Source organism: Chryseobacterium nakagawai (assembly GCF_900637665.1).
Classification (GTDB): domain Bacteria; phylum Bacteroidota; class Bacteroidia; order Flavobacteriales; family Weeksellaceae; genus Chryseobacterium; species Chryseobacterium nakagawai.
Genome location: NZ_LR134386.1, coordinates 461,041 through 518,711, shown reverse-complemented (window position 1 = coordinate 518,711; position 57,671 = coordinate 461,041). Strand labels below are relative to the sequence as shown.

Sequence of the window (57,671 nt, the reverse complement as noted above, 5' to 3'; positions counted from 1 at the left end):
TGCAGGTCATTTCGAAAATGAACTTTGTGACAAACTAGCCGTTGCAGCAGCTAGCTCTTCTGAATTGGAAATTGACACTTATTTTGAAGGGCTGGAAAACAATTCTCTCTTCTAATTTTAATTAATACAAATCTAAAATAACACGTACAACATTCATTACTTTATCATAATAAATATTATTTTTTGAATAATACTTGTTTTTTTTAACAAAATTAACACAAAATAACTATTTATTAATTGGGATTTAATATATTTACCTATAATTAAATTCCCAGTGAAATGAATAAAAATTTATTATTTTACTTCTCTATTTTTTTACTCTTCCTATCTGGAATATCCTTTGCCCAGACCTATCAACTCACCGGAAACCCTATCAACACCACTGGATGGACTATAGTCCCTAGCGCAGTTGCCAATACAGATTTCATCATGCTCACGGATGACATCACTAATAAAGCCGGCGCCATAAAGCTAAACGATCCTATTAATTTAAAATATTGTGATAAATGGAGAGTTGAGTTTGATTTCAGAATCGATGGAAATGGAACATCAACAGGTAAAGGAGATGGATTTGCATTCTGGTATCTTGCCAATCCTCCAGTCACCAGCCAACAAGGAGCAGGACTGGGAATTCCACAAAATGCAACGGGCCTGATTGTAGGTTTTGATATCTATAACAATATGGCAGGAGGTGGACTAATGAGTAAGGTTCATGTTGCCTACGGAGTAGTTCCTAATACTATAGATACGAATGGCCTGGAATACTACAATACTCCGGGGAGTTCATTTCATTCACCCGACCTTAATTCTACCCAACCCTTTGTAGGTTCTACTTATAAACATGTTGAAGTTACAGGAGTAACAGACACAGCCACCCCCACCAATTGGATCATTACAGTAAAAATAGATGGTAACACAATTACATCACAATCATTCATTCCTTCAGCAGGAGCTGCTACTATGACCCAGGGATATTTTGGATTTTCAGCCTCTACAGGAGCTGCAAGCGCTAAGCATTCCATTAAAAATGTAAAAATATATACTGATAAGGTTTCCATTTTAAAGACCTTGGCCACTCAATCTTTCTGCCCAAACCCCACCACCGGCTATGGAAGCGTCAACCTAACTGATTTTAACCCTCAGTTTGTTTCCAATCCAGGAAACTATACATTCACTTACTATCCTCAGGGAAGTTCGACCCCTATAACCAACCCTACAAGCTATGATTTTAACACCAATAAAACGATAACTATTGTTATTAAAGATAATGCCGGAGTACTTTGTGACAACCCTGATGGAAAAATCCAGCTAGACCTAGCCCCTCTTAAAGCTAACGACAAAACACTTACCGAATGTAATAACAATAAAGCAGGAACGGCAACTTTCAACCTAAATTCCGCTAATGTAACTGACATAATTGGTGTTACAAAGAAATACTACAAGACGCTCAATGATCTAAATGCGGGAACGAATGAAATTCTATCTCCGGATACTTATGTATCTGCACAGGGAACAGTCTATGTGAAAGTAACCACCCCTCTAGGATGTATAGGTACAGCAAAAATCACTCTTGCTTTCTATCCCGAAACGCTGGTAAGAGACGACACTCTCCAATCTTGCTTTATTGAGAATAATGTATCTAATGCCGTATTTAATTTAACAACAGCTAATATAACCTCGCTAACCACCGGTATCATTAAAAAATACTATACAACAGTTGCCAATGCTGTTAATGACACCAATGAGATTACTGACCCTTCTCAATATACTTCAACAACCACAGCAGTGTATGCAAAAGTAACAGATACGAACGGCTGTTTTGCTATAGCCAAGATCAATCTTGTCGTACTTCCTCCCGTTAAATCTTCAATTCTCAAAGACAAAACCATCTGTATAGAAAACAAAACCGATTTGGATGCAGGTCCTGGTTTTGACGACTATTTGTGGAGCACCGGAGCTACCACTTCATCCATTAAAGATGTAAGTGTTGGAACGTATTGGGTAAAACTTAAAACAGGAAACTGTATTACTACACAAATTGTCAATGTACAACCCTCTGCTAGTCCTGTAATTTCCAGCATAGATATTCACAACAATACCATTATCGTTAATGTCGTAGGCGGAAGATCTCCTTACCAATATTCAATAGACGGAATTAACTGGCAAACATCAAACACTTTTACCGGTCTTGCCAGAGGAGAAGTTAAAGTCTTCGTGAAAGACTTTTATAATTGTTCTCCTATTCAGATTCAGATTACCGTTCCTAATCTTATCAACGCTATCACTCCGAACGGAGACAACAAGAATGATTTCATTGATTATTCCGCTTTAGCTTACAAGAAAAATTTAGTATTCACAGTGTATGACAGATATGGAAATAAACTTTATGAAGCCAACAAAATAAGAAATTATACTTGGGACGGAAGGGCTTATGGTAAAAAAATACCTAGCGCCACATATTGGTATACAATCTCTTGGAATGAAAACAACAAGAGCAACACTGAAACAAAATATTCAGGCTGGGTTTTGGTAAAAAACATGGAATAAATTTTAATACAAATAACAACATCACAATCCTTCTCATATGAAAAAAACTCTACTCTTTTTTATGCTGGGCATCTTACTCTGCCTTCCAGAAAAAACTCACTCTCAAACCTATCAGCTTAGCGGAAATCCGGTAAATACTACAGGCTGGGATCTTGTTTCAGATGCTATTGTAAGCGGAGATTTTATAAGACTTACCACCGACCAAACAAGCAAGTATGGAGCCATAAAATTATCCACCCCCATCACCCTAAGCTATTGTGATAAATGGAAGGTTGAATTTGATTTCAGAATTGATGGAAACGGAACAACACAGTTTGGACGTGGAGACGGTTTTACATTCTGGTATTTAGCCAACCCTCCAACAGGATTTGTGTCAGGAGGAGGCCTTGGAATTCCAGCCAATGCATCAGGACTTATGGTAGGCTTTGATATTTTTAATAATACTACAGAAGGCCAGATGAGTAAAGTACATGTTTTATATGGCACCAACAATACTGCTGGCAATAATATAGAATTCAATAATACTCCGGGAAGTACATTCCACTCTCCTGATCTGAATCCCACTCAACCTTTTGTAGGCAATACTTACAGACACGTTGAAGTAAACGGAGAAACAGATCTCACCAATCCTACCAACTGGATCATTAAAATTAAGATAGACGGGGTACTTATTGCCGATCAGTCATTTGCTCCTTCCGGGAATGCGGTAGGAATGACACAGGGATATTTTGGTTTTTCAGCAGCAACAGGAGGAGCCAGCGCCCGACACTCCATCCAAAATGCCAAGGTTTTTGTAGATAAAGTTCCTATTTTAAACAATACTTTAAAACCTTTTGTTTGCACCAATCCTGCAACAGGAAGCGGAACCGTTGACCTTACTTCATATAATACACAATTTGTAAATAATCCCGGAAATTATATTTTCACTTATTACATCTTAGGATCTGCCACACCCATTGCCAGTCCTACTAGCTTTCAGTATACAGGAAACACTACTATAAAAGTAGTTGTTAAAGATCCCACCTCAACCCTTTGTGATAACGGAGACGGAATCATCCAGTTAGACCCTACCCCGTTTGCAGCAACTGATGCTAGCCTTACAGAATGTAACAACAATAATGGAGGAGTTGGCATTTTTGATCTCAATTCAGCTGCTGTTACGACCGTAACAGGTGTTACTAAAGAATTCTATCCAAGTATACATGACCTGAATGCCAGCACCAATCAGATTACCAACCCCTCAGCTTACGTTTCTCCACCAGGTATCATTTATGTAAGGGTAATTACAGCACAGGGCTGCGTAAGCACAGCTAAAATCACACTGAACACCCATCCAGTTATAACTGTTTATGATGTTCAAATAGAATCATGTTTTATAGAAAGCAATCCATTGACCGCCTCTTTTAATCTTATTAATGCTAGTGTTATTCCAAATCCGGCTGCGTTTACAAAAAAATATTACCCATCATTAACCGACGCACTTAATGGAACAAACGAAATAACTAATCCGGGTGCATATATTGCTCCCAATGGAGTTGCCTATGTCAAAGTTTTCAATGCAACCGGATGCTTTTCAATCGCTAAACTCACTCTAAAAGTTAATCCTCCGGCTCCATCCAGAGTTTTAAAAGACAAAATCATCTGTATGGAAAGCAAAACAACACTGGATGCCGGCCCAGGATTTAAAAGTTATGAATGGAGCACTGGAGCCACCACGCAGTCTATTAAAAATGTTGGTGTCGGTATCTATTGGGTAAAACTAAAAACCGGAGAATGCATCACTACACAGACAGTAACTGTAATTCCAGCAGAAAGCCCTGTCATTTCAAGTGTAGATATTTCAGGAGGATCTGTCACAGTACACGTAAACGGGGGAATGCCTCCTTATCAATATTCAATGGATAATATTGTTTGGCAGGATTCCAATGTATTCACCAATATACCAAGAGGAATTGCTAAAATATACGTAAAAGACAACTATAACTGCGAACCTATTACCGTTAATATCACTGTACCTAACCTCATTAATATCATTACCCCTAATGATGACGGCATCAATGACTTTATTGACTATTCTGCATTGGCTGTTAAACCTAATTTTGAAGTTAATATTTACGACAGGTATGGCTTACAGGTCTTCAAGGCAGATAAAACGAATGGATACAGATGGAATGGTACAGCTAACGGAAGAAGAGTTCCTACAGGAAGTTACTGGTATTCTGTCTCATGGAATGAAAATAACAATAACAAGATTACTCCTATCAACTTCGCAGGGTGGATTATTGTTAAAAATAGAAATTAATCACGTTTATCATTCATATTAAAAGAGTCACTCCGCATAGCGGGGTGATTTTTTTGTATGAAATTAAGAGGATATATTTCATTTTAAAGGCCCTTTATTCATATTCAATTCTTAAATTTGTGCTATGAATTATTTGGAGGCTTTAAACAGAAGATATTCTGTGAAAAAATTTAATAATCAAATTATTCCTCAGGAAACTCTTCACAACATTCTTGAGTCAGGAAAGCTGTCTGCAAGTTCTTTGGGGCTTCAACCCTATAAGATTATCATTGTTGAAAGTGAAGAAATGAAACAAAAGTTAATTCCTGCTTTTTATAACCCATCCCAGATTTCCACATGCTCTCATCTTGTTGTAATTGTTTCGAAAAAGATCATTGAAGAAAATTATATCAAAGGATATTTTAAACATATATCGGAAGTAAGAGAAACTCCACTTGAGCAACTCGTTCCATTCAAGAACAGTATCAATCAGCATATTAATCAAAAAACACTGGATGAAATTTTTAACTGGGCAGAAAAGCAGTCTTATATCGTTTTAGCCAACCTGATGTACGCTGCTGCTATTGAAAACATAGACTCATGCCCCATGGAAGGCTTCAGACAGGATATGATAGAAGAAATTCTAAACATCAATCCTGAAACAGAAAAAGTAACCGTTACCCTCGCTTTAGGCTACCGTTCTGAGGAAGACTACTTCCAACACATGAAAAAAGTAAGAAAACCAAACGAAAAATTGTTTAAATTTATTTAATATTTAAATGATTGTATCTAAAGCAAGCACATGATAAAAGCGGATGTATTAGTAATCGGTTCCGGAATTTCCGGACTTTCTTATGCCATTAAAGTTTCTGAACAACTCCCTGATGCCAAAATCATCATTGTAACAAAGTCTGATGAAGATGAAAGCAATACCAAATACGCACAAGGCGGTCTTGCTGTAGTCACCGACTTTCAGAAAGACAATTTTGAAAAACATATAGAAGACACCATGCGTGCCGGAGACGGGGAAAACAAGCGTGATGTTGTAGAAATGGTAGTCAAGGAAGCTCCTGCAAGATTCAATGAAATTGTAGAATGGGGTGCTCAATTCGATATGAAAAATGGCAAATTTGCCCTGGGAAGAGAAGGGGGCCATACCGAAAACAGAATCGTCCATCATAAAGATATTACAGGCTTTGAAATTGAAAGAGCCCTCTTGGAAACGGCTAATAGCAGCCCAAATATTGAAATTCTAGACCATCACTATGTAATTGACATCATTACCCAGCACCACGTTCCGGGAAAAGAACTTAATGAAGGAGATATTCATTGCTATGGTGCTTATATTTTGGATGAAAAATCCAAAACCATCAAAAAAATAACCTCTAAAATTACACTGGCTGCCACAGGAGGTGCCGGACATGTTTATAAAAACACAACCAATCCTACCATTGCAACAGGAGATGGAATTGCTTTCGTAGCCCGTGCAAAAGGAAAGGTTTCTAATATGCAGTATTATCAGTTTCACCCTACCGCTCTGTACAATAAGATTGACGGAATGCTTTTCCTTATTTCCGAAGCAGTGCGGGGAGATGGCGCCAAATTAAGAACCAAAAGAGGTGAAAAGTTCATGCAAAAATATGATGAACGCGAAGAATTAGCCTCCAGAGACATTGTAGCCAGAGCTATTGATAACGAAATGAAAATTTTGGGAGACGAATACGTAGGACTGGATTGTCGTGAGATGAATCAGGAAAAATTCCTTGAACATTTCCCGAATATTTATAAAAAATGTAAAGACGAAGGAATTGATCCGTTCACTCAATTAATTCCTGTAGTTCCTGCCTGTCATTACTTGATGGGCGGTATTGAAGTGGATAGAGACGGACAATCTTCCATCAGAAATCTTTTTGCAGTCGGAGAATGTACGAATTCTGGATTACATGGAGCCAACAGATTAGCTTCAAACTCATTGCTGGAAGGATTAGTCTTTGGACATAATGCCGCCATGAAAACAGTGTCTCTTCTTAATGAAAACCTATTTAACTTTGATGATTTAAAAGCAGTTCCGGAGTGGAATGAAGAAGGAATGAAGATCATGGATGAAATGGTCATCGTTAGCTACCTGAGAAAACAACTTCAGGAAATGATGAGCGACCTTGTAGGAATTGTGAGAAGTAACAGACGTTTAACTATGGCGTTACAAAAACACCAGGAAATTGCAGCTGCTGTGAATGAAATCTACCACTACTCTATTCTTTCTCCACAATTATCAGAACTGAGAAACCTGACTACTGTTGCTCATCTCATCATTACCCAATCTATGGAAATGAAAGAAAACAAAGGAGCATTTTACAATAAAGATTTAGCGTAAACCTCATCTGATGAAGATTACAAACTTAGATATAACAACAGAAATAAACATTTTGTTTTATTCAAGAAAGGTCATTATTGCCTTCCTTGCATTCAGTTTTATATTTATCCTTTCAGTATTCAGAAAAAATCTAAATGATTCGGTACAAATATCATTATTCCTCGCAGCATTTCCTCTGGCAATTGCAGCAGGGTATGGCATCAATATAGGGATAAGAAAATATTTTATTTCAAAATCCAAATATCCTTTAGTTTTAAAAATAATTTGCAATGTTTTAGGAATTTCGAGACAAAAAATTCCCTCTAAACCAATTGACATTGATATTGAAGAATTTATAAAAGACAACAATTTATCTTTAACCTATTATTATATCAATAATTCCACACATCCTGTTTTAGCTTTTAATAAAAATAAAATCCGTTATTTTACACAAGAATACGACTGGGATAACTTTAAATGGGATTTCTATATAAAAAGAGAAGGAAGATTCACTACAGAAGTATTAGAATACAGAGGAATAAACCAACACAATACTTCTATTCAAGATTATATTGAATTTGAAAAAATAGAAGCTAAAAATCATGAGATTGTTATTCTATTTATCATACACGACTTACTATTCGGAAAAGGTTTATCCAGATATTATTAAAAAATATAACAAATGAAAAGACCAGCCTACGTTACAGATAAAGCATTAAAAACATTTATAAAAAATGCGCTTGAAGAAGATATCCAGGATGGAGACCACTCTACCCTTTCTACAATTCCCGAAAATCTTCAGCAAAGTGCTAAGTTACTGGTAAAACAAGACTGCATCCTTGCAGGCGTAGAATTAGCAGAAATCATTTTTAAAGCTTTTGATAAAAAACTTAAGGTGGAAACTTTCATTAAAGATGGAACTCCTTGTAAGGTAGGAGACGTAGCTCTTCTTGTAACCGGAAGTGCAAGATCCATCCTTTCTACAGAAAGATTTGTTCTTAACTGTATGCAGAGAATGAGTGGTATTGCAACGCTTACTCATGACTGGGATTCAAGATTGGTAGGAACAAAAACCAAACTTTTAGATACCAGAAAAACGACTCCAAACTTTAGAATGTGTGAAAAATGGGCTGTAGCTATTGGTGGCGGAACCAACCACAGATATGGTCTTTATGATATGATTATGCTTAAAGACAACCATATCGACTATAATGGAAGCATTACCAATGCAGTAAAAATGGCCAAAGATTACGTTAAAAAGACGAAGAAAAAGTTAAAAATTGAAGTTGAAACCAGAAATCTGGAAGAAGTTCAGGAAGCTATCAATGCAAAAGTTGACAGAATCATGCTTGATAACATGGATGTTAAAACCATGAAGAAAGCTGTGAAAATGATAAATGGTTCTACTGAGTCTGAAGCATCTGGCGGAATTACCCGTGATATGCTTAAAGAAATTGCATCTACAGGCGTTACGTACATTTCTGTAGGGGCTTTAACACACTCGGCTGAGAATATAGATTTGAGTCTCAAAGCAGTGAAATAGCGTTGAATTTTTAACAAAAACACACCCTCTTTATTAAAAATTCAATAACATGACTTTTTTCATATAAAAAGTCGCTTTTTAGCCATTTTGCTAACAACCAGACATTTAACATTATTAAGACTGATTAAAAATTAACATTGAGTTAATAATAGTTAAAATATATTTTGCGAATTTTGCAGAAAATTAAATCTAATTATTACTAACGATTATGAAATTAATCAACAAATCAATACTAACTGCGGTAATTACTTTATCTACAGCTAGTGTTTATTACGCTCAACAAGGCAAGGACACAGTGCAAGCTAAGTCTAAAGACATTGAAGAGGTAATCTTAAAAGGTGTTACAGATATCGCTAAAGATAGAAAAACACCTGTAGCTGTTTCTACCATTAAAGCAGCACAAATTCTTGAAAGACAAGGAAATCAGGAACTTGTTGAAATTTTAAACACAACACCTTCTGTATATGCTACTAAAGGAGGTGGTGGTTTCGGAGACTCTCAAATTGTAATCAGAGGATTCGAATCAAGAAACATCGCAGTAATGGTAAACGGTATGCCTGTAAATGACATGGAAGGAGGTACTGTTTACATGTCAAACTGGACAGGTTTATCAGATGTAACAAGCACGATGCAGATACAAAGAGGACTTGGTTCTTCTAAATTAGCGATTGCTTCTGTAGGAGGGACAATGAACTTCCTTACAAGATCTGCAGATATGAAAAAAGGAGGTGTTGTTAGATTAGGAGTTGGTAACAATGACTTCTTAAAAACATCTTTCGCTTATAATACAGGTAAATCAGAAAAAGGTTGGTCTTCTTCATTCCTAATGAGCAGACAGGCTGGAAGCACATACATTCAAAATACAGATTATGAATCCTATGCTTACTTCTTTGCTCTAGGTTGGGAACCAAACAAAAAACACAATTTCCAATTCACCATTACAGGATCTCCTCAATGGCACGATCAAAGAACGTATTCTCCTTTCATCAAGGATTACATCAACTATAATCCAGATCGCGATAACACTCCTGACAGAACCTATAACTCTGACTGGGGATATTACGTAAATCCAGATGGATCAAGAACTCCAATTGCAAACAGAGCAAACTATTACTCGAAGCCAGTAATGATGTTGAACTGGGACTGGACAATGAGTGAAAAATCAAAGTTAAGTACTGTTTTATACATGTCTAATGGTAGAGGTGGTGGAACAGGAGATCTTGGAAGCTTCTGGAACGGGAAATTCAACAGTAATGGTACCCCTTCAACAAACAACATCAACTCGTACCGAAGAGCAGACGGAACATATGACTACAACCAAATCTTTGCTTTAAACAGTACTTTACCTGCAGCTGGTAACCCTTACATGGTGACTAATCCTGCTAATGGAAAACAATATCAGGTAAGAGACGGTATTATCAGAAGATCAAGTATCAACTCTCACAACTGGTATGGTATCTTAGCAAACTTCCAGCACAAAGTTAATGACAACTGGAATTTCTCAATCGGTACAGATGACAGATATTACTACGGTTATCACTATCAAGTAGTTTCTGATCTATATGGAGCAAGAGGATATAGAGAGATTCTAAATAATAATGTTCCACCTTACACACCATCAAGAGGATATGATTATAAGCAGCTTGCATGGAATCCACTAGGAGGAAAAACAGCTCCTTTAAATGAACAAATCGGATATAGCAACGACGGAGAAGTTATCTGGTACAGTGCATTCGGTCAGGTTGAATATACTAAAGATAAATTATCAGCATTCCTTCAGGGATCCGTTTCTAACCAAGGATATCAAAGAATTGATAACTTCGTTCAAGATGGAGTAACTAAACAACAAGGACAAATTGTTAATACAAAAACCGGATTCAAAAATCTTTTCGGATATAATATTAAAGGGGGTGCCAACTATAACATTGATGATCACAACAATGTATTTGCTAACATTGGTTACTACAGCAAGCAGCCATTCATGAACTCTGTGTACCCAAGTAACTTCCAGGTTGTAAACCCAAGCTTAACTAATGAGAAAATCTTCTCTGCTGAAGTTGGATATGGTTTCAGATCTCCTAAATTCAGTGCAAACCTTAACGTGTACAGAACTGAATGGAGAGACAGATGGCTAAGAAGAACTAACCAAACATTTACATTAGCTGACAATTCAACGACTACAGGATATGCTGAAATCAGTGGGATTACTGAAATTCACCAGGGAGTTGAATTTGATGCAGTTTATAAGCCTACAAGTTTCTTAGAATTCCAGGGAATGTTCTCTTGGGGTGACTACTACTACAAAGGAAATGCTACCGGATCTGCATTTGATGACAACAACAATCCTCTTACATTATCAGGATCTTCAACGGCAAGCGCATCTACTCTTTACCTAGACAAAGTAAAAGTAGGAGGAACAAGCAATAACAGTATTCCTCAAATGACAGCTTCATTAGGGGCTACCGTTAAACCTGTAAAAGATCTTAGTATCTTTGGAACATGGAGATACGTAGGAAAAGTATATTCATCTATTGATATTGCTACTTTCTCTAATCAGGCAGCACAGGATAAAGGAGTACTACAATTACCAGACTTCAATCTATTTGACTTAGGTATTTCATACAAAATCAAGTTAAAAGACGCTTCTCAGTATTTCACAATCGGAGCAAACGTTTACAACTTGTTTGATACATTCTATATTTCTGATGCATCAACAAATGTACTGTCATCTGATGCCCCTGCAAAATTAGCTGATGGAACAAATAACACTGCTAAGAAAACTTATGAGCAATTAGGCTACATGTACAAAGGTGTTGCAACTGACAACCGTGTTTTATTCGGATTCGGAAGAACTTGGGCAGCAACTCTATCATTCAACTTCTAATTATCACAATATTAGATTTTATAAATATGAATCCCGGCTTTGAGCCGGGATTTTTGTTATCTTTGTGTACAAAAAAATAGGATTATGGATTTTTACAAGATTTTATTGAGTGCCCATAAAGGTTTTGGGTATCTCGAGCTTCTTTTGGTTGCATTATTTATCATTGCTCTTTTGGCTACCATGTTCGGTTTCAGCGGAAAAGTGAATAAGTTTTTAAAGAAAACCACTCTTTTCACAATGATCTTCTTCCACGTTCAGTTTCTAATAGGAATCATAATGTTGGTTACTACTTTTAGCAGAGGATTGAATATGGGTGAGGTAATGAAAAATGCAGCATTAAGATTCCAATATGTTGAACATCCATTCTCTATGCTTATTGCGGCAGTATTAATGACGATCGTTAATAAAAAAGTAAAATCAAACGATACAATTTCTCTGGGGATTACCATTATGGGATTAATCGCAGTAGGTTTATTTGCATTCGCGTTCCCATGGGTAAAAGTCTTTGGGGCTTAAAATACAATTATGACATTATATATTATGAGTTATAATTTATAAATAGTTTAATCTTAAATTTTTAATTAAATCAATGAAAGTAGCTGTAGTAGGTTCAACAGGAATGGTTGGACAAGTTATGCTTAAAGTTTTGGAAGAAAGGAACTTCCCTGTAACAGAATTAATTCCGGTAGCTTCCGAAAAATCTGTAGGTAAAAAGGTGAAGTATAAACAGAAGGAATTTACGATTGTAAGCATGAAAGACGCTATAGCTGCCAAACCGGATATTGCTATCTTTTCTGCAGGAGGTTCTACTTCTCTTGAATTTGCTCCCTTATTTGCAGAAGCTGGAGTAACTGTAATCGATAACTCTTCAGCGTGGAGAATGGATCCTGATAAAAAATTAGTCGTTCCTGAAATTAATGCAGATGTATTGACTAAAGAAGACAAGATCATTGCAAATCCAAACTGTTCTACCATTCAGTTGGTAATGGTTTTAGGACCTTTGAACAAAAAATATGATTTAAAAAGAGTGATTGTTTCTACCTATCAATCTGTAACAGGAACAGGTAAAGCAGCTGTTGACCAATTAAACGGAGAGATCAGCGGTGATGATTCTACTGCTAAAGTATATCCATATCAGATCTTCAAAAATGCATTGCCTCATTGCGATGTATTTGCAGAGGATGATTATACTAAAGAAGAAATTAAATTGATGAAAGAACCTAAGAAAATTCTTGGTGATGACACCTTCAATTTAACGGCCACTGCAGTAAGAGTTCCGGTTCAGGGAGGTCATTCAGAAAGTGTAAATATCGAATTTGAAAACGAATTTGAACTGGACGAAGTAAGAAAGATTTTATCTGAGACTCCTGGAGTGGTAGTAATGGACGATGTAAAAAACAACCACTACCCGATGCCTCTATACTCAGAAGGAAAAGATGAAGTCTTCGTAGGAAGAATCAGACGGGACCTGTCACAGCCGAAAACGCTCAACCTTTGGATCGTAGCAGACAATCTGAGGAAAGGAGCAGCAACAAACGCTGTACAAATTGCAGAATACCTTGTAGCAAACAACTTAGTATAAACTAACAAAATAAAAAAGAGTCTCAGAATTGAGATTCTTTTTTTTATCAAACACAATATGAATACACAGAAGAACACCCACAAAGATAAAATAGGATTCCAGAAGATCATTGCTGCCTTTGGAGTTATCCTTTTCATTGGAAAGATTATTGCCTGGAAGCTTACCAATTCCGATGCCGTATTCTCCGATGCCATGGAAAGCATTGTGAATGTCATCAGTGCATTTATGGGATTATATTCACTTCATCTTGCCGCAAAACCTAAGGATGAAGACCATCCATACGGCCATGGAAAGGTTGAATTTGTCACTTCCGGTATTGAAGGGGCTTTAATTGCCATTGCCGGTCTGATGATTATTTATGAAGGTATCCATAGCCTTATTGTAGGAAAAACGCTAAGCAAAATTGATTTGGGAATTTGGATCATTACAGCCACAGCCATTATCAATTATCTCTTGGGCTACATTTCCATAAAGAAGGGGCAAAAAGAGAATTCATTGGTTCTTATTTCTTCTGGAAAACACCTTCAGTCTGATACCATCACTACCCTAGGAGTAGTAGCCAGTTTGGTAGTTGTCTACTTTACTAAAATCTATTGGCTGGATTCTGTTGTTGCTTTAGTATTTGGACTCTATATCATATTTGTAGGCTATAAAATCGTTCGAAAATCATTGAGTGGTATTATGGATGAACAGGATCCGGAAATACTGCATCAGGTCATCAGAATCCTCGAAGCCAACAGACATACAGAATGGATTGATGTTCACAATATGAAGATCCAGCAGTTTGGGGCCTCATTACATATTGATGCTCATATCACCCTGCCTTGGTATTATGACCTTAGGGATGCTCACAATGAAATGGAAAAAGTGATTATTCTCTTAGCTAAAAATATTAAACGAAATATTGAGTTCAATTTTCATATGGATGACTGTAAACCTATTTCATGTCCGGTATGCCAGATTGAAAACTGTCCCGTTCGTCAAAAAGATTTCGTAAAAAGGGTGGAATGGACCGCTGAAAATGTAACCAGTGTAGATAAACATACAGTAGAATAATTAATAGGAATACAAAGGTCAATGGTTAATAAAGTAAAGATTCAAGTAAATCCTTTGCCTTATCTACTCTTTATCATTTGTTTTCTGTAATAAAACATAGGAACAATCAGCAATATAATTAAAGGCTGAATTACAAACCTTCTCATATAAAAGGAAAAGAGATATCCTATTTCAAATTTATTTTGAATACAAAACAGATAAAGAGGAAAAGCAATTGCAAAAACAATCACCATCATCAAAGCGCCCTGTATCGTCCACTGTTTATTTTTAAATAGTCCCTGAATAATCAGGCAGGAAAAAAATAGATTAAGAATAAATCTAAACAAATATCCACCTACTAACTTTCCCCATTCAAATATTGGGAAACTAATATTTTTATTGGCCTCATGGAAGTATTCAAGAAACGGATCATAAAACATTTTATCTTCCATCACTCTGACCCCTATCAGACCACAGATTCCTAAAATAACGAGAAGCCCACTAAGAATTTTCATGTTTTAAAGCAAAGAATTTAATCCAGATTAGCCAAAGCAAAACCACACTCCCATAAATCACTGCCGGGAAAACAAAATCGTGAAACATTTTACCATATTCCTTGTGTTCTGCCATCACAATATTCAATCCTACAATCCTTAAAAGATTCATGATATAAAGTAAAACCAACCCTGCCAGCACAAAAACAAATGTCTTAGATCCTTTATAAAAGGCAAAAACAAATGACACAAACAGAATCATGACTGAGATAGCATTACATCCTTCCACCATTCTTGTTACATATTGTTTTTGTACATAAAACCAAACCTGCTCATTCTTTACATCATTGTAAAGCTCAGTAGGATAGCTCAAAACATTCTGTATGGCACTCACCTGATTGGCAATAACACCTGAAAATGGATCCAAACCGGAATCCTTATTCGCATTCAAGTAAAATTGATACGCAAAGAGCAACACCAGATAAATAATGATGAAACGCAGTAAAATTCCTAATACCGGCTTAAAGTCCTTTAACATACTACAAAGATAAAAATTAGAGTCTAATAACCTGAATGAGAAGCAAGAAAGTTAAATCAGAAAGTTAAAAACACACTATTCAGTGATAAATAAGAAAAAAACTACACAAAATCATTCAAAAAAAGTTCATAAAATAAACTTTATCTCTTAATTTTCATCAACCATTCTCGGCTCTTCCAGCTTACTGTTCCCTTCTTAAAACTATTCATGTTAAATTACTATATTTGTTTCTATATTATTATGACTTCCGAAAACGCAAATCGATTTTTTGAAACCCAACTTGGCAAAAAATCAACTGAATTCATCACATTAGCTCAAAGCGGTTCTGCGAGGGTCAACTTTCTGGCCATAACCGATACTGAAAAATACATCATCACCTACAACGAAAATATTCCGGAAAATGAAAGTTTTCTTTATTATTCTAACGTTTTTTCTGAACTTAAACTTAATACTCCGGCTATTTTTACCATCTCAGAAGACAGGAAAATGTATGTTCAGGAATTTTTAGGGGCGCAAACTTTGTCAGAGATCATTGCAAAAGAACATGTCTCACCCCGTATAAAATCTTTAGTAGAACAAACGCTTGAAAAGCTTTTCAGACTACAGGCTCAAACACAAGGGAAAATTGATTTTTCCAAAACTTTTGAATATGAAAGTTATGATGAGCTTCCTGTGATTCATGACCTATATTATTTTAAAAATTTTGTTGCGGATGTTCTGGAGTTGGAATATAATAAATCTACTTTACTGAAGGAATTTAAAAAAATCGCAGCTTTAGTAGAAAACCTTGAGCCGAAGGGCATTATGATCCGAGATTTTCAGGCAAGGAATATTATGGTGAATGAAAAAGATGAAGTTTCTTTCATCGATTATCAGTCGGCAATGAAAGGTCCCTTAATGTATGATGTCATTTCATTCCTTTTTCAGGCTAAGGCCAATTTTCCGGAAAATTTTAAAAATGAAATGCTGGATTTCTATATTCAACGATTTGAAGATCAAAAAATTCAACATCAACTAAAAAATTCAGTTAAGCCAATTCAGATGATGAGATTCCTTCAGGTTCTGGGAGCCTACGGTTTCAGAGGTCTGATTCAAAGAAAACAGCATTTTATAGGCAGTCTTGAAAAAGGAATCCAAAACATTACCCAATTTGCAGCCTCCTGGGAAGACATGAAAAATTACCCGGAATTGAATAAGGTTATAGAACAATTAACATTACAAGAAACTAAGAAAAAAATTGATACTATTTTAAAATAAAAAGAATTATAAAATAGTATTTTGAGAACAAATACAACTTACCGTAAAATACCTTAATGGTTTAAAAATAAAAAAGAAGAAAATGCTACACATTGACATCCATAGTTTCTCTTACAAAAAAGGAGGAATTCCAAAAGATCATTCAGGAAACGGAGGCGGTTTTGCCTTTGACTGCAGAGGAATATTAAACCCCGGAAGAATTGAAGAATATAAAATCCAAACCGGAAATGATATCGGCGTTCAGGAATATCTTGAAACCAAAACTGAAATGCCTAAATTCCTGGAATTGATAAAATCTCTTGTATCCATTAATATTGAAGATTATCTGGAAAGAGGATTTGAAAATCTTCAGATCAATTTCGGATGTACAGGCGGACAACACAGATCTGTGTATTCTGCTATAAAAATTGCGGAGTTCATCAAAGAAAAATACCCAAATGGCACTGAAGTAACCATTCATCACGACGAACAACCTCAACTGAACAATAGTAATTAGTAATATTCGCTTACCACTATTACATTACTCATTATTCATCACTTATTACTCATACTATATGAAGGCTCTTATTTTCGCTGCCGGAAAAGGCACCAGGCTTAAGCCATTTACAGATCATCATCCTAAAGCGTTGGCAAAAGTAAATGGTATACCCCTTTTAGAAAGAAACATCAATTATCTAAAAGGATACGGAATAAAAGATTTCGTGATTAATATTCATCATTTTGGAGATCAGATTGTTGATTTTTTAAATAAAAATGATAACTTCGGCTGCAAGATTGAAATCTCCGATGAAACCAACGAACTACTGGAAACCGGAGGCGGCTTGATTTTTGCCAGAAGATTTCTTGATCATGGAGAAGATTTTTTAATTTTAAATGCCGATATTTTAACCGATCTCAATATTAATGAATTGGTAAAGTATCACAAAAAAATAAAAGATTTTGCTACTTTAGCAGTATCGGACCGTGAAAGTTCGAGAAAACTACTTTTCAATGATGATAGGGTGTTAAGAGGTTGGCTGAATGTACAAACGGGTGAACAGAGGCTTGCTGAGTTCAATAAAGGGTTTAAGGCTCTTGCTTTCAGTGGCGTTCACTGTATCAACCCTGTTATCTTTGAAAAAATAAAAAGAAAAGGCAAATTTTCTGTTATGGAAGAATATTTGGATCTGATGCAGACTGAACATATACATGGCTTTCTGCATGACAGCATTCTTATAGATGTTGGAAGACCGGAGTCTGTAATAGAAGCCGAAAAACATTTTAAATAATTTTTGCAATGGAAATGGATGGAATTAGGGATGAAAGCTTGGTAAACCCCGAATTAGATAGTAACGAAACAAAGTTACATAACAGCTTCAGACAAAAAACATGGGATGAAACCATTACCAAAGACAGCTGGATGGTTTTTAAAATCATGGCCGAATTTGTGGATGGTTACGAAAAACTGGCAAAAATAGGCCCATGTGTATCTATATTCGGTTCAGCACGTTTGAAGCCGGAAAATAAATACTACGAGATGGCTGTGGAAATTGCTGAGAAAATAACCAAATTAGGTTTTGGAATTATTACCGGTGGTGGCCCAGGAATCATGGAAGCTGGAAATAAGGGAGCATTTAATGCTAAAGGGAAATCAATAGGACTTAATATTGACCTTCCTTTTGAACAGCATTTTAATCCTTACATCAACAAATCTTATTCCATGAACTTTGATTACTTTTTCGTAAGAAAGGTAATGTTTGTAAAATATTCTCAAGGTTTTGTAGTAATGCCTGGAGGTTTCGGAACACTGGATGAGCTCACTGAGGCTTTAACTTTGATTCAAACTAATAAAATTGGTAAGTTTCCCATTGTTTTGGTAGGAACTGAATTCTGGGGTGGATTATTAGACTGGTTCAAAGCAACTTTGTTAAAAGAAGGAATGATTGCAGAAGATGATCTTGATCTTTATCGTGTGGTAGATACTGCTGACGAGGCTGTAGCACATATTAAAGGCTTCTATGATAAATATTCTGTGAATGTAAATTTTTAATTGGCATATTATTTGTGAACTATAACTAGCAAGTATGATTGTAAATCTATTAATTAAGATGAAAAAACTTTTATATATATCAGGAATTTTAACATTTTTTGTGTTAATGAGTTTTATGTATGTAGACTTTTTCTCTTCAATGACCAAAGTGGATTATATTGATGGAAGCAAGACATTGAAGTTTACCACAAAAATGAATACAAGCCATATCTCTGATGCTATTAAAATCAATCCTAACACAGCAGGATTTGAAGCTGAAGTGAAAAAATATGTGAACAATAATTTTGATGTATTTGTCAATGGTGCTCCCAAAACAATTACCTTCACGGGAAGTCAGATCAGCGGAGAAACTGTATGGGTATATTTTGAAACCGCAGGAGTGTCGGATATCAATACCTTAAAGATAAAAAATACGATCCTTTTAAGCGCTTTTCCGAAGCAAATCAACCTGGTAAGTATAGCCTATAAAGGCAGCCAGAAAATGATGAACTTCCAACGAGGAAAAGAAGTGAATGAAGTTTCTTTTTAAACAGATAATTTTGTAATATAAAACCACTGCCAATGTAGTGGTTTTTGTTTTTTAGAATAGTTTGACAAACGCTTCATTTTCTTCACATACAACCTTCAAACCTTTCAGTTGGCTGATGTACTCTTCAGAACATAATTGATCAAATTGTAGCTGCTCTATTCCTTCCCATAGATCCGTCATATGCCGACTCATCATATAATATCTCAGCAATTCCATATTGATTTCATAAGACGGACGCAAATCCTGATAGCATTTCATGAATTCCAAGAAATAAGCTTCCTGATAAAAGCCAAAAATATCAGCTTCGGCAGGTGCATATTTTATCCCTTCCCAATCTATAAGATGGATATTATTTTCATCTGCGATGATGTTCCAGTTATGGATATCTGTATGGCAAAGTACAAAAGAAAAATTACCTTCAGAAAGCTCTGTTTTCCGGGCCTCCAATTCATCAATCTGTCGAATCAGACTGATACGAAACGGCATCAGAACATCTTGAATACCCGGTTTCAATGTTCCTAACTCAGAAGTCAGCCATTCTTTTAATGTATTGAGAAATAAAAGCTGAAATTTTTCTGTAATAGATTCTGTATGGATAGATACAGGAGGTGGTGTTGTGTGAAGCCGAGCCACTATATCAGCCAATTCCTTAATCTGTTTCCCGGTAAGCTGTCTTTCTCCGACAGTATGTCCTTCTATATATTCCATCAGAATGTAAATATAGTTTTCATCTTCTATTTTAATATCTCCGTCATGGGTATGAGTCAGTTTCGAAATCTTTCCTTTTAAAAGAGCATCCGAATTCAACCAATCAATAAAAAACAAATAGGTAGGAACCGAATCCAAAATATAGGCAATAGAACGTCTATTCTTATCATATACCTTCAGAAAAAACAGATTTCCGTCATCTGTATATACTTTATATGCTAATGCGGCCCAACCGGGCTCCATTATCGTAATATTTCTTACGACTATCGGATAGAAATGATTGAGAATATTCTTCAGTTTGTGAATTTCTGTCATGTTTTTTTTTCTTCATTAAACTCTACATAAGTTCATCACTAAAATACGGGAAATAAAAATATTTGTGACATTATAATTTTCACATTATAATATAAAAAAGAAACCGTCTCAAAAGTTTCATCCTGAATAAAATACATGGAATGGTATAGATACATCACCTCACTCAATACCTAACAAATATAATAATCGTTCGTTGAAATCATGATTATTGATAATAAAGAAGCCAGCCCGATTAGGGCTGGCTTCTATTAAATTATAATGAAATTATACAATCTCTCTTTAGGAGAAGAATTACTCAATTCTGATATTATCAATCTGAATATCGTAGTTTCCACCTGTACCGGTTTTGATTGCAAACATATTTTTTCCTTGTGCAATATTAATATCTAAACCTGTAAGATTAAGTTCTACCAATCTCCATTGTCCATTTGTATTAATAGATCCATTGTAAGAGTTAGCAGCTTCTACGTTCAATGAAGCTCCTGTAGTAAATGTCCCTAAGTTGAATACATTAAAGATTGGAGCTGGAGCGCCCGTTGTTTTATATACGTTGAAAGAAAGAGATTTTCCTGTTGCCGTACCTTTAATATACATTGTTATTCTCTTTGGAGAAGCAGGTAATCCAGCTCCGGCATACGCAGTAAATACGTAATCATTTCCACCAGGAGTTCCTTTGATCTGAAGCGAGTTTGCACTCTTATATCCTGGAGTACCTTGAGTCGCATAAGGCTTAATTCCAAAAGTTGGATCAATACCTGCAATAAATGCCGGCCAGTTTTCAAAATCAGCACCCACAAAAAGATTTACCGCAGAAGCAGAAGGAGCTTCAGGCTCACCTGGATTAAATCTGTCATTAGGGAAGTTCATATCAACAAGATCTCTGATGTACGCCTGCTCTGTAAACGTTGTAGTCGTTGGGTTAGATGGACTTGTATAACGGCTCAGACAAAGAACGATATCACCACTTTTTTCATATTTAGGAGAGATTGGAGATTTTGCAAAGGTTGCAAAATTACTGAATCTAAGATCTAATCTCGTTGCTTTTTTATCTGTGATATAACGGTCACCTGTAGCATTATCGTCAGCAAAGTTTTTAGTTAATTCAGCATCTTCAAACTGAACATTCTTAATTTTCACAAGCTGATTGATGTGAGCTCCATCTTTAAGGGCTTCTGCAATAGAATTAAATTCTAATGGCTTCATAACGGCTACTACCGGTTTTTGCCCATCACAAACTCTTGCTACATAATCAGAAACTTTATTCTGACTAATTCTTCCAATCACATAGTTTGGATCAAAAGACCCTACTTTAATATTTCCATTAGAACCCTGAACAATAAGCCCCTTAAGATTAATTCTTAGCAAAGCTCCTGTTGGAAAAGATAAATATTGGCTTCCTGCATCAATATCCAATTCTATACCCTGTGTAGGGTTTTCAGGCTTATCCTGAAGGAACATGATCTTATAAATATTTCCTGATTCATCACTTGAAGATACATATGCTTCAACGATATAATCTTCAGCGATAATATCGGCAGCAGTAGGTTTAGCCTTAGCAATAGCTACAAGATCTGATAGCTTATGATTTGCAGCACCAAACTTATTGGTACATTTAATTTCTGGAACGTCGTAATCATCTGTCTTTACACAAGACGAAATCGTTAGTATTGAAAGAGCAGTAAATATAGCCGCTTTAAAATATATATTTTTCATTGTTTTCAATTTTTAAATTTATTTTTTTAGAATCTGAATTGAAGATTAACAAAATAAGATCTTCCTTGGTTATACCAATATTTAGGAGCAAATACCATATTACCGCTATCAAAATCTTTTGCATAATCATTGTAATTTACGTTTCTGGTCTGCTCGAATCCTCCTGTAATATAGTTTCTGTTATTAAGGATATTATTTACAGAAGCAGATAATAGAACATAATACTTACCAATCATCCAAGACTTACCAGCATTTACATTAAAGAAGAATGCAGTAGGTAATTTTGTAGGAGTAAGAACTCTTGCCAGCTCTTCTGGTGTAACATTATCGTAAGGTACTCCAGGAGTGGTTGGGTTGGTATAGAATCTTTCTGTTCTGGTTACCGGAGACGGGTCTAAGAATGAGTGCCCGAAATAGTTCCAGGTAGCCCCTACCCACCAATATTTAGGACTGCTGTAACGAAGACCTAAAGTATATGCCTCTTGTGGAGTTCCACCTTGTCTGTAGTTTTTAAGGGTAGCCTCTCCCATGTTGGTATAAGATCTTGATACAAGATTTCCATTACCATCAAGCTCTCTGAAGGTCCCTACTGCATCAGATGCAAAATAAACGGTAGGGTTATTAGTATAAGTATATTGTCCTACACTTAATAAACCTGTGGCAGTTAAAGTAGGTGTAAGTTTTACCTGTGCACCAAGCTCAATTCCCATGTTTCTTTTGTTGGCACCTGCAAGCACCTGAGTAATAAAGGCACCGTCCTGAACAGGAGCCTGTCCTCCATTTTCGTCAAGAGTTGTTAATTTAATCCCTTGCGCAAAATATCTTTGTACACTTGTTTCGTTTTGAGTATTAACAAGGTATCCTGTCAATCTAAGTTTAACAATCGGAGTAGAAATTACATAACTCAAATCATTGGCGTCAATCACAACATTTTTAATTCCTGGAGTTGCAACACCACTTACTCTCGTGTTAAAATAAATATCATTCAGGAATGGAGATTGTGAAAAGTACGCTCCGTTGTAAACAAGGAAATTTCTTCCATTGATTTTGTAAGTAACCTGACCTTTAACTCCTACATTCCAGAAGTTTTTGTCTTCTCCTTTTCCGTAAGATGACTGGTACAGGTAGTGCTGAAACTTACCTTCTCTGCTATTGTTTGTATATCCGAAGAATCCGGAAACAAAAACATCAAATTTACCTGTTGCGAATTTAAATGCCGGATTTACTTTTACTTCCTGTCTTGTGAAAATATAGTCATAACCAATTTTATCCCCTTTTCTTTTAGCAACATCAGCTTTGCTTTCTCTTGTGTTAAATTGTCCCCAAACGCTATCTCCAGTTAAGTTATTTGCAAACGGGTCCATATTCAGAGCAAAATCAGCACCTAATAAATCGTTTACTTCTCTGTATTGTTCAGATCTGTAATTCTGATAAGATAGGTTTAAAATGAAACGTGAAGTATCATTGAAATTATATGTGTAATGAGTTGAAGCATTAAATACTTTATCATCTTTTACATCATCCACAAGGAAGTAAGCTGCTCTTCTACCTCCAAATTCAGGTCTGTAAAGATTCTCACTTCTGTTGGCAGTATAAAGATTATCCCAATTGATCTGTGTATGAGATTCATCATTATTCGTCCACCAATCGGTAAGACGGGCTAAATCTCCCTGAGAATTAGGGTTATTTTTGAACCAGCTTGGTAAATTACGGTAGTAAGTTGGTGATGGGTTAGGTGCTCTATACCAGTCTAACCTTGAGCTATATTCTTTACCGAATTGGTAAGAAATAGAAGTCCACAATTGGGAGTTTTTATTGATTTTCCAGAAATCCTGTAACTGGAACATTGGCTGAAATCCTCTTTTTACTCTTTCATTTCTCTTTTCTCCATTTTGCCATCCCCAGTAAGAATTGTAATGAATTCCTCTGAAATCATATACTTCCTGAGTACTTGGGCTTGAAGAGCTTCTTTCATATTTTGAACCAATAACGTTGAAAGTCATGGTATGACTATCACTGAATTTCTTCTCAACTCCAATATAACCGCTGTAAGCATCATATGCAGTACCATCCTGGATTCCTTCCTGAGCCCATCTTCTGGCGATCATTCCTGTAAATGCCCATCCGTTCTTATTCATCCCGGAAGAGAATCTATAGGATAATCTGTTTCTGTAATTTCTGTTGGTTAGAGAGTATGTCAGCTGGCTCCCTTTTCTATACTCACTGGCTTTTGTATTCTTATAAAATACACCGGTAGTTCCCCCGAAAGCATATTCGGAAGGAGCATGATTCACTGCAATTTCCGGATAACGGGTAATCTCGTTCAAACCTCCCCATGTGCTGAAGTCTACATCTCCGTTATCTGCCCCAGCCATGGAAATACCGTTGATCATATTCTCTCCAGTTCTGCTGTCGTTTCCTCTTGGGCGGAACCAATATTGCCCTAGATCAAAGCTGGCAATTCTGTTGAATACATCCTGAGAAGACTGAAGTAAACCTACTGTAGCAGTTTGCTGTGAGCCTCCACTATCACTTTCTCCAGAGTCCTCTACGATTGCTAGACCCTGATCAGCACCTGTAAGTGCAGAATAAAGAGTAATTACTCCAAGATCTTTTCTTTTCTCATCAGAAGTTACATCAAATTCTAAAATTTTAGTTTCAAAATTTGATTTTGTAACCATAATTTGATAATGTCCCGGCATCAAATCTGCAAACTGGAAGTACCCGATTTTGTCAGCCTTTGCATCATTTCCTGCTCCTTTTAAATCCACATTTGCTTGCTCAACAGGTTTTCCATCCGCATCCTTAAGATACGCAAACACTGTAGTCTGCGCAAAATAATAAGACGCAGGCAGCAAAGTGAATAAAGAGATTAATGATAATTTTTTAATCATGAGTATATTAATTTTTTTTAATACTTTTCTTACTAATTCTCAACAGTTTAAAAGTTGGGGGCACAAATTTAATCAAAATTTACAATTCAAAACTTTTTTAACGTTATTTTTTCTTAACATTGCAAACTTTTAAGAATCATTATATAAAAAATATTCATATTAAGGCATATAAATTTACAAATATTTAAAATGCTTTGAATTAAAAAAAAGTAAATTTGCGGATTAAATAATATTAATAATAACTCTAAGAGGATGAAGAGATTTTCGAGTCTGTTTGCCATCATTTTTTCAATAATGGCATTCTCACAACAACAAGGAAAACTGAGAAAAGTGGCCACTATAGGTTTCTTAAATGTAGAAAACCTTTGGGATACTATTCGCTCAGCAGATTATATAGATGGTACTAAAGATATCAAAAATCCTGCTTTTCACAGAAGTATTCCCTATGATTCTATTAAGTTTCTGGATGCTGAAAAGTATAACGGACCATGGAGTGATGGTGCTTTGATTGGTAAAAAAGTAGTAAGAGAACAAAGTGGCTCTGAGGAATTCACTCCCAAAAGCGCAAAAAACTACGGCTCAAAAATCTACAAAGCAAAACTTGCAAATGAAGCAAAGGTAATTTCTGAAATGGGAGCACAATATACCAAAACAGCTCCAGCAGTAGTAGGTTTAATAGAAGTAGAAAACAGACAGGTCATTCAAGACTTAATTGATGAGCCTGCCTTAAAGAAATATGATTACGGAATCATCCACTACAATTCTTATGATTATAGAGGAATTGATGTGGCATTAATCTATCAGAAAAGAAGATTTACCCCTACCAATTCGTTAAAAAAAGAATTGGTAATTTATGGTGATAACGGAAGAAGAGAATATACAAGAGATATCTTAGTAGTAACCGGATTCCTTGACAACGAAAAAGTTGCATTTTTCATGAACCACTGGCCTTCAAGAAGAGGAGGTGAAGCAATGTCACTCCCTAAAAGAAACGCTGCAGCAGCTTTACTAAAACAACAAATGGACAGTATAAGAACTGCAGATCCTACAACAAAACTTTTTGCAATGGGTGACTTTAACGACGACCCTGTTAGCCCAAGTTTAAAAAACCATCTGAAAGCCCAGGCAAGCCCTAAAGATCTAAGCGAAACCACTCCTTATCTTAATCTGATGTATCCTTTATACAAAAAAGGAGTAGCTTCTTTAGCTTACCAGGACGCACCTAACTTATTTGACCAGATTATTGTTTCTAAAAATTTAATTTCTGATCAGGTAACAAAAGAATATTCAATCTATAAAACAGAAATCTTTGCACCAGCTTATCTGGTAAACAAAGAAGGAAACTATAAAGGCTATCCTTTCAGATCCTGGAATGGAGATCAATTTACAGGCGGCTACAGTGACCACTTCCCGGCGTTTGTAGTTCTCCAGAAAGAACCATAAAAAATTTAGGCACTCTTATTGGAGTGCTTTTTTTATAAAATAATAAAATCATGAAAAATCTTATTGTACTATTCTTTATTGCCTTTATCCCCTTCAGCTGTCTTTCACAGCAAAATGCTTCTAAAAAAGATAAAGAGCAGAATGAAATGAAACCCTCTAAAAATGAAGATGGAGAATGGGATCTTACTGTTATGGATACTCAATTCGATTATTTTCTTAATGCCGTAGCCAAACCTATAAGCCAATATTCAGAATCTTTTCTGAAAACAAAAAATACATTCCTCGTGAATGAATGGAACAGCTATTATAGCACCGGAAAATATAGAAACATCATAGAATCCGGAATAGACTACAATCCAAGGGAAAATTACGGGATAAAGTTTGAATACAAGCTTTACCAGGTATTTTCCTATGTAAACTGGAAATACGGATTAAAAATGAATGGTTTATCCGGAAGTGAAGTAAGCAGGTAAAATAAAACGCCTACATCAATTAAAATATATTAACAAAAAATATGTTTTTAAATCAAAAACAAAAATAAATACTAATATTATTTAATTTTATAAAATATTTTAAACATTTTATTCAGGTTTTAATATATTTGTATATCACTGATCCTTGATTTTTCAGTGAACAATAACCATAAACTAAATTTAAAACCATGAAAAAAACATCTTGTACAGCATGCTGTTCAGCTATGCAATCTTCTACCCTGCAGACATTTCGCTCTGTGAATATCAACCTGTTTGATAAGCTACTAAATCCCGACTCATATTAACAAAAACAATGGAATATGAGAAATACAATTAAACTTATCCTATTTTCAATTCTACTATCGTGGACGCCATTTTACTCACAAACAGGAAGTGACATCATTTTTTGCCTGGACAACAGTGGTTCTATAAGTGATGTAGCTTTCAATCAAATGACCGTTTCCACAAGAAAGCTCATGGAAGAAGTTTTAAAATGTAACCGTGATAACCGAGTTTCTGTAGTACATTATGGAACAGATTTCCCTGGAATGACTCCTTCTGTTCCAAGAATCTATATAGAATCTAATTTTACTAATGATCTGACCACTGCTCAAGCATTTTCAAGAAGGTTAGGAAATGGTGACCATTTCCATGATGCAGTTAGTTTAATAGGAGCAGCTCTTGATCACTACCCTCATCCTGATATTGTAAGTCCACAGAAATCCTTGGATAAGCACCGTGAGAGACCATTAGTTATCATCTTGTTTTCTGATGCAGAAAGGGCCAATGGGAGCCTGAGTAATGGTTCTTATTTGGTCAACTTCAATCCTCCAAACGGATTGCATGAGGATAATGCTTTTGCAGCCTTTACAAAGTTTAAGATGGATAGAAATGCGAAATTTATTGTGGTACATGTTAACGATTACTCGCCTTATATAGAAGCGGCGGCCAACATTGCAAGCCGTGGAGGATCATATACTGGAAATATTGAACAATACAATGATGATCCGGATCACAATCTACTCCCTAGATTTTACCTTAACAAAACAAATTTTACATTAACGAACACAGAAATATCTTCATTAAGTAATGACATTTGCAAAATGAATACTGCCTATGTCGATTTCACTTATCAAGCTCGTTCCTGTAAAATTCCTGTAAGTTTCCCATTACATATCAATGGAAACTATTCAATTCCACAAGGAGCAAGCCTTGTAAACTTTCAAGTCTCACTTTTAGATATATCAACAAGTGCAATTTATCCAACATCTGCAGCAGTTAATTTCCCTAACCCTAATGAGTTTGAATTTACCGTAAACCAGGCAGACCTTACTAATCCGCCTTCAGGGCAATACAAATTCATTATTGAGCTTGTTTATTCTCTTGGTGGTAATAATGATGGAATTCATGCTGAAAACACTATCAATTCTCCTTATGATTTTATGTACTGTGAGAATTTGCGTACTGAAACAAACGTGTCTAATCCTGCTGCTAAGTTCGCAAGACCAAAAGATAAGGATTACCGTATTGATCTTAATGCGGATCCTAACAACACGAAATCTATGCTTAAAGAAAAAGTTCAGCAGAAAAACATTCAGGTTTCACCAAATCCTAATAATGGAGTATTTGTAGTATTGCTTGACAAAGAACGCTCAGGGACATTACAAATAAATGATATCAATGGTAAAATTATCTTTGAAAGATCATTTAGCAACGAAAAAGAAATAGCTGTTGATATTCATTCATTACCCTCTAATACATACCTTGTAAAAGTAAACGCAGGTAACGAAGTGTTCACTCAGAAAATAATAAAAAGATAAATTTAAAAAAATATTAAACTAAAAAGGTTCAGAAAATTTCTGAACCTTTTATTTTTATAATAGCTAAAAATTATTTGTTGAATAATTCTTCTACCTTATCCCAGTTTACTACTTCAAAGAATGCAGAAACATAGTCAGGTCTTCTGTTTTGGTAGTTAAGGTAATAAGCGTGCTCCCAAACATCTAATCCTAAAACCGGAGTTCCTTTAACGTCTGCAACAGGCATTAATGGGTTATCTTGGTTTGGAGTTGAAGAAACAGATACAGATCCGTCAGCATTTTTTACTAACCAAGCCCAACCTGAACCAAATCTTGTTTTAGCAGCATCAGAGAAATCAGTTTTGAATTTTTCAAGACCACCATAGTTCTCGATAGCAGCTTTTACGTTTCCTACTGGTTCTTTGCTTCCACCAGGAGTTAAAATTTCCCAGAATAAAGAGTGGTTGAAGTGTCCTCCTCCATTGTTTCTTACCGCTGGCTTGTCAGTTCCTGTCTGGCAGATTTCTTCAATAGTTTTTCCTGCTAAATCAGTTCCTTCAATGGCTTTATTTAAATTGTCAATATACGCTTGGTGGTGCTTCGTATAATGGATTTCCATAGTTCTTGCATCGATCGTAGGTTCTAATGCATCGTATGCATATCCTAATTTTGGTAATTCAAATGACATAATCTTTATTTTTAATGTTATACTTCAAAATTAGCCAATATTTAAGGTATTATCAAAGATTGGGGATTACTTTAATAAATCTTTAACATTGATATCTTGATTTAGAATGAATTAAATTTTTAAATATTTCTAATTTCATCAGGTAACCCTGTTTACTTTGGTGTTCCATATCCTATTCAAAGCATGGTTTATTTTCAATTTCGTAACTTCCACAATATGAAGTAAGTTTTTATAAAAACACTTCTCTCTCTGAATGTTTAACTTTAAATACTTTTTATTATGAAAATCGGACTTTTTGGATTTGGAAAAGCAGGAAAAGCTGTAGCGTCAGTCATTCTTCAAAACAAAGATCATTCTCTACAATGGGTTTACAGAAAATCAAACAGATCTTCTACCACAGATGCTGCAGACTTTCTTGGAGTGGAAAGTGATGATCCCGGTCATTTTTATTCAGAGAAAAGAATAAGTGTGGAAGAATTACTTGAAGAGCATCCGGTAGATGCCATCATTGACTTTTCATCCCAGGATGGAATTTATACTTACGGAGAATCTGCCGCACAAAAGAAGGTTAGAATCATATCAGCGATTTCCCATTATTCTGACAAGGAAGTACGTTTTCTGAATAAACTAGCTCAGAAAGCGACTGTATTTTGGTCACCTAATATTACTTTGGGTATTAACTATTTACTATATGCCGCTCAGTTCTTAAAAAAGATCGCTCCTTCTGCAGATATTGAAATAGTGGAAGAGCATTTTAAAGATAAACAGGGAATTTCAGGAACTGCCATCCGGATTGCAGATGTTCTGGATTTGAAGGATGAAAAGATAAATACCATCAGAGCCGGTGGAATTGTTGGAAAACATGAGGTTATTTTCGGTTTTCCATTCCAGACGGTAAGGCTCATTCATGAATCTATTTCAAGAGATGCCTTTGGTAACGGAGCTTTATTTGCTGCCGAACATCTCATCAATAAAAAACCGGGCTTCTATAAATTTGAGGATTTATTGCATCCTTATTTCAAAGTATAGAAGCCCGGCCTATTAACAATTTAATTTATTATTTATTCATAGACATCAGGAATTCTTCATTATTAAGAGTTCCTTTGATGTTTTTATTTACAAATTCCATTGCTTCTACAGGATTCATTTCAGAAAGATATTTTCTAAAAATCCACATTCTCTGAGAAGTTACTTCATCCAGAAGAAGATCATCTCTACGGGTGCTAGAAGAAATTAAATCAATAGCAGGATAAATTCTTCTGTTTGCAATTTTTCTATCTAGTTGAAGCTCCATGTTACCCGTCCCTTTGAATTCTTCAAAGATAACTTCATCCATTTTAGAACCTGTATCAATTAATGCGGTAGCAATAATCGTTAAGGAACCTCCGCCTTCAATTTTTCTTGCTGCTCCGAAGAATCTTTTCGGTTTATGAAGTGCATTCGCATCCACCCCACCGGAAAGAACTTTACCTGATGCAGGCGTTACAGTATTGTATGCTCTTGCTAATCTCGTAATAGAGTCCAATAGGATCACTACATCGTGTCCACATTCAACCATTCTCTGAGCTTTTGCCAGGACAAGGTTAGCCACTTTCACATGTTTTTCTGCAGCTTCATCAAATGTAGAAGCAATAACTTCTGCATTTACGCTTCTTTCCATATCGGTAACCTCTTCCGGACGCTCATCAATCAGAAGGACCATCATATATACTTCTGGATGATTAGCCGCAATAGAATTAGCAATATCTTTAAGCAACATGGTCTTACCTGTTTTAGGCTGTGCAACAATCATCGCTCTCTGCCCTTTTCCGATTGGTGCAAATAAATCTACAATTCTTGTCGAAATAGTAGACTCACTTCCTGCAAGATTGAATTTCTCTTCAGGGAAAAGTGGTGTAAGATATTCAAATGCAACACGATCCTTAATAAATGCAAGATCACGCCCGTTTACTTCTGTAGGCTTTAATAATGAAAAATATTTCTCACCTTCTTTTGGTAGTCTTACAATTCCTTTAACGGTATCTCCTGTTTTCAACCCATAATTTCGGATCTGTGCTGTAGAAACATACACATCATCAGGAGAAGAAATATAGCTAAAGTCTGATGAACGTAAAAATCCGTAGTTATCAGGTAATATTTCCAACACTCCTTCAATGCTTACCATTCCATCGAAACTGAATTCTTTTTTATGATCATGCTGCTCCTCTGCCTTTTCAGAATGTCTGTTTTGATTCTGATTTTGGTGTTGGTTTTGATGCTGATGCTGGTTTTGATTTTTATGTTGGTTTCCACTGTTCTGTGGATGGTTGTGTCCTTTTTGAGGTCTGTTAGCCTGTGGTTGTTGAGGAGGAGTATTATTAGGCTTTTCTTCTGCCTGAACAGGCTCTGGAGATTCTGTGTTTTTAGGAGCTTCTGTTTTCTCCTGGGAAGTTTCTGTATTTCCAGTATTGGTAGAAACTCTTTTTCTTTTTTTCTTAGCTGAATTGGCTGCAGATGATTCTTCATTTACTGTTGCTTCTACTGCTTCAGCTATAGGCTCTTCTGTTTTTACTTCTTCAGCAACCGGCGTTTTTTCTTCTACTTTTTCCTCTACTTTTGGTTCTGCCGGTGCTTTCGCACTTGCCCTTGGCTTTGCTGGGGCTTTCTTTGGAGCAGCTTTTTTTACCGGAGCCTTTACAGTTTTTTCTGCTGGAGCTTCTTCAGTATTGGTGCTGGTTTCCGTGGCGTTGAAATAATCTTTTGATACTTTAGGATTAGAAGCCTGAAAGTCAAGAATTGCAAAGATCTTATCATTATCATTGCTGTTTCTTGCAACTTTAACGCCCAAATCCTTTAAGATTTTAGTCAGTTCCGTTACGGATTTTGACCTTAACGTTTCTATGTTAAACATATTTATGTAAAAATGTAATTAATTGTGAGTAAGAAAAGTAAGTCCGGTGACTTTTGTTTTCAAGTACATTGTATAATGCAAATCTACACTTATTTTTGAATTGTGCAAAATTTATATTATTTTTGCCTAGAATTTAATATTCAATGCTACAGAGAATACAAACTATATGGACTTTATTAGCAGTTTTAGCTGCTGTTTTCCTTTTTATAACGGGACAGGATGTTGTAATTTCAGACAGTATTCCTGTACTTAATATAGGATGTATCATCCTTGTTATCATTGGATCATTAAGTGTTTTCAGTTTTAAAAACAGAAAAAGACAAATTTTGCTGAATACCATCAGCATCATTATAAACGCTTTGTTGATTGGTGTATTGGCGTACTGGCTGCTAAACTTATCCGGAGGAATTCATTTTCCTGAGAAGGGTATTGAGCCGATTTTCCCATTAATTGCGGTAATATGTCTGCTGATAGCAAACGTATACATCCGAAAAGATGAGAGGCTCGTGAAATCTGTAGACAGACTACGATAACCTTACAACGATTTTTTGAGTGAGAACAGTTCCTTTTTGGAACTGTTTTTTATTTTTATATAGCTGTACTCTTCAATTCTAATCTGTAATTCTTTCCGAATCAGGTAATTTATGTAACTTCCTTGCAACATTTTGATCAAAAAGACGACAGATCCAATAACTTTTAATTAAAGACTATGAAAAAGCTAACTTATCTTACTTTATCCTTATTCTCCATATCCACTTTTGCTCAGGAAGTTTCAAAAGAAAGAGTAAAAACCGTTATTTCCACTCTCGCCTCTGATGAAATGAAGGGACGAGAAATCGGAACCCCGGAAAATGATAATGCAGCCAACTATATTGCTACATTATTCAAGGAAAACAATCTTGAATACTGTACCGGAAACTCCTATCTGATTCCTTTTGACTACAATGGTAAAACCGCTTATAATGTTTGCGGTATAAAGAAGGGTAAATCTGATAAAAACCTTGGCTTTTCAGGACATTTTGATCATATTGGAACCAACAATAAAAGTGGAGACAACATTTACAACGGTGCCGATGATGACGCAAGCGGAATTACTACACTGGTAGGCATCGCAGATTATTTTAAAAATAAGAAGCCTGAATTTTCAATGGTTTTCATGGCTTTCAACGGAGAAGAAAAAGGAATGTTAGGATCACAGGCTATCTCTGAGGATAAGAATCTTGATAAAATTTACAATAATATGGCCGCCCTTTTTAATTTTGAAATGGTAGCTACTGAATCCCAATGGGGTAAAAATGCATTATATATGACTGGAGACGGCTTTTCAGATCTTGATGAGCTATTCAATAAACATGCAGTAAATGGGTTAAAAATCAATGCTGATCCATATGCTAAGCAGCAACTCTTTTATCGTTCAGATAATGTGAGCTTTGTAAAAAAGAAAATTATTGCGCATTCATTTTCAACGGTTGACATGACCAAAGCAACGCATTATCATCATGTGAATGATGACATGAATATTGTTGATGTTGATAATATGACCCAGATCATTAATAACTTTGGAAAGACATTAGATAAATTAAGTCCTAAAAACTTTGCTCCAAAGTATAACGATCAGGTCAATTTTAATTAATTCTGACTTTCACATAAATGCCGCCGATAAGGCGGTTTTATTTTGACCTTAACCGAAATTCTGCATTTTTTAACCTTACGTTTTACTCGTATTTTGCACTTCTTTCTCACTTTATTTCAAAGCGTTGTAACAAAGATCCTCATTTTGAAACTTATCCATTAAAGTAAAACTGGATTAAGAACGTCTTATCTTCTAATTTTACGTAATTTTGCTATCCAAATTTTTCATTGAATGAATGAGTATAAAAAAATCCTGAGGTTCGCCAAACCCCATCAAAAATATATCTATGGAAGTTTATTTTTCAACATATTGTATTCTGTATTTCAGATTGCTTCTCTGGGGACTATTTTACCGGTTTTAGGGATGCTTTTCGGCACCATTAAGCCTGAAAAATATGAAGTACCTCCTGTTTATTCCGGTGACATTACAGATTTCTTCACTTATATAAAAGAATATTCCAACTATTATGTTCAGACATTAGTCAGTACTCACGGTGCCCTTACGGTTCTCGCATGGCTTTGTGTGATTACTGCCTTTATGTTCTTTTTAAGAAATGCATTCCGATACTTCGGGTCCTTATTGCTCATCAACTATCGTGTTGGAGTTACTAAAGATCTTCGTGGTGCGATGTACAGAAAAATACTTTCTTTACCGGTATCCTTTTTTACAGAAAGCCGAAAAGGTGATATGATGTCCCGTATGTCTAATGATGTAGGTGATGTTGAAGGAAATATTTTGGGAAGTTTAATAGAACTTATCAATGCACCTTTCATGCTTATCAGCACATTGATTACTTTATTTTTCCTGAGTGCGGAAATGACTCTTTTCTCTCTGCTTGTACTTCCTGTAATGGGAACAATGATTGCGCTCATTGGAAAAAGTCTTAAAAAAGATTCTCATGAAGCACAACATGAGTTGGGAACCATCTTTTCTATTGTAGATGAAACTTTAAAATCTTCAAAGGTTATTAAAATATTTAATGCCGAAAAGATCATGGACAACCGTTTCATGAAATCAATGAACAAGTGGATATCAAGTTCTATCAACTTAGGTAAAAAGAAAGAATTAGCCTCTCCAATGAGCGAATTCCTAGGTTCTATCACCTTTTTGATCATTGCATGGTATGGAGGTAAACAAATCATTGTGGAACAAAGCATATCGCCTGCTGATTTTCTGGTATTCCTGGGAATGTTCTTCCAGATTCTTCCGCCTGCAAAAAGTTTATCAACATCCATTTCCAATGTACAGAAAGGAGAAGCTTCCCTGAAAAGAGTATTGGAAATTCTTGATGCTGATGTAAAAATCGAAGAAATTGCAGAACCGGTTTCCATTTCAACGCTTAATAACAATATTGAATTCAAGAATATTGGGTTCTATTATGATAAAGCCAATCTTATCCTTAAAAACTTTGAGCTAACAATTCCTAAGGGTAAAACGGTTGCATTGGTAGGACAAAGTGGAAGTGGAAAAACCACTATTGCTAATCTTTTAGCAAGATTCTATGATGTTTCTGAAGGACAAATCCTTATTGATGGTGTAGATATTAAACATTTAAAATTACAGGAATACCGCCAGCTTCTGGGAATGGTAACTCAAGAGTCTGTATTATTCAATGATTCTGTTTACAACAATATTCTGATGGGTAAACCTGATGCTACCAGAGAAGAGGTGATTGCAGCGGCTAAAATTGCGAATGCAGATACATTTATTACAGGTCTTTCTGAAGGATATGATACCAATATCGGAGATGATGGAAACAAACTTTCCGGAGGTCAGAAACAAAGGGTATCTATTGCAAGAGCTGTATTGAAGAATCCACCGATCATGATTCTGGATGAAGCCACTTCAGCCCTGGATACTGAATCTGAAAGATTTGTACAGGATGCTTTGGAAAAAATGATGGAAAACAGAACTTCACTTGTGATTGCTCATCGACTTTCAACCATCCAAAAAGCAGACTGGATTGTGGTAATGGAAAAAGGAACAATTGTAGAACAGGGAACTCATCATGACCTTATTGCTAAAAAGGGCATGTATAACAAACTTGTTGAACTTCAAAACTTTGACTAATTATTTTTAAATCCATATAAAAATGAATCCTATACAAGAGTATTTCTACAGAATCGAAGAGCCTGAAAGAAGTACTCTTCTTTTTTTACGGGAAACCATCCTGGCTTCAGATCCTGAAAACATTACAGAAACTTTCAGCTTTGGACTTCCCTTTATCAAATACAAAAAGAAAATGCTGTGTTATTTCTACTACAGCAAAAAATACAAAAAACATTACCTTAGCTTTTATCACGGTGATAAACTCGATTATCCGGAATTGGTCAAAGACGGCAGAAAGAAATTTAAAATCCTTCTGATCAACACAGATGAAGATCTACCTGTCTCGCTTATTCTGGAAATTCTCACAAAAGTAAAGGATAATATAAAAGGATAATTTACGGGTCATTAAACAGACATTCATATTATTCTCTAGTCTTCTTTTGCAACCTTATATTTTTACATAATCGTAGTTTTCGTTTCCAAATTATATTAAAAAAAACACCAATGATATAAATATCATTGGTATTAATTCTAGTATTATTTACTCTTTGTGTTTTTAAGATTAACTATAGGAAAATAGTTATTAATGTGTATTTACTCCACTAAATTCAGCTTGTTTTATACCCCAAGCCAAAGCATTAGCATAGAATATAGAATTGTATACATTCATCTTTGTACCATTACCATAATTTGGTTTAGGAATTGGTTTAAAGTTTGTATCTGCATAAAAAGGACAAATTGTATCAGAAGTATTCGGAGCAGCAACTGTTCCACATTGAGAATTAAATCCTCCATCTCCTACCCAGATGAAATTTAATGTATTGTGTCTAAAAGCTGTTACCCTTCCTACTGTACCTGAAGGTGTGGCACTAGATATATTGGTATCTCCAGAGTATATTGTGATATCACTTGCAGGCAGACCTGTCGCATATGTTGTAGCAGATGCATCTTCTCCCCACTGAAGTCCTCTTATGTCTCCAAAAGGACCATTAAGAATAGCATCATTCGTCAACGGAAGCTTATAAATTGAACCTGCCGTATTAACACTTCCTACATTTACAGAACCGTCAAAGACACTGCTCAAAAGATTCTGCATTCCTGTGTTATTTTCAGAATAAGCAATCACAACACCACCTTTTAATAAATAGTTTTTAATTATCTGAGCTTCATTAGCACCCATACCCCATATATATCCTATCACAATAATATCTACAGCATTGGCACCTGTTGTCCAGGTAGTCAATTGAGCGGCACTTGGAGCACCTCCACCGTTAATTACCTGATCCCACCCTTCATATTTCACTGTACTATTTGCTAAAGGTCCATAATTCGCTCCAGCTTTAAGGACCTGACCTGAAGGAGATGTACCGGAAACATTATATCCACATCCATCAGGAGCATCTCCAATAGCCAATAACTTTTTCTTAGGAATTACTACAACTACATTTACAGAACATGTTGTAGAAACTCCGCCCTTGCTATCAGAAGTAATTACCATGCTTTTAGTAGTCGTAGAAGTTGGTGCCCCTGATCCATTTAAGGTTATATTTTGAGTTCCTGTAGCTGTAAACGTTCCTGAAGCACTAAATGAAATACCATCTACTGTATTGGTTGTAATAGTATAGCTTCCCAATGCAGAAACATTAACAGGTAGCGTAATGGTATTTGAAGCAGTTAGATTTGTTCCTACCTTATAGACACCATTTACAGTTGCACTACCACAACTCATAGTATAGGTTCCAGCTGCGCTTAAAACGTTTACCGTGATAGAAGGAGTACAGGTAACGTCTACTCCATTTGAGGAAAGTGATACTGTATTTACCTGCACCGCAGTAGGTGTACCTTGCCCTGGGATCTGAACAGTCTGCGCACCCGTGTTTAGGAAAACACCTGTTCCATAAAAGTTATATCCATTAGTTGTAGTACCGGAAATGGTATAATTCCCAACTTTGGTAACATTTACAGAAATGCTTAGATAATTAGAATTGGTTAATTCTTTTCCTTGAACATAGGTTCCCATTGCTTTGGAATTTGAACAGTCAATCGTAAATACAGATTTTCCGATTTGTCCACAGACACTTTTCCATTCATTATCTGCCAGGCTCCAATAGTTATAACAGTCTTCCGTTGTGTTAAAAATTGTAAGGCCATCATCCTTAGCAGTGTTTATGGCAATAGCATCCCTTTGTGCTTCCGTAAGTCTAGGAATTAGTATTCCTTTATTATTTCCTCCAGACACAACATCTAAGACAGAATTTAGATTAGGAGAAGTAGTGTTTATTCCTACTGGACCGTTGTAAGTCTGTGAATAAAGTTTTCCAAAAGTGAGGAGCAGTAGTAGTAGCAAAGTCCCGATTTTGGTTTTTGTAAATTTTAAATTCATCATGTTTTATATGTATTAATATTAATTTGTTCAACTAATAATCCTTAAGCCTTTGTGATTTTCGGCTACAAAGTTATTATAGATGTTAAGAATTCGACAAATCAATACCGCACAATACTACGCATGCGTATCAAAACTCATTAAATCTAGCGAGTCTATATTTTAAGAATAAAATTATTAATATTCATATTCGAGGTAATGTTTAGTTTTTTTCGAATTCTGTATTTCCGACTTTCCACAGCCCTTACACTACTGTTTATAGATGTTGCAATTTTTTTAGTATCAAAATTTAATCTCATTAAAGCACAAATATGCAGTTCAGAATAAATAAGACCATTATTAATATTTAAAATTTTGGGAATAAATTCAGGAAAAAACAATTGAAATTTTTCAAAAAACAAAGGAGAATTATCTTCTGCAAGATTTATAATTTCTGCAATATTATCCTGCGTTAAATTGTTATTAATTACCTGTTGGTACATCAGCTCGTTATTCACTTTTTGCAGATCGCCAATTGTAGAATCTTTTATTTCAGTCTCTTTCTTCAAACCATGGATCAGCTTATCTTTTTGAGAAACAAAATAAATATCAATCAGAAAAGTTGTAATGGCAAAAAGAACATTAAGCAGCTTTATAGTTCTTAGGTCTTCTTGATTTATATATCCACTTCTTGGCAAAAAATCAAGATCAAAATACATGCATACTATAAAATTTGCTGCTACAACACTCACAATAAGTAGTATTGTATTAAAATCATATTTATAGTTAAAATAAAAAGGAAGAGCAAAAAGGAGAGAGAAATAGAAATATTCAACTCCCGCATCTTTCCAGGTATACACGTGGAAAACACTTATTATAAAAGTAAGAATCAGAAAAATAAGAACAATCATATTCTTTATAACATTTCTGAACCTTGCTAACTTCCCTTTTACACTTATTAGAACGAGCCAAAAAAGAGTAATAATAATTAGGAATACAGAACTAAGAAGATCTCCAAAGAAAAAAATAATAAAAACAGAATAGAATAGAAATAGCAAAAAAAGAAAAAGCAAATATCGATTGATAAGCATTAAATCATTGCGATCAAAATCATTATCCAGTGATTCAAGCTCACTATTGATTATATAATAAAATATTTTTTTCATCATCCTAAAAATATCATTGTAAAGGACAATTTAATTGACTCGCGTCATTGCCCAAGAAGGTTTGGAAACTTAAACACTATAAAAATCCGAATATTACAACAATGCTAATTTAAAAAAATCAGCAAACAAATTAATAAAAACAGATTACGTATTTAAAACTAACACAGTATAGACTCATTTACAAATAAAAGCTCAATTACAAGAAATCATGAAATTGATAGGTAGGAAGAACTCTTTCCATTTAGTAATACTATTTCTGCTAATCTTAAAATGATTTGCAAGTTCTGTATTGTTGAGATTATTTTTTCTGATAATTTAAAATTTCCAGAATAGAATTCTTGTCATATGATCGGAGTTGCTTATTGCTAATTTTTAGAATATTTAATTTCTCCAAAAACTAGCCTATCCATATTGAAAATATCTATTACAGTATTCATATCCTCAATCCTATTTTTGAGTTGAGAATCATTATTTTTCTCAGGATATTTCTCTCTGATAATATCGTATATATTTTTTTATAATTTGGTATCATATCTAATCTAATCATTTTTTCTTAATTCATTTATAATTTATAAAGAGTTGTTTTAGGTATGTTATAATTCAAAATCACTTCATGAGGAGTCATTTGTTTCGTAAAAATTTTTCCGAGAATAAAATTCTTCACATTCTGAGTATACACACTTTTTCTAAATACAGGGAATATATTTTTTAAAGGCAATTAGGTTTTTATAGAGGCTGCATTTAAAATTAAATGGCCAGTGTATAATCTAAAAAATCATATTTTAAAAGCTTACTCCATTTTAATAAAAGGTCATTATCCATACTTTTTGCTCAAACATCTTCTGAATTTTTTCCTCACTGCATTTGAAAAATTTGGAAATTCTCTTACTCGAAATCTGAAGTCCCTTGAAAATCTGTTTGGAAGTATACATAGATTTTACTTAGCAAAATTATTATTAAAAACTCAATAACGATAAGAAATATACACACGCAATAACACTCGTGAGTAGTAAAAATCGTAAAAAAAGAGCTTCAATTTAAATCTTCAACAAATAAAAAATGAAATAGAAATTTATTTTTTAGTTATTTTTTTCTCTAATTACCTATCCTCAACAATTTGAATCTATAAAATCAGACGAGTACGTTTCGTTTTATAAAATAAAAGATCTTCATCTAAAACAATTAGATAGAGATTATTTAAAAGGAGTAAGAAATATTTTTTACGGCAAAAAGGAAGCTAATCTCACATAATGGTTGGATATAAAATCTGACACATAACAATATCCTTCGCCACCAATAATACTGTTTATCATATTTATACATCTAAAAAAGAAATAAGAAAGGAGAAAACTACGTTTTCTCCTTTCTATATGTTTTGATTTTGCCTAATATTAATCTCTCAATTTGGCAATGACATCCAATCCTCCTTTGGTAATGTCTCCGATCTTACAGATGATTTCAGTATCTAAAGGCAGAAATACGTCCATTCTTGACCCGAATTTAATAAATCCAAACTCATGTCCGGCTTTAGCCTGATCTCCTTCATTACAGTAGAATACGATCCTTCTGGCTACATATCCTGCAATTTGTCTGAAAACCACTTTATGATTGGTTTCAGTTTCAATAGCTACGGTTGTTCTTTCATTCTCTGTAGATGACTTTTCATGCCATGCTACCAGGTATTTTCCAGGATGGTATTTTTTATATATTACCTTCCCTGTAACCGGGTATCTACAGATATGAACGTTCAAAGGAGACATGAAGATAGAAACCTGAATGGCCTTTCCTTTAATGAATTCATTTTCTTCCACTTCTTTGATCATTACCACTTTTCCGTCAACCGGAGCAATTACGTTCTCTTTATGGTCAAGAATAGTACGATTCGGGACTCTGAAAAACCAAAATACCAGACAGTAAATAACCAACAAAGGTGCAATGATCAGCAAAGACCATATTTTAAGGAAATAGATAGCTAATGCCCCCAATACCAGAAAAAGTATCGTGGCTACGGTAATCGTTCCTTTTGATTCTCTATGTAATTTCATGAGACTAAATAAATTTTTCTAAAATAAAGTACAAATATACGACAGGAACGCAGATAATAAAACTATCCAGTCTATCTAATACTCCTCCATGCCCCGGAATGATGTTTCCACTATCCTTTACACCGAAGTTTCTCTTCAGTTGGCTTTCTACCAAATCTCCCAGTGGAGCAAAAGCTGCTACTAGAAATCCTACGATCATCCAGTTCCCTCTCAACTCAGGCTGATAATGCTCAATAAAGTACGATAGAACTAAGGTTAAAACAACACCTCCAGCGTACCCTTCCCATGTTTTTTTAGGCGAAATCTTAGGTGCCATTTTATGTTTTCCAAAGAACTTTCCTACGAGGTAAGCAAAAGTATCACTACTCCAGATCAGGATAAAAAGGAAAAGAACTTCCATAGAAAAACCATCGTTATAGCTGGAGAACTTAGGTAATCCCAATGCAAAACTGAATGGCAGGGCTACGTAAATAACGGTAAAAATCAATTTTCCGTTGTCAAAGTATAATTCGTTAGGAAACTTAAATAAAGTGACTATAGCAATACCAATGAGAGCAAGAGCTAATATCTCACTCAATCTGAAATCAAAAAAGAAATCATGATGGAAGTATCTTTTGGAAAAAATGTAAAATATAAAAATAACCAATGGATATACTACCCATTTTTCATATCCTTTTCCAAATTTCATTAGTTTCACACACTCCCAAGTACCTACAACCAACAAAAGACTTATCAGACCATAATAAAGATATTGTTGCTGAATAAGACCAGGGAAAACACTGTTAATAAGTTGCGCCCCTAACGGAGTCGAACAAAGAATGATAATGGCTACATAAACGAGACCTGAAACGGTCCTTTGAATGAGATTTTTGTCCAAAATTTAAAATTTAGTAGTGGTTGCTTAATCTTCAAGCAGCAATAAAAACAGTTTTGTATTGGAATTGGAAGAACTGTCCATTTTAGACTGGCTTCCACTAATGGAAGTAAGGTTCTTTATATTTCCGTTCCTTTTTATTTTCCCCATGGCATCATTCAGGCTGTTTACAATCTGCGAAACATTGGCAATGATAATAATCTTATCTGGTAGCCTTGAGGAATGATAATGAAGAATATTATTATGAGAAAGCATAATTCTTCCGTCATAAGCAATCAGGTATTCACATGTAATGAATGCTGCTTCATTAGACGGCTGCAATTCTGAAGTATAAGAAGTCTTCACAACATTTAAAAAGTTCTGAAGTTCCTTATCCCAACAAAACAGGTTGTTGATACCTTCTATTTTGATAATTTGATTTAAAGTTTGTAGAGCCTCCGCTTCATCTGCACAATAATTAAAAAATCCCCCTGAATGCGTAAATAATTGCGCAAACTTATAGTCGAGATCCGCATTTTTCAGCGAATCCCCAAGCTTCTCCAGGCTCTGTTTGTCCTCTTCCTCAGGCTGGTTGGTAAGTTTGCTTACAATCCTCTTGAATAAATTCAACTTAATTTATTTTTAGTCAACTTTATACAAAAATAGAAAATAAATTACAATAGATTCCAAAATATCTCCTTAAATATGAAAAAACCTGACAATTTTAAAGTTGTCAGGTTTTATATTTCCTATTTTTTAAGAATTTTAAAGCTGTGTTGGGCTTTCAGGAGCCTGTATTTCGCTTTCTTCTTCTTTTTCTTTAATTGGAGGTGTTTCCAACACTTCCGGTAGATCTTTTTCAGGAATAGTATTGGTAACCGGTTTCTCTGTCAATTCAGGATCCCATGCTCTTTTACCAAAGATTTCTTCTAAGTCTTCACGGAAGATCACTTCTTTTTCTAACAGTTTATTTGCCAGAGCATCAAGCTTATCTTTATTTTCGTCAAGAATTCTTACCGCTCTTTCATACTGATTTTCGATAATCAATTTGATTTCTGCATCAATTTTAGTAGCTGTTTCTTCAGAATAAGGTTTTCCGAAAGAATATTCAGACTGCCCTGAACTGTCATAGTAAGAAATATTACCAATATTAGGGCTTAATCCGTAGATCGTCACCATTGCCTGAGCTCTCTTCGTTACTGTTTCTAAATCAGAAAGAGCTCCAGTAGAGATATTGTTGAAGATCACCTGCTCAGCTGCTCTACCTCCTAATGTTGCACACATTTCATCCAACATCTGTTCAGTAGTAGTAAGTTGTCTCTCTTCCGGAAGATACCATGCTGCACCTAAAGAACGTCCTCTTGGAACAATCGTTACTTTTAAAAGTGGGGATGCATGTTCTACCAGCCAAGAGATTGTAGCATGACCTGCTTCATGATAAGCAACTCTTCTCTTTTCAGATGGCTTGATGGCCATATTTTTCTTTTCAAGACCACCAATAATTCTATCTACCGCATCCAGGAAGTCCTGTTTTGTAACAGAAGTATGGTTATATCTCGCTGCAATCAACGCTGCTTCATTACAAACATTAGCAATATCCGCTCCACTGAATCCAGGAGTTTGTTTTGCTAAGAAATCTCTGTCTACATTATCATCAAGTTTGATTTTCTTCAAATGAACATCAAAGATATCTTTTCTTTCATGCAATTCAGGAAGATCTACATAGATTGAACGGTCAAAACGACCTGCTCTCATCAAAGCTTTATCAAGGATATCCGCTCTGTTGGTAGCTGCCATTACAATGACATTTACATCTGTTCCGAAACCATCCATTTCAGTAAGAAGCTGGTTCAATGTATTTTCTCTTTCATCGTTTCCGCCTGAGAAATTATTTTTTCCTCTTGCACGTCCGATAGCATCAATCTCATCGATAAAGATAATCGCCGGAGATTTAGCTTTAGCCTGAGCAAAAAGGTCTCTTACTCTTGAAGCTCCTACCCCAACAAACATTTCTACGAAATCAGATCCTGAAAGGGAGAAAAACGGAACTTTAGCTTCCCCAGCAACAGCTTTCGCCAATAAGGTCTTACCTGTTCCCGGAGGGCCTACCAATAGTACACCTTTAGGAATTTTACCTCCTAATTTTGTATATTTTTCAGAGTTTTTCAAGAAATCTACGACTTCTTGTACTTCTTCTTTAGCACCTTCTAATCCTGCAACATCTTTAAATGTTACCTGAATTCTTTCTTTTTCATCGAAAAGCTTAGCTTTAGATTTTCCGATAGAGAAAATCTGTCCGCCAGGACCTCCGCCCCCACCCATCTTTCTGAAAAGAAGGAAGTAGAATAATCCCAGAATAGCAATCCAGATTAATGCAGATATAAGAATATCCGCGAAAGGACTCTTGCCTGTTCCATAATCTTTAGCTGTTTTAATAGCCGGATTGGTTGTTTTGATCTGTTCAAATTTCTGAAGGAAAAGTTGAAGATCTCCATATTTCACAGAATAGTCTGCTTTTGGAGCCATATCTAAAGCTGAAAAAGGATTATTTTCCTTTCCGGTTTTCACCATTGCTGATTTTGCTTCTTTAGTAAGGAAAACATCAGCTTTCTCTATGTCTTTGTATATAATAATATTTTGGACTTTCCCCGCCTGCATTTCTCTAAAGAAACCATCCTCATCAATAGTTTTTGCTGTATCTCCACCAAGGAAATTGGAACCAAAGAAAAGCAAAAGAGCTATGATTGCAATAGGAAAGAACCAATTGAATCCTTTGTTATTCATTTAGACTTTTTAAATTTTTTATTATTCATTTTCAATTTTGGTAATGACTGCGTCACCCCAAAGTTCTTCGATATCGTAATATTCACGTGCTTCTTTCTGGAAAATGTGAACCACTACTGAAACATAATCTACCAATACCCACATTGAGTTTTCTGTACCTTCTACATGCCAAGGTCTATCTTTCAGATCGTTTCTCACTTTTTTCTCAACACTTCCAGCCAATGCTGAAACCTGTGTATTCGAGTTTCCGCTACATATTACGAACGTTTCCGCTACTGAGTTTTCAATTTTTGAAAGATCGAAGATCATAATATCTTCTCCCTTCACATCTTGAATTGCTTCAACGATTTTATCTATTAGTGCTTGTTTTTCTGCTGTTTTATTCATTAAAAAAATACTATAATCTGCAAATTTATTGTTTTTTCTTTACTTTAACCTTACTTTTACCCCCTTAATGTCTTAAAGTTTTCTTAAATGAGCCAACTCTTCTATCTGAAAGAATGTTCTTCTACTAATGACGAAATATCAAAGTTTTTACTTTACGAAAATTCAGATTTTATAGGATTGCATACTTTTAATCAAACTAAAGGCCGTGGCCAGTATGGAAATGTCTGGATTCCGACTGCCGGAAAAAACCTGGCGTATACGCTGGCAGTGAATACTCAAAACATACTGTGTTCCGACTTTATATTCAATTATTATACCGCAATTATTGTCAGGGATTTCCTTGCCAATTTGGCTGATAATGATGTGAAAATTAAATGGCCGAATGATATTATCCTTAAAGGTAAAAAAATCGTTGGAATTTTGATTGAAAAGAAAAAAATTAATCAAAATAATTATTTTATTATTGGAACCGGAATCAATATCCTTCAAGACAAATTTGAAGCAATATCGAACGCTGGTTCACTTCTGACGCAGACAGGGCATGAATTCAACCTTGAAGAGCTTAGTGTAAACCTTCATGAATTCTTGTCAGAAAAACTAAAAAACATCCCTTCTGACCAGGAAATACTGGATCATTTCAATAAGAGTCTGTTTCGAAAGGATGAGATCTCTGTCTTTGAAATTGAAAAAGAGAGACAAAATGGCATCATCCGGAATGCAGATGATAAAGGAGAACTTTGGATCGAATTGGAAAAAGACGGCATGCGTTCTTTTTACCACAAGGAGGTAAAACTCCTCTATTGATTAGCTCTTTTGATATAAAGATATAGAGTAAGCGGAAGAAATACCAGATTAGGCAACCACATCGCTAAAGCCGGTGATAAACTTTTATTTTCTGAAACCACTTTTAAAGCTTCAAATGAAAAGACAAACAGGAAGGCCAATGAAATCCCTATCGCAAGATTAATCCCTAATCCCCCTCTCTTCTTTTGAGAAGACAGAGAGAGCGCAAGGAAAGTCAGAATAATAATAGAAACAGGCATTGAAGTCCTCTGATGAAGCTCATTCAAATAAGAGTTAAGATTACTATTTCCTCTGGCTTTTTCTCTTTCTATGAATTTTAAAAGCTCAGGGGTTGTTTTATTTTGCCCTAAAAGCTCATTCGGAAAAAGTTCTTCAGGAGAGTGGCTATAGTTTTTTCTAAGCTCTACTCCATTATTCAGTTTCTCCGTATTATCTTTATTGATCGTCTTTTCAAGATAATTATTTAAAACGAACTGCTTTTTATCCTGATCCCAATATACTTCACTAGCTTTTAATTCGTACACCATTTTTCTGTGAGTATCAAACTTTTGGTACACAAAACTGGATCCTCTTTTTTCTCTTTTATTCCAGGAATCTACAAAGATATACTCTGTTTTACTCAACTGTGAAGAGGCTGGAGCAGTCCCCAGAATCTTTTCTTTATTGGCAGCATTATAGGTATACGCTTCCAACTCGTTTTTCTTGATATTAGCCCAAGGAAGAACCAAATGATACACCACAAGCGCCATTAATGCAATCAGAATAGAAGTATACAGATACGGTTTTGAAAACCTGTGAAAACTAGCTCCACTACTGATAATAGCAACAATTTCAGTATTGTTTGCCATTCTGGAAGTGAAATAGATCACCGTAATAAATACCAGAATGGAAAGGAATGTCACTACTAGATTAATGATCCAGTAAGGATAAAAGTGAAGCAGAAAATACCCAAGATCCAGTTTAGGATCTAGAGCTTTTGCATTTTCTATCCTTGGAATTTTTTGCTGAACATCGATAACAAGTACTACTATAGACAACAGTACCAGCATGAAACTAAAAGTTCCAAGGTATTTTTTGATGATATATCTGTCTACAATCTTAAGCATACGTCTTTTTACAGTCTTTGTCTAAGAACCGGTACTATAGAATTTTTCCACTCATAGAAATCTCCCGCAATGATATGTTCTCTGGCTACTTTTACCAAATCAAGATAAAATGCTAAGTTATGAATTGAAGCGATTTGCTTCGCCAGATATTCTTTGGATACAAATAGATGACGAAGATATGCTTTTGAATATTCACGATCTACAAAGCTTGTCCCGAATTCATCCAAAGGCGAAAAATCACGTTTCCATTTTTCATTTTTAAGATTCATTACCCCTTGCCATGTGAAAAGCATTGCATTTCTGGCATTTCTTGTAGGCATCACGCAATCCATCATATCAATTCCTAACCCAATAGATTCAAGAATGTTCCAAGGAGTTCCAACTCCCATCAGGTATCTTGGTTTTTCTTTTGGGAGAATATCTGTTACTTCATCTGTAATTCTGTACATTTCCTCTTCTGGTTCTCCTACAGAAAGTCCTCCGATCGCATTTCCTTCTGCTCCTGCTTCAGAAATTACTTCCGCTGAAATTTTTCTTAAATCAGAATAAGTAGATCCCTGAACAATTGGGAAAAGTCTTTGCTTATGCCCGTATAATTCAGGATTATCATTAGTCCATTCGATACATCTTTTCAGCCAACGGTGGGTAAGCTCCATAGATGATTTTGCCTGATTGTATTCACAAGGGTAAGGAGTACATTCATCAAAAGCCATGAAAATATCTGCCCCGATCTGTCTTTGGATTTCCATTGATCTTTCCGGAGAGAACATGTGATAACTTCCGTCAATATGAGATTTGAATCTCGCTCCCTCTTCTGTCATTTTTCTGTTGCTCGCTAACGAGAACACCTGAAAACCTCCAGAATCCGTAAGAATAGGAAGGTCCCAGTTCATAAATTTATGTAAACCACCGGCATCCTGCATCGTTTCCATTCCTGGACGAAGATAAAGATGGTATGTATTGCCCAAAATAATTTGGGCTTTAATGTCTTCTTTTAATTCTCTCTGATGAACTGTTTTCACACTTGCAACAGTTCCTACCGGCATAAAAATAGGGGTTTGAATCTTCCCGTGGTCTGTAGTAATTTCCCCTGCCCTAGCTTTTCCTTCAGAGGTTTTTTCGATATTAAAAAATTTCATCTGTACTCTTTTTTAATTCGCTTCGATCAGCGATTATCATTGTCCGGGCTAAACCCGCTTCATCATTAATTATTTTTGAGGCATTCCTAATTCGGTTTTCTTCAGCTTATCTTTTACATATTGATCCGCTTTAGGATCTTTCTTGAGTAAAATTTGCTGTGCTTCGGTCGCAATGCCTTCCATTTCTTCTTTAATCACATAATACTTAAAACTTTCAACAAAATCATCCGGTTTTACATGATGGGATTTCAAAATAAATCTGGTACCGGCTTCCATATTCCGGTTCTGATACATAAAATTAACCTGATCATTCATCACAAGATCAGCGATAACTTCTGCCATCACCTCCTCATCAACAAGATTTTTAGGCTTATCAATATAATCACTACATGAAAACAGCCCCAGAAAAACAAAAACAAGAATCAAATTTTTCGTCAGCTTATTTCTATATTTTGTATTGGAAGGATTAGCCATGTTTTATTTTATAATCGATTGATGATTGACTTCCATTTTAAGTTTAAAACACCAAAAACAGCTTCATGGATAATTCCGCCATTCATTTTGCTTTCTCCTAAAATTCTATTGGTAAATATAATAGGAACTTCTACAATTCTAAAACCTTTTTTAAAAGCTCTGAATTTCATTTCTATCTGAAAACCGTACCCTTTCAATTTTACATTATCCAATCCGATTTCTTCCAATACTTTTCTGGAAAAGCACACAAAACCGGCTGTAGTATCATGAATAGGTAGTCCTAACACAAATCTCACATATTTTGATGCAAAATAGGACAGCAACACTCTTCCCATAGGCCAGTTGACAACATTTACCCCTTTTGAATACCGGGAACCAATGGCCATATCAGCATTCTGACAAGCTTCAAAAAGTTTAGGAAGATCATTAGGGTTATGTGAAAAATCGGCATCCATTTCAAAAATGTAGTCGTATTTATTTTCGATCGCCCATTTAAATCCATGAATATAGGCTTTACCTAAACCATCTTTACTATGTCTTATCGAAATATGCAGGTAATGGGGGTGCTTCTTCTGCAATTCCTTTACTACATCTGCTGTTCCATCTGGAGAAGAATCATCCACTACTAAGATATGAAAGTCATTCTCCAATGCAAAAACCGCGGAAATAATATTTTCAATATTTTCCTTTTCGTTATACGTTGGGATGATGACGAGTTTTTTCATTTCAGTTTGCAAAGATAGTTTATTTAACCTTTTTATTTTATACAAAATAATCTATAATTTTGCAAAAATCTTTTTCAAAGATTCGTGGATCAGATTAAGCTTGTTTTCCACAATCGTAAGTGATGTAAAAAATCAGTGAAAAAGATGTTTAAGATTAGATTTAACAGATGAAGCAATAAAGAAATTCTATGCCAAGTTGTGTTATTTATAGTTAAATAAAAAAATAAAAAACTTAAAATTTGCCATCATCACCAAACTACATCAACTATGTAAGAATACCTGAGAATAACGACTGGGTAATTTTTATACTTATAGGCTGTATATTTTTATATGTTTTTATGATGAACATTATAGAAAGAGATGCAAGTCTTAAAGATTTCTTGCTTCAAAAGTATTTCGATGCAAGCAATAACCTTCCCAGCTGGATTATTACATCCTGCGTAACTACACTTACTTTATCTGTACTGATCTCTCAGTATATTCCGGTAGTGCCTAAATTTATTGCAGATATACAGATTGTAGGGTATCAACTGAATAAGTTTGGATATACCTTTCTGGCCGTTATCTTTTTTTACCTGATAAAATCTACATTAGGCTTTTTATTTTATCAAAGTATAGGTGATGGAAAAAAATGGACTATTTTTTATTTTACCGCCACAAAATTTTATTTTATCCTGTCTTTTTTGTTGATAATTCTGTGTGTTAGCCATTATTACTTCCCAATAGACAGAAATAAAATCTTCTCATATTATTTCTTCTTCTTTTCTTTTGTGTTCATTTTCAAAGTTTTTTTCTATTTATTTCACAAGAACAAGATTCTTCCAGAGAAATGGTATTATAAATTTTTGTATATTTGCACGCTCCAAATCGCACCATTGTTACTGCTTTGGAAGTTGTTATTTTTTTAATAAAGTCAAAGATGAGAATAAAGTCTATATTGGTTTCTCAACCAGCGCCTAGTGAGTCTTCTCCATATCTGGATATAGCGAAGAAGGAAAAAATAAAGATTGATTTCCGTCCATTTATCCACGTCGAAGGGGTTGACAATAAAGAACTCAGAACTCAGAAAATAGATCTGACACAATATACTGGTATCATTTTCACCAGTAAAAATGCTATTGACCATTACTTCAGACTTGCAGAAGAATTACGTTTTGCAGTTCCGGATACAATGAGATATATCTGCCAGTCGGAGGCAATTGCCAACTATCTTCAGAAGCACATTGTGTACAGAAAAAGAAAGATCAGCTTTGGGGAGAAAAACTTCTCAGATCTACTTCCTCTATTCAAGAAGTTTCCCACTGAAAAATATCTGTTGCCATCTTCAGATGTTTTAAGCCCGGATATTGTAAAAACTTTAGATTCTGCAAACGTAGAATGGACAAGAGCAATCATGTACCGCACTGTATGCAGTGACCTGACAGACATCAACATTAAAGATTATGACATGTTGATCTTCTTCAGTCCACAGGGAATTAAGTCTCTGCAACAAAACTTTCCAGACTTCAAACAAGATGAAACAAAGATCGGAGTTTTTGGAAATACTACTTTAGCTGCTGCAGAAGAAGCAGGATTAAAGGTAGACTTAATGGCTCCTACGAAGGAAACTCCTTCTATGACCATGGCCCTAGAAAAATATATTAAAGCACTACACAAATAGTCTTTAATACAAAAATAAAGCTAACCATCTCTCCAATAAAGGAAAGATGGTTTTTTTTTAACTACATTTGAACAAAAATTAACATTGAATAGTACGTTCCCGGAAGTCGTTCTGGCCGTACAAAAATTAAAATATTCTGATGAAAGCTCCACAGGCAAAAAAAATAGAAAAAATACTAGAAACCCACGGCGACAGAAGAGCAGACCATTACTTCTGGCTTAATGAAAGGGAAAACCCGGAAGTCATTCAATATCTTGAAGAAGAAAATGCTTACGAAGAATTCATCATGAAAGACACCGAAGAACTTCAGGAAGAACTCTTCGAAGAGATGAAAGCCCGTTATAAAAAGGATGACGAATCACTACCATATTTCTTCAACGGATACTGGTATATTGTACGCTATGAAGAAGGCAAAGAATATCCTATTTTCTGTAGAAAGCATGAAAGCATGGATAACGAAGAGGAAATTATACTTGACGTAAATATTTTAGCGGAAGGTGAAGATTTCTTTGAAGTGGGAAGTGTTGCGGTAAGCCCTAATAACGAAATGACTTCTTTTTCTTCAGATAATGTAGGAAGAAGAATTTATACTTTAAACTTCAAAAACTTAAAGACCGGTGAAATTCTTCCGGATAAAATATTCAACACGACAGGAAAAGCAGTTTGGGCGAATGACAATCAACATGTTTTCTATATCAGAAAAGACAAAAGTCTTCGTGCATTTCAGGTTTACAGACATAAACTAGGAACAGATTCTTCTGAAGATGCCCTTATCTTCCATGAGAAGGATGATACTTTTGATGTAAACGTATTTAAAACAAAATCCTTACAATATATTTTTATTGCAAGTTCAAGCACGATTTCTGATGAGCATCATTTTATTCCTGCAGACAATGTTTTTGCAGAATGGAAAGTTATCCAGCCAAGAATAGATGATCTAGAATATTCTGTAGAACATTATGAAGACGAATTCTACATTATTACAAATGCTGATGATGCCACGAATTTCAAAATTGTAAAAACAAAGATTGACCACTGCAGTATGGAAAACTGGGTAGACGTTATCCCACACCGTGCTGAAGTATTACTAGAAGGATTTGAAATTTTCAAAGACTATCTGGTTCTGGAAGAAAGAGAAAAAGGGCTTCTTCAAATCAAAATTATTGATGAAAAAACCAAAGAGTCCTATTATCTCCCATTCTCTGATCCAACTTATACTGCTTATATAGGAATCAACCTTGAATTTGATACAGAGGTGTTACGTTATGGTTACACTTCCCTTACTCAGCCTGGTTCTACCTATGAGTATAACATGAAAGATAAAACCACAAAACTTCTGAAACAACAAGAGGTTTTAGGTGGAAAATTCTTCCCGGAAAATTATATATCCGAAAGAATCTGGGCAGATTCCAGAGATGGAGAAACAAAAATCCCCATTTCTCTGGTGTATCATAAGGACACCAAAAAAACAGCAGACACTCCCCTTCTACTTTATGGATATGGAAGTTATGGACACACTGTAGACGCCAGTTTCTCCAATGTAAGACTTTCTATTCTTGATCGTGGTTTTATTTATGCTATTGCTCACATCCGTGGTGGTGAATACCTGGGAAGAGAATGGTATGAGGATGGAAAAATGCTATTCAAGAAAAATACTTTCTTCGATTTCATTGATGCAGGAAAATATCTGATAAAGGAAAACTATACTTCATCCAAGCATTTATATGCAATGGGTGGAAGTGCAGGCGGACTTTTGGTGGGAGCCGTTGTCAATTATGAACCACAATTATTCAATGGAATTGTTGCACAGGTTCCGTTTGTAGATGTTGTGACTACAATGCTGGATGATACAATCCCATTAACGACCGGAGAATATGATGAATGGGGAAATCCAAATGACAAAGAATATTATCATTATATGAAAGAGTATTCTCCTTATGATAATGTAGAAGCTAAAGACTATCCAAATATCCTTATCACAACAGGATTCCATGATTCCCAGGTACAGTATTGGGAGCCTGCTAAATGGACAGCCAAACTTAGGGAATTAAAGACAGACAACAATATTCTGGTTTTTAAAACAGATATGAGTTCAGGACACGGAGGTGCCAGTGGAAGATTTGAATCTCTGAAAGAAGATGCATTAGAATATGCATTCTTATTAAAGATTGATAATAAAGAATAAAACAAAGTTGACGAAACTTTGAAAATAACTTTCCTCCTTTACAAATGAAATGAGAAGAGGAATCAAAACATTAATAATGTAAATTATATGAACGAGTCCGAATATTGGAAAAAAATAGAACAGTTCTTCGAAGATAATTTTCAAACCGAGAAAAATCCGCCTATTGAAACGTTACTGTTTTTAATTGGTCTACAGGAATTGGGCAGTGGACAACAAAAATATACAAAAGAAGATAAAGTAAACCTTATCCATATTGCAGTTTGCAGATTGCTTGAACCTTTTGGATATTATAAATTCACTCACTATGAAGATGGGTGGCCCCAGTTTGACAAGCTGGAAGATCTTCCGGAATTAAAGCCTAATGAACAGAGCTTGCTTATGAAAAAGGCTATTATTCAGTATTTTCAGGAAGAAGAGCTTATTTAAGTGTGAAAACACGGTACTTTGAAAATTTAATAAACAAAAAAACGCCATATTCCTTATGCAAATAGAGACAAATAAAACTTGTCTCTATTTTTTTTGAATAAAATCAACACCCAAAACCATTTCGTTACCAATTGATTATATCTGAATTTCACCATTTTATAGAAAACTTTCATGAGCATACAAAACTCTAAGTCTGAAATAATGCGAAACATTAAATAGGGTACCTCAATTGAAGTACCCTATTTTCATATCATAAAATTTATGATCTATCATCACATTTTTACTATCCTATCACCCAATGATTTCCTTTAGTTGACTCAATCCCATTTTAAAACCTTCTTCAAATCCCATATCCAGCATTTTTTTCATGACTTCTTCGGACTGATAGTGAATATTTACCGTTACTTTTGTTCCTTCTTCTACTCCTGTAAAACCAATCAGCCATTTTGATCTTGGGGCTTCTTCGTTCACTTCTCCGTTTTCATTACAGAAAGCACTTGTCCAATCAAAACTTCTATGTTCTATAATCTCCCCGTATTGGGATTGAGAATATCCTTTTTCACCATTCGGACCTACCATTGCATACAGCCAGATCCCGTTTTCTTTAAAATCCTGTTTTACTGTTTCGCACTTCCAGGGTCTGGGACCCCACCACTGATCCAATAATTCGGATTGGGTAAAATAATTCCACACTTTCGAAACATCAGTGTTGTAAATATTCATTACATACACGCTTTTCGAGTCAAAATCTTTGTTGAAAATGATATTAGATTCCATAAAGTAATAATTTTAAATAAAGTTAGCGCTTTATTTACAGAAAGGACTTTTCCTATGACAAGTAAACAATAATTCATAAATAATTGTTAAAAAACTATCTTTTAAGAAAAAAAACATAATTTTTTGGCTCGTTTTTTGTTTACGTAGTCTTAAAACAATTAATTTTAACATTCATTTTTCCAAAACATATACAATTAAATAATGAATAATAAATTCATCCCAATAATTTCGGTGTTTATGACGATCTCACTGATTGTCTTTGTTACGCTCCAATTTTATTGGCTGAAAGGCTATTACGGTGTACTGGAACAGGACTTTTCCAATAAAGTTTATTCTGTTTTAGAAAGTACATCAAAAACAATTGAAGAAATTGAAGCCGATAAATATCTTACCAAGGATAACAGAAGTACAATCCTTGCCAACAGTAAGAACCCCTCACTTACTACTATTCAACAGGTAGAGGATTCCGGGACTCAGAGACAAATTATCTATTCCAAAAATATTATTTCCAATGCACAGCTTCCTATTTCTAAAAAAGGAGACTCTGTAAAGCTGACAACTTTATATACTGATGAAGCCGCTTATAAAATAAAAAGAGATACCACCAACCGCGAAATTCTTACCTCGGATATCAATCAGGATATTGAAACCGGGGATTATGCCGTAAAAGAGTTTGTAAAGGTATATGGAAACAATTTACCTATTGCACAAAGGGTAAGCCCGGCCACTCTTGACTCAGTGATCACAAAAGAATTGAAAATCCGAGGGATTACAGCAAAGTTCGGGTATGGAATTATTGATAAAGACAATAAACTTACCACCATTGCCAATAAGGCTTACAAAGAAAAAAAAGACAGCAATACCTATAGCTATCCTCTTTTCACAGATAAAAAATACAATACTTTATACAATCTTGCTTTAGTATTCCCTAAAAAGGAATATGCTTTGGCAATGAACAACTGGCCGATGCTCTTGGGAACTTTCCTTTCATTGCTTACGATTCTTGGAATTTATATCATTTCTATTAATTATATGATGAGACAGAAAAAACTTGCTGAAGTGAAAACAGATTTCATCAATAATATGTCTCATGAATTCAAGACACCGCTCGCAACTATTTCCGTCGCAACGGATTCATTAGCGAATGACAAAATTGCTACTAATCCGGATAAAGTAAAATACTATTCGGAATTGATTAAGCAGGAAAATCTGAGAATGAAAAAGCAGGTGGAAAATGTCCTGAATATGTCTAAGCTTGAAAGAAATGAAGTAGAACTATTCCTAAGGGAAACCAATGTTAGGGAATTAATTAAAAGGACAACAGAATCCTTCAATCTGATTGTACAGCAAAGAAACGGTACTCTGACTCAAGAATTCAATGCCACTCATTATAATTTTAAAATTGATGAGTTTCACATCTCGAATATGCTGGTGAATCTACTGGATAATGCGAACAAGTATTCTCCCGAAGCGCCGGAAATTCATGTAGAAACTAAAAATGAAGGCCATTGGTATGTTATTGAGATCTCAGATAAAGGAATGGGAATGGAAACCCAGAATAAAACAAAAATTTTCGAGAAATTCTTCAGGGAAGAAACCGGAAATATTCACAATGTAAAGGGACAGGGATTAGGCCTTTCCTATGTAAAAAAGATTGTAGAACTGCACAAAGGGCAGATTATCGTAGAATCTAACAAAGGAGCTGGAAGTACGTTTACGATAAAACTTCCAATGGGATAAATATAAGTATCGATAAAATAAAGAACCAAAAAAACAAAATATAAGAAGAGTGAGAGTGAGATAGTTCATTCTTAATTGTTAATTATTAATTAGTAAAAGTTATGAGCAACAGAATATTATTAGTAGAGGACGATCAGAGTTTCGGGGCGGTGCTTAAAGATTATTTAACAATCAATAATTTTGAAGTAACCCTTGCTACTGATGGAGAACAGGGATTGAAAGAATTTACGGAAAATGAATTCGACATCTGTATATTTGACGTCATGATGCCTAAGAAAGATGGGTTTTCATTGGCTGAAGATGTAAAAAAGATTGATAAAAATACACCGATCATATTCCTTACAGCAAGAAATATGAGAGAAGATATCCTTAAAGGGTACCAACTGGGAGCTGATGATTACATCACGAAACCATTTGATACGGAACTTCTTTTATACAAGATCAAAGCAATTCTTCAAAGAAGCTCTACCCTGGAAAATGAGGAACAGGAGCAATTCAAGATTAGCAATATCTTTTTCGATTCTATGCTGAGACAGCTGAAGGTAGGTGATAAGGAATATAAGCTTTCTCCAAAAGAAAACGAATTATTGAAACTTCTTTGCATCCACAGAAACGATTTCATGCCAAGAGACCTTGCTCTTAGAAAGATCTGGAAAAAGGAAAATTACTTTACAGCAAGAAGTATGGACGTGTATATTGCCAAGCTTCGTAAATTATTGAAAGATGACGAAGGATTAGAAATTATCAACGTTCACGGTGAAGGATTTAGACTTCTTGTAAAAAATTAATCTAAAAACCGTATTATAAATATAAAATTAGCAAAACAATTAAAAATGTTTTGCTAATTTTGCTTTATACCCAATTAAGGATATGAAGAATACGTTTTTAGGTTTGATCTCTGTATCAATATTAGCTGTCTCTTGTAAGAAAGATGAAAAGGCAACTTATTTAAAAGAAGAAGATGGTTCTCAGCAATCTTCTGTCGCTATCAATAATACCCCAAAGGTTTCATTAATGGATCAGGCGGGAGTTCAATCCAATCCGGCAACGGTTGATCTGGCTAATGCTCCAGGAATGAATCCTGCGCACGGACAACCGGGACACCGATGTGATATTCCTGTTGGACAACCTTTAAATAGCCAGCCTGCAGCTGCTCCTGCTTCACAAAACATCAGCGTAGGTGCTAACAATGCCATTCAAATTGACCCTAGCTCAGCATCTCCAGCGAAAATAACTATGAACAGCAATGCTAAACCTGGGAAAACGGCTCCGGGAATGAACCCACCACACGGGCAACCGGGACACCGATGTGATATTCCTGTTGGACAGCCTTTGAGCAGTAAACCGGCTCCAACCCAACA

51 protein-coding genes (2 of these 51 only partly in view) are annotated in these 57,671 nt (G+C 35.1%); 32 read left to right on the top strand and 19 right to left on the bottom strand.

From position 1 onward, the window contains the following. The 11 genes from rnhA to EL260_RS02325 form a co-directional block, all read left to right on the top strand. Nucleotides 1–115 carry the final stretch of a ribonuclease HI gene (rnhA, locus tag EL260_RS02375; protein WP_123858686.1) on the top strand. The gene continues 362 nt to the left of window position 1, outside the view, so 115 of the gene's 477 nt are visible here — the last part of the coding sequence; the start codon falls outside the window, past its left edge; it ends in the stop codon at nucleotides 113–115. A gap of 164 nt (nucleotides 116–279) precedes the next feature. Next, nucleotides 280–2,547 (top strand): T9SS type B sorting domain-containing protein, encoded by a 2,268-nt coding sequence (locus EL260_RS02370; RefSeq protein WP_123858685.1) that lies wholly within the window; start codon nucleotides 280–282, stop codon nucleotides 2,545–2,547. A 37-nt stretch (nucleotides 2,548–2,584) separates the two neighbouring features. Further along, on the top strand, nucleotides 2,585–4,849 hold the full coding sequence (locus EL260_RS02365; protein WP_123858684.1) for a T9SS type B sorting domain-containing protein: 2,265 nt from the start codon (nucleotides 2,585–2,587) through the stop codon (nucleotides 4,847–4,849). 124 nt (nucleotides 4,850–4,973) lie between these two features. After that, complete coding sequence (locus EL260_RS02360; protein WP_123858683.1) at nucleotides 4,974–5,600, top strand: NAD(P)H-dependent oxidoreductase; 627 nt, start codon at nucleotides 4,974–4,976, stop codon at nucleotides 5,598–5,600. Nucleotides 5,601–5,630: 30 nt separating this feature from the next. Beyond that, nucleotides 5,631–7,202, top strand: coding sequence for an L-aspartate oxidase (nadB, locus tag EL260_RS02355; RefSeq protein ID WP_123858682.1), 1,572 nt, complete (start codon nucleotides 5,631–5,633; stop codon nucleotides 7,200–7,202). 10 nt (nucleotides 7,203–7,212) lie between these two features. After that, on the top strand, nucleotides 7,213–7,851 hold the full coding sequence (locus EL260_RS02350) for a hypothetical protein (protein WP_123858681.1): 639 nt from the start codon (nucleotides 7,213–7,215) through the stop codon (nucleotides 7,849–7,851). A 12-nt stretch (nucleotides 7,852–7,863) separates the two neighbouring features. Further along, the gene (nadC, locus tag EL260_RS02345) at nucleotides 7,864–8,724 is read left to right on the top strand and encodes a carboxylating nicotinate-nucleotide diphosphorylase (protein ID WP_123858680.1); all 861 of its coding nucleotides are present in this window, start codon (nucleotides 7,864–7,866) and stop codon (nucleotides 8,722–8,724) included. A gap of 208 nt (nucleotides 8,725–8,932) precedes the next feature. Then, nucleotides 8,933–11,608, top strand: a complete 2,676-nt coding sequence (locus tag EL260_RS02340) for a TonB-dependent receptor (RefSeq protein ID WP_123858679.1) — start codon at nucleotides 8,933–8,935, stop codon at nucleotides 11,606–11,608. A gap of 84 nt (nucleotides 11,609–11,692) precedes the next feature. Continuing rightward, a complete protein-coding gene (locus tag EL260_RS02335; protein ID WP_123858678.1) occupies nucleotides 11,693–12,124 on the top strand; it encodes a hypothetical protein in 432 nt (143 codons plus the stop codon). A 73-nt stretch (nucleotides 12,125–12,197) separates the two neighbouring features. Then, the gene (locus EL260_RS02330; RefSeq protein ID WP_123858677.1) at nucleotides 12,198–13,190 is read left to right on the top strand and encodes an aspartate-semialdehyde dehydrogenase; all 993 of its coding nucleotides are present in this window, start codon (nucleotides 12,198–12,200) and stop codon (nucleotides 13,188–13,190) included. A 57-nt stretch (nucleotides 13,191–13,247) separates the two neighbouring features. Then, complete coding sequence (locus EL260_RS02325) at nucleotides 13,248–14,246, top strand: cation diffusion facilitator family transporter (RefSeq protein ID WP_123858676.1); 999 nt, start codon at nucleotides 13,248–13,250, stop codon at nucleotides 14,244–14,246. A gap of 59 nt (nucleotides 14,247–14,305) precedes the next feature. Here the strand turns inward: EL260_RS02325 and EL260_RS02320 are convergent, their stop codons facing one another. Next, on the bottom strand, nucleotides 14,306–14,740 hold the full coding sequence (locus EL260_RS02320) for an exosortase F system-associated membrane protein (RefSeq protein ID WP_123858675.1): 435 nt from the start codon (nucleotides 14,738–14,740) through the stop codon (nucleotides 14,306–14,308). Continuing rightward, nucleotides 14,727–15,257: an exosortase family protein XrtF gene (gene xrtF / locus EL260_RS02315; protein ID WP_123858674.1), complete on the bottom strand. Its 531-nt coding sequence runs from the start codon at nucleotides 15,255–15,257 to the stop codon at nucleotides 14,727–14,729. The genes EL260_RS02320 and xrtF overlap by 14 nt, the downstream gene beginning before the upstream one ends. A gap of 240 nt (nucleotides 15,258–15,497) precedes the next feature. Between xrtF and EL260_RS02310 the strand changes: the two genes are divergently transcribed. The 5 genes from EL260_RS02310 (at nucleotide 15,498) to EL260_RS02290 (ending at nucleotide 19,072) form a co-directional block, all read left to right on the top strand. Beyond that, nucleotides 15,498–16,514: an aminoglycoside phosphotransferase family protein gene (locus EL260_RS02310; protein WP_123860641.1), complete on the top strand. Its 1,017-nt coding sequence runs from the start codon at nucleotides 15,498–15,500 to the stop codon at nucleotides 16,512–16,514. Nucleotides 16,515–16,596: 82 nt separating this feature from the next. Beyond that, nucleotides 16,597–17,010 carry a RapZ C-terminal domain-containing protein gene (locus EL260_RS02305; protein ID WP_123858673.1) on the top strand — a complete coding sequence of 138 codons (414 nt, stop codon included), beginning with the start codon at nucleotides 16,597–16,599 and terminating at the stop codon, nucleotides 17,008–17,010. A 58-nt stretch (nucleotides 17,011–17,068) separates the two neighbouring features. Then, a complete protein-coding gene (locus EL260_RS02300; protein ID WP_123858672.1) occupies nucleotides 17,069–17,782 on the top strand; it encodes a nucleotidyltransferase family protein in 714 nt (237 codons plus the stop codon). An 8-nt stretch (nucleotides 17,783–17,790) separates the two neighbouring features. After that, entirely contained in the window at nucleotides 17,791–18,543 is a 753-nt protein-coding gene (locus EL260_RS02295; RefSeq protein WP_123858671.1) for an LOG family protein, read from the top strand. 58 nt (nucleotides 18,544–18,601) lie between these two features. Further along, nucleotides 18,602–19,072, top strand: coding sequence for a DUF6702 family protein (locus EL260_RS02290; protein ID WP_228445283.1), 471 nt, complete (start codon nucleotides 18,602–18,604; stop codon nucleotides 19,070–19,072). A gap of 51 nt (nucleotides 19,073–19,123) precedes the next feature. On the opposite strand, the gene EL260_RS02285 is transcribed toward EL260_RS02290, so the two are convergent. From EL260_RS02285 to EL260_RS02275, 3 genes are all read right to left on the bottom strand, one after another. Then, on the bottom strand, nucleotides 19,124–20,095 hold the full coding sequence (locus EL260_RS02285) for a phosphotransferase enzyme family protein (RefSeq protein ID WP_123858669.1): 972 nt from the start codon (nucleotides 20,093–20,095) through the stop codon (nucleotides 19,124–19,126). 291 nt (nucleotides 20,096–20,386) lie between these two features. Next, nucleotides 20,387–21,808, bottom strand: coding sequence for a DUF5689 domain-containing protein (locus tag EL260_RS02280; RefSeq protein ID WP_123858668.1), 1,422 nt, complete (start codon nucleotides 21,806–21,808; stop codon nucleotides 20,387–20,389). A 26-nt stretch (nucleotides 21,809–21,834) separates the two neighbouring features. Further along, nucleotides 21,835–24,702: a carboxypeptidase-like regulatory domain-containing protein gene (locus tag EL260_RS02275; protein WP_123858667.1), complete on the bottom strand. Its 2,868-nt coding sequence runs from the start codon at nucleotides 24,700–24,702 to the stop codon at nucleotides 21,835–21,837. A gap of 252 nt (nucleotides 24,703–24,954) precedes the next feature. Between EL260_RS02275 and EL260_RS02270 the strand changes: the two genes are divergently transcribed. The 3 genes from EL260_RS02270 (at nucleotide 24,955) to EL260_RS02260 (ending at nucleotide 28,438) form a co-directional block, all read left to right on the top strand. Then, entirely contained in the window at nucleotides 24,955–26,145 is a 1,191-nt protein-coding gene (locus EL260_RS02270) for an endonuclease/exonuclease/phosphatase family protein (RefSeq protein WP_123858666.1), read from the top strand. A 50-nt stretch (nucleotides 26,146–26,195) separates the two neighbouring features. Continuing rightward, nucleotides 26,196–26,618 carry a DUF6146 family protein gene (locus EL260_RS02265; protein WP_123858665.1) on the top strand — a complete coding sequence of 141 codons (423 nt, stop codon included), beginning with the start codon at nucleotides 26,196–26,198 and terminating at the stop codon, nucleotides 26,616–26,618. A gap of 320 nt (nucleotides 26,619–26,938) precedes the next feature. After that, a complete protein-coding gene (locus EL260_RS02260) occupies nucleotides 26,939–28,438 on the top strand; it encodes a T9SS type A sorting domain-containing protein (protein ID WP_123858664.1) in 1,500 nt (499 codons plus the stop codon). Nucleotides 28,439–28,508: 70 nt separating this feature from the next. On the opposite strand, the gene EL260_RS02255 is transcribed toward EL260_RS02260, so the two are convergent. Further along, nucleotides 28,509–29,105 carry a superoxide dismutase gene (locus tag EL260_RS02255; RefSeq protein WP_123858663.1) on the bottom strand — a complete coding sequence of 199 codons (597 nt, stop codon included), beginning with the start codon at nucleotides 29,103–29,105 and terminating at the stop codon, nucleotides 28,509–28,511. 279 nt (nucleotides 29,106–29,384) lie between these two features. On the opposite strand from EL260_RS02255, the gene EL260_RS02250 reads away from it, so the two are divergent. After that, nucleotides 29,385–30,134, top strand: a complete 750-nt coding sequence (locus EL260_RS02250) for a 4-hydroxy-tetrahydrodipicolinate reductase (RefSeq protein WP_123858662.1) — start codon at nucleotides 29,385–29,387, stop codon at nucleotides 30,132–30,134. Between the two features lie 28 nt (nucleotides 30,135–30,162). Here the strand turns inward: EL260_RS02250 and rho are convergent, their stop codons facing one another. Next, nucleotides 30,163–31,995 carry a transcription termination factor Rho gene (rho, locus tag EL260_RS02245; protein ID WP_123858661.1) on the bottom strand — a complete coding sequence of 611 codons (1,833 nt, stop codon included), beginning with the start codon at nucleotides 31,993–31,995 and terminating at the stop codon, nucleotides 30,163–30,165. Between the two features lie 143 nt (nucleotides 31,996–32,138). Here rho and EL260_RS02240 point away from each other — a divergent pair, with 143 nt between their 5' ends. The 4 genes from EL260_RS02240 (at nucleotide 32,139) to EL260_RS02225 (ending at nucleotide 36,071) form a co-directional block, all read left to right on the top strand. Further along, nucleotides 32,139–32,528, top strand: a complete 390-nt coding sequence (locus EL260_RS02240; protein ID WP_123858660.1) for a DUF4293 family protein — start codon at nucleotides 32,139–32,141, stop codon at nucleotides 32,526–32,528. Between the two features lie 176 nt (nucleotides 32,529–32,704). Further along, nucleotides 32,705–33,628 (top strand): M28 family peptidase, encoded by a 924-nt coding sequence (locus EL260_RS02235; protein ID WP_123858659.1) that lies wholly within the window; start codon nucleotides 32,705–32,707, stop codon nucleotides 33,626–33,628. Between the two features lie 231 nt (nucleotides 33,629–33,859). Next, nucleotides 33,860–35,698 carry an ABC transporter ATP-binding protein gene (locus EL260_RS02230; RefSeq protein ID WP_123858658.1) on the top strand — a complete coding sequence of 613 codons (1,839 nt, stop codon included), beginning with the start codon at nucleotides 33,860–33,862 and terminating at the stop codon, nucleotides 35,696–35,698. A gap of 22 nt (nucleotides 35,699–35,720) precedes the next feature. Beyond that, nucleotides 35,721–36,071, top strand: a complete 351-nt coding sequence (locus EL260_RS02225) for a DUF1801 domain-containing protein (protein WP_123858657.1) — start codon at nucleotides 35,721–35,723, stop codon at nucleotides 36,069–36,071. 189 nt (nucleotides 36,072–36,260) lie between these two features. Here EL260_RS02225 and EL260_RS02220 read toward each other — a convergent pair whose 3' ends face one another. The 7 genes from EL260_RS02220 to rsfS form a co-directional block, all read right to left on the bottom strand. Beyond that, the gene (locus EL260_RS02220) at nucleotides 36,261–38,063 is read right to left on the bottom strand and encodes an autotransporter outer membrane beta-barrel domain-containing protein (RefSeq protein ID WP_123858656.1); all 1,803 of its coding nucleotides are present in this window, start codon (nucleotides 38,061–38,063) and stop codon (nucleotides 36,261–36,263) included. Between the two features lie 152 nt (nucleotides 38,064–38,215). Further along, nucleotides 38,216–38,950 carry a helix-turn-helix transcriptional regulator gene (locus EL260_RS02215; protein ID WP_228445280.1) on the bottom strand — a complete coding sequence of 245 codons (735 nt, stop codon included), beginning with the start codon at nucleotides 38,948–38,950 and terminating at the stop codon, nucleotides 38,216–38,218. 1,646 nt (nucleotides 38,951–40,596) lie between these two features. Next, nucleotides 40,597–41,250 (bottom strand): phosphatidylserine decarboxylase family protein, encoded by a 654-nt coding sequence (locus EL260_RS02200; protein WP_123858654.1) that lies wholly within the window; start codon nucleotides 41,248–41,250, stop codon nucleotides 40,597–40,599. Between the two features lie 4 nt (nucleotides 41,251–41,254). Continuing rightward, nucleotides 41,255–42,127 carry a phosphatidate cytidylyltransferase gene (locus tag EL260_RS02195; protein ID WP_123858653.1) on the bottom strand — a complete coding sequence of 291 codons (873 nt, stop codon included), beginning with the start codon at nucleotides 42,125–42,127 and terminating at the stop codon, nucleotides 41,255–41,257. Between the two features lie 24 nt (nucleotides 42,128–42,151). After that, nucleotides 42,152–42,733 carry an LUD domain-containing protein gene (locus EL260_RS02190; protein WP_164466590.1) on the bottom strand — a complete coding sequence of 194 codons (582 nt, stop codon included), beginning with the start codon at nucleotides 42,731–42,733 and terminating at the stop codon, nucleotides 42,152–42,154. A 135-nt stretch (nucleotides 42,734–42,868) separates the two neighbouring features. Further along, nucleotides 42,869–44,887, bottom strand: a complete 2,019-nt coding sequence (gene ftsH, locus EL260_RS02185) for an ATP-dependent zinc metalloprotease FtsH (protein WP_123858651.1) — start codon at nucleotides 44,885–44,887, stop codon at nucleotides 42,869–42,871. A 21-nt stretch (nucleotides 44,888–44,908) separates the two neighbouring features. Continuing rightward, on the bottom strand, nucleotides 44,909–45,274 hold the full coding sequence (gene rsfS, locus EL260_RS02180) for a ribosome silencing factor (protein ID WP_123858650.1): 366 nt from the start codon (nucleotides 45,272–45,274) through the stop codon (nucleotides 44,909–44,911). An 87-nt stretch (nucleotides 45,275–45,361) separates the two neighbouring features. Between rsfS and EL260_RS02175 the strand changes: the two genes are divergently transcribed. After that, nucleotides 45,362–46,078: a biotin--[acetyl-CoA-carboxylase] ligase gene (locus EL260_RS02175; protein ID WP_123858649.1), complete on the top strand. Its 717-nt coding sequence runs from the start codon at nucleotides 45,362–45,364 to the stop codon at nucleotides 46,076–46,078. On the opposite strand, the gene EL260_RS02170 is transcribed toward EL260_RS02175, so the two are convergent. From EL260_RS02170 to EL260_RS02155, 4 genes are all read right to left on the bottom strand, one after another. Next, nucleotides 46,072–47,184 (bottom strand): LptF/LptG family permease, encoded by a 1,113-nt coding sequence (locus EL260_RS02170; RefSeq protein WP_123858648.1) that lies wholly within the window; start codon nucleotides 47,182–47,184, stop codon nucleotides 46,072–46,074. The two genes, EL260_RS02175 and EL260_RS02170, sit on opposite strands and share 7 nt — an antisense overlap. An 8-nt stretch (nucleotides 47,185–47,192) precedes the next feature. Beyond that, nucleotides 47,193–48,323: a tRNA guanosine(34) transglycosylase Tgt gene (gene tgt, locus EL260_RS02165; protein ID WP_123858647.1), complete on the bottom strand. Its 1,131-nt coding sequence runs from the start codon at nucleotides 48,321–48,323 to the stop codon at nucleotides 47,193–47,195. A gap of 69 nt (nucleotides 48,324–48,392) precedes the next feature. Continuing rightward, on the bottom strand, nucleotides 48,393–48,797 hold the full coding sequence (locus tag EL260_RS02160; RefSeq protein ID WP_123858646.1) for a DUF4296 domain-containing protein: 405 nt from the start codon (nucleotides 48,795–48,797) through the stop codon (nucleotides 48,393–48,395). A gap of 8 nt (nucleotides 48,798–48,805) precedes the next feature. Then, nucleotides 48,806–49,522, bottom strand: coding sequence for a polyprenol monophosphomannose synthase (locus EL260_RS02155; RefSeq protein WP_123858645.1), 717 nt, complete (start codon nucleotides 49,520–49,522; stop codon nucleotides 48,806–48,808). Between the two features lie 239 nt (nucleotides 49,523–49,761). Between EL260_RS02155 and EL260_RS02150 the strand changes: the two genes are divergently transcribed. The 4 genes from EL260_RS02150 to EL260_RS02135 all read left to right on the top strand — a co-directional run bounded on the left by EL260_RS02150 (nucleotide 49,762) and on the right by EL260_RS02135 (nucleotide 53,793). Further along, entirely contained in the window at nucleotides 49,762–50,430 is a 669-nt protein-coding gene (locus EL260_RS02150; protein WP_123858644.1) for a DUF4271 domain-containing protein, read from the top strand. Nucleotides 50,431–50,441: 11 nt separating this feature from the next. After that, nucleotides 50,442–51,182, top strand: a complete 741-nt coding sequence (locus EL260_RS02145) for a uroporphyrinogen-III synthase (RefSeq protein ID WP_034721908.1) — start codon at nucleotides 50,442–50,444, stop codon at nucleotides 51,180–51,182. 139 nt (nucleotides 51,183–51,321) lie between these two features. Beyond that, nucleotides 51,322–53,367, top strand: a complete 2,046-nt coding sequence (locus EL260_RS02140) for a S9 family peptidase (RefSeq protein WP_123858643.1) — start codon at nucleotides 51,322–51,324, stop codon at nucleotides 53,365–53,367. An 87-nt stretch (nucleotides 53,368–53,454) separates the two neighbouring features. Next, nucleotides 53,455–53,793 (top strand): hypothetical protein, encoded by a 339-nt coding sequence (locus tag EL260_RS02135; RefSeq protein WP_123858642.1) that lies wholly within the window; start codon nucleotides 53,455–53,457, stop codon nucleotides 53,791–53,793. A gap of 291 nt (nucleotides 53,794–54,084) precedes the next feature. On the opposite strand, the gene EL260_RS02130 is transcribed toward EL260_RS02135, so the two are convergent. Beyond that, on the bottom strand, nucleotides 54,085–54,570 hold the full coding sequence (locus EL260_RS02130) for an SRPBCC family protein (protein ID WP_123858641.1): 486 nt from the start codon (nucleotides 54,568–54,570) through the stop codon (nucleotides 54,085–54,087). A 201-nt stretch (nucleotides 54,571–54,771) separates the two neighbouring features. Here EL260_RS02130 and EL260_RS02125 point away from each other — a divergent pair, with 201 nt between their 5' ends. From EL260_RS02125 to EL260_RS02115, 3 genes are all read left to right on the top strand, one after another. After that, complete coding sequence (locus EL260_RS02125) at nucleotides 54,772–56,310, top strand: sensor histidine kinase (protein ID WP_123858640.1); 1,539 nt, start codon at nucleotides 54,772–54,774, stop codon at nucleotides 56,308–56,310. 101 nt (nucleotides 56,311–56,411) lie between these two features. After that, complete coding sequence (locus tag EL260_RS02120) at nucleotides 56,412–57,098, top strand: response regulator transcription factor (RefSeq protein WP_002982671.1); 687 nt, start codon at nucleotides 56,412–56,414, stop codon at nucleotides 57,096–57,098. A gap of 82 nt (nucleotides 57,099–57,180) precedes the next feature. After that, a protein-coding gene (locus tag EL260_RS02115; RefSeq protein WP_123858639.1) for a polyadenylate binding domain-containing protein crosses the window boundary here: on the top strand, nucleotides 57,181–57,671 show its 5' portion. Its footprint extends 154 nt past the window's final position; 491 of the gene's 645 nt are visible here — the first part of the coding sequence; the start codon lies at nucleotides 57,181–57,183; the stop codon falls past the right edge of the window.

What these genes read in the sequence shown, in the direction of transcription:
- EL260_RS02370 (WP_123858685.1), top strand. Translation starts at nt 280, where the DNA reads ATGAATAAAAATTTATTATTTTACTTCTCTATTTTTTTACTCTTCCTA.
- EL260_RS02365 (WP_123858684.1), top strand. Translation starts at nt 2,585, where the DNA reads ATGAAAAAAACTCTACTCTTTTTTATGCTGGGCATCTTACTCTGCCTT.
- EL260_RS02360 (WP_123858683.1), top strand. Translation starts at nt 4,974, where the DNA reads ATGAATTATTTGGAGGCTTTAAACAGAAGATATTCTGTGAAAAAATTT.
- nadB (WP_123858682.1), top strand. Translation starts at nt 5,631, where the DNA reads ATGATAAAAGCGGATGTATTAGTAATCGGTTCCGGAATTTCCGGACTT.
- EL260_RS02350 (WP_123858681.1), top strand. Translation starts at nt 7,213, where the DNA reads ATGAAGATTACAAACTTAGATATAACAACAGAAATAAACATTTTGTTT.
- nadC (WP_123858680.1), top strand. Translation starts at nt 7,864, where the DNA reads ATGAAAAGACCAGCCTACGTTACAGATAAAGCATTAAAAACATTTATA.
- EL260_RS02340 (WP_123858679.1), top strand. Translation starts at nt 8,933, where the DNA reads ATGAAATTAATCAACAAATCAATACTAACTGCGGTAATTACTTTATCT.
- EL260_RS02335 (WP_123858678.1), top strand. Translation starts at nt 11,693, where the DNA reads ATGGATTTTTACAAGATTTTATTGAGTGCCCATAAAGGTTTTGGGTAT.
- EL260_RS02330 (WP_123858677.1), top strand. Translation starts at nt 12,198, where the DNA reads ATGAAAGTAGCTGTAGTAGGTTCAACAGGAATGGTTGGACAAGTTATG.
- EL260_RS02325 (WP_123858676.1), top strand. Translation starts at nt 13,248, where the DNA reads ATGAATACACAGAAGAACACCCACAAAGATAAAATAGGATTCCAGAAG.
- EL260_RS02320 (WP_123858675.1), bottom strand. Translation starts at nt 14,740, where the DNA reads ATGAAAATTCTTAGTGGGCTTCTCGTTATTTTAGGAATCTGTGGTCTG.
- xrtF (WP_123858674.1), bottom strand. Translation starts at nt 15,257, where the DNA reads ATGTTAAAGGACTTTAAGCCGGTATTAGGAATTTTACTGCGTTTCATC.
- EL260_RS02310 (WP_123860641.1), top strand. Translation starts at nt 15,498, where the DNA reads ATGACTTCCGAAAACGCAAATCGATTTTTTGAAACCCAACTTGGCAAA.
- EL260_RS02305 (WP_123858673.1), top strand. Translation starts at nt 16,597, where the DNA reads ATGCTACACATTGACATCCATAGTTTCTCTTACAAAAAAGGAGGAATT.
- EL260_RS02300 (WP_123858672.1), top strand. Translation starts at nt 17,069, where the DNA reads ATGAAGGCTCTTATTTTCGCTGCCGGAAAAGGCACCAGGCTTAAGCCA.
- EL260_RS02295 (WP_123858671.1), top strand. Translation starts at nt 17,791, where the DNA reads ATGGAAATGGATGGAATTAGGGATGAAAGCTTGGTAAACCCCGAATTA.
- EL260_RS02290 (WP_228445283.1), top strand. Translation starts at nt 18,602, where the DNA reads ATGAAAAAACTTTTATATATATCAGGAATTTTAACATTTTTTGTGTTA.
- EL260_RS02285 (WP_123858669.1), bottom strand. Translation starts at nt 20,095, where the DNA reads ATGACAGAAATTCACAAACTGAAGAATATTCTCAATCATTTCTATCCG.
- EL260_RS02280 (WP_123858668.1), bottom strand. Translation starts at nt 21,808, where the DNA reads ATGAAAAATATATATTTTAAAGCGGCTATATTTACTGCTCTTTCAATA.
- EL260_RS02275 (WP_123858667.1), bottom strand. Translation starts at nt 24,702, where the DNA reads ATGATTAAAAAATTATCATTAATCTCTTTATTCACTTTGCTGCCTGCG.
- EL260_RS02270 (WP_123858666.1), top strand. Translation starts at nt 24,955, where the DNA reads ATGAAGAGATTTTCGAGTCTGTTTGCCATCATTTTTTCAATAATGGCA.
- EL260_RS02265 (WP_123858665.1), top strand. Translation starts at nt 26,196, where the DNA reads ATGAAAAATCTTATTGTACTATTCTTTATTGCCTTTATCCCCTTCAGC.
- EL260_RS02260 (WP_123858664.1), top strand. Translation starts at nt 26,939, where the DNA reads ATGAGAAATACAATTAAACTTATCCTATTTTCAATTCTACTATCGTGG.
- EL260_RS02255 (WP_123858663.1), bottom strand. Translation starts at nt 29,105, where the DNA reads ATGTCATTTGAATTACCAAAATTAGGATATGCATACGATGCATTAGAA.
- EL260_RS02250 (WP_123858662.1), top strand. Translation starts at nt 29,385, where the DNA reads ATGAAAATCGGACTTTTTGGATTTGGAAAAGCAGGAAAAGCTGTAGCG.
- rho (WP_123858661.1), bottom strand. Translation starts at nt 31,995, where the DNA reads ATGTTTAACATAGAAACGTTAAGGTCAAAATCCGTAACGGAACTGACT.
- EL260_RS02240 (WP_123858660.1), top strand. Translation starts at nt 32,139, where the DNA reads ATGCTACAGAGAATACAAACTATATGGACTTTATTAGCAGTTTTAGCT.
- EL260_RS02235 (WP_123858659.1), top strand. Translation starts at nt 32,705, where the DNA reads ATGAAAAAGCTAACTTATCTTACTTTATCCTTATTCTCCATATCCACT.
- EL260_RS02230 (WP_123858658.1), top strand. Translation starts at nt 33,860, where the DNA reads ATGAATGAGTATAAAAAAATCCTGAGGTTCGCCAAACCCCATCAAAAA.
- EL260_RS02225 (WP_123858657.1), top strand. Translation starts at nt 35,721, where the DNA reads ATGAATCCTATACAAGAGTATTTCTACAGAATCGAAGAGCCTGAAAGA.
- EL260_RS02220 (WP_123858656.1), bottom strand. Translation starts at nt 38,063, where the DNA reads ATGATGAATTTAAAATTTACAAAAACCAAAATCGGGACTTTGCTACTA.
- EL260_RS02215 (WP_228445280.1), bottom strand. Translation starts at nt 38,950, where the DNA reads ATGATTGTTCTTATTTTTCTGATTCTTACTTTTATAATAAGTGTTTTC.
- EL260_RS02200 (WP_123858654.1), bottom strand. Translation starts at nt 41,250, where the DNA reads ATGAAATTACATAGAGAATCAAAAGGAACGATTACCGTAGCCACGATA.
- ftsH (WP_123858651.1), bottom strand. Translation starts at nt 44,887, where the DNA reads ATGAATAACAAAGGATTCAATTGGTTCTTTCCTATTGCAATCATAGCT.
- rsfS (WP_123858650.1), bottom strand. Translation starts at nt 45,274, where the DNA reads ATGAATAAAACAGCAGAAAAACAAGCACTAATAGATAAAATCGTTGAA.
- EL260_RS02175 (WP_123858649.1), top strand. Translation starts at nt 45,362, where the DNA reads ATGAGCCAACTCTTCTATCTGAAAGAATGTTCTTCTACTAATGACGAA.
- EL260_RS02170 (WP_123858648.1), bottom strand. Translation starts at nt 47,184, where the DNA reads ATGCTTAAGATTGTAGACAGATATATCATCAAAAAATACCTTGGAACT.
- tgt (WP_123858647.1), bottom strand. Translation starts at nt 48,323, where the DNA reads ATGAAATTTTTTAATATCGAAAAAACCTCTGAAGGAAAAGCTAGGGCA.
- EL260_RS02160 (WP_123858646.1), bottom strand. Translation starts at nt 48,797, where the DNA reads ATGGCTAATCCTTCCAATACAAAATATAGAAATAAGCTGACGAAAAAT.
- EL260_RS02155 (WP_123858645.1), bottom strand. Translation starts at nt 49,522, where the DNA reads ATGAAAAAACTCGTCATCATCCCAACGTATAACGAAAAGGAAAATATT.
- EL260_RS02145 (WP_034721908.1), top strand. Translation starts at nt 50,442, where the DNA reads ATGAGAATAAAGTCTATATTGGTTTCTCAACCAGCGCCTAGTGAGTCT.
- EL260_RS02140 (WP_123858643.1), top strand. Translation starts at nt 51,322, where the DNA reads ATGAAAGCTCCACAGGCAAAAAAAATAGAAAAAATACTAGAAACCCAC.
- EL260_RS02135 (WP_123858642.1), top strand. Translation starts at nt 53,455, where the DNA reads ATGAACGAGTCCGAATATTGGAAAAAAATAGAACAGTTCTTCGAAGAT.
- EL260_RS02130 (WP_123858641.1), bottom strand. Translation starts at nt 54,570, where the DNA reads ATGGAATCTAATATCATTTTCAACAAAGATTTTGACTCGAAAAGCGTG.
- EL260_RS02125 (WP_123858640.1), top strand. Translation starts at nt 54,772, where the DNA reads ATGAATAATAAATTCATCCCAATAATTTCGGTGTTTATGACGATCTCA.
- EL260_RS02120 (WP_002982671.1), top strand. Translation starts at nt 56,412, where the DNA reads ATGAGCAACAGAATATTATTAGTAGAGGACGATCAGAGTTTCGGGGCG.